The sequence below is a fragment of the Roseivirga spongicola genome (assembly GCF_001592965.1).
Taxonomy (GTDB): domain Bacteria; phylum Bacteroidota; class Bacteroidia; order Cytophagales; family Cyclobacteriaceae; genus Roseivirga; species Roseivirga spongicola.
This window is the reverse complement of record NZ_LRPC01000001.1, coordinates 1,499,457-1,557,127: the sequence shown is the minus strand read 5'-3', so window position 1 is coordinate 1,557,127 and position 57,671 is coordinate 1,499,457. Positions and strand designations below refer to the sequence as shown.

General features: G+C 40.7%; 54 protein-coding genes. 42 read left to right on the top strand and 12 right to left on the bottom strand.

Annotated features, from left to right (window positions below):
- The first annotated feature begins 35 nt into the window (after positions 1-35).
- The 10 genes from rpmB to AWW68_RS06800 all read left to right on the top strand — a co-directional run bounded on the left by rpmB (position 36) and on the right by AWW68_RS06800 (position 8,320).
- Positions 36-275, top strand: coding sequence for a 50S ribosomal protein L28 (gene rpmB, locus AWW68_RS06840; RefSeq protein WP_068218327.1), 240 nt, complete (start codon positions 36-38; stop codon positions 273-275).
- A gap of 25 nt (positions 276-300) precedes the next feature.
- Positions 301-1,767: an aminopeptidase P N-terminal domain-containing protein gene (locus AWW68_RS06835; protein ID WP_068218324.1), complete on the top strand. Its 1,467-nt coding sequence runs from the start codon at positions 301-303 to the stop codon at positions 1,765-1,767.
- A gap of 51 nt (positions 1,768-1,818) precedes the next feature.
- Positions 1,819-2,517 (top strand): class I SAM-dependent methyltransferase, encoded by a 699-nt coding sequence (locus AWW68_RS06830; protein WP_068218321.1) that lies wholly within the window; start codon positions 1,819-1,821, stop codon positions 2,515-2,517.
- On the top strand, positions 2,514-2,654 hold the full coding sequence (locus tag AWW68_RS20055; protein ID WP_157717550.1) for a hypothetical protein: 141 nt from the start codon (positions 2,514-2,516) through the stop codon (positions 2,652-2,654). The genes AWW68_RS06830 and AWW68_RS20055 overlap by 4 nt, the downstream gene beginning before the upstream one ends.
- Positions 2,655-2,906: 252 nt before the next feature.
- Positions 2,907-3,566, top strand: a complete 660-nt coding sequence (locus tag AWW68_RS06825) for a porin family protein (protein ID WP_068218318.1) — start codon at positions 2,907-2,909, stop codon at positions 3,564-3,566.
- 35 nt (positions 3,567-3,601) lie between these two features.
- Positions 3,602-4,663 carry a serine hydrolase domain-containing protein gene (locus AWW68_RS06820; RefSeq protein WP_068218315.1) on the top strand — a complete coding sequence of 354 codons (1,062 nt, stop codon included), beginning with the start codon at positions 3,602-3,604 and terminating at the stop codon, positions 4,661-4,663.
- A 10-nt stretch (positions 4,664-4,673) separates the two neighbouring features.
- Positions 4,674-5,102 carry a hypothetical protein gene (locus tag AWW68_RS06815; RefSeq protein ID WP_068218312.1) on the top strand — a complete coding sequence of 143 codons (429 nt, stop codon included), beginning with the start codon at positions 4,674-4,676 and terminating at the stop codon, positions 5,100-5,102.
- Positions 5,080-5,730: a CatB-related O-acetyltransferase gene (locus tag AWW68_RS06810; protein WP_068218309.1), complete on the top strand. Its 651-nt coding sequence runs from the start codon at positions 5,080-5,082 to the stop codon at positions 5,728-5,730. The genes AWW68_RS06815 and AWW68_RS06810 overlap by 23 nt, the downstream gene beginning before the upstream one ends.
- Position 5,731: 1 nt before the next feature.
- Positions 5,732-6,379: a DUF4386 family protein gene (locus AWW68_RS06805; RefSeq protein WP_068218306.1), complete on the top strand. Its 648-nt coding sequence runs from the start codon at positions 5,732-5,734 to the stop codon at positions 6,377-6,379.
- Positions 6,380-6,568: 189 nt separating this feature from the next.
- Positions 6,569-8,320 (top strand): FAD/NAD(P)-binding protein, encoded by a 1,752-nt coding sequence (locus AWW68_RS06800; protein ID WP_068218303.1) that lies wholly within the window; start codon positions 6,569-6,571, stop codon positions 8,318-8,320.
- 11 nt (positions 8,321-8,331) lie between these two features.
- On the opposite strand, the gene AWW68_RS06795 is transcribed toward AWW68_RS06800, so the two are convergent.
- A complete protein-coding gene (locus AWW68_RS06795) occupies positions 8,332-9,237 on the bottom strand; it encodes a mechanosensitive ion channel family protein (RefSeq protein WP_068218300.1) in 906 nt (301 codons plus the stop codon).
- A gap of 178 nt (positions 9,238-9,415) precedes the next feature.
- On the opposite strand from AWW68_RS06795, the gene AWW68_RS06790 reads away from it, so the two are divergent.
- The 9 genes from AWW68_RS06790 to AWW68_RS06755 all read left to right on the top strand — a co-directional run bounded on the left by AWW68_RS06790 (position 9,416) and on the right by AWW68_RS06755 (position 16,176).
- On the top strand, positions 9,416-9,991 hold the full coding sequence (locus tag AWW68_RS06790) for a Crp/Fnr family transcriptional regulator (protein ID WP_068218297.1): 576 nt from the start codon (positions 9,416-9,418) through the stop codon (positions 9,989-9,991).
- 60 nt (positions 9,992-10,051) lie between these two features.
- Complete coding sequence (locus AWW68_RS06785; protein WP_068218294.1) at positions 10,052-10,492, top strand: carboxymuconolactone decarboxylase family protein; 441 nt, start codon at positions 10,052-10,054, stop codon at positions 10,490-10,492.
- A gap of 124 nt (positions 10,493-10,616) precedes the next feature.
- Positions 10,617-10,799, top strand: coding sequence for a 50S ribosomal protein L33 (gene rpmG, locus AWW68_RS06780; RefSeq protein ID WP_068218291.1), 183 nt, complete (start codon positions 10,617-10,619; stop codon positions 10,797-10,799).
- Between the two features lie 2 nt (positions 10,800-10,801).
- A complete protein-coding gene (locus tag AWW68_RS19915) occupies positions 10,802-10,957 on the top strand; it encodes a DUF4295 domain-containing protein (protein ID WP_084375596.1) in 156 nt (51 codons plus the stop codon).
- Positions 10,958-11,140: 183 nt separating this feature from the next.
- Entirely contained in the window at positions 11,141-12,094 is a 954-nt protein-coding gene (ftsY, locus tag AWW68_RS06775; protein WP_068218288.1) for a signal recognition particle-docking protein FtsY, read from the top strand.
- 181 nt (positions 12,095-12,275) lie between these two features.
- Positions 12,276-12,536 carry a hypothetical protein gene (locus tag AWW68_RS06770; RefSeq protein WP_068218285.1) on the top strand — a complete coding sequence of 87 codons (261 nt, stop codon included), beginning with the start codon at positions 12,276-12,278 and terminating at the stop codon, positions 12,534-12,536.
- Between the two features lie 115 nt (positions 12,537-12,651).
- Positions 12,652-13,968: a 30S ribosomal protein S12 methylthiotransferase RimO gene (gene rimO, locus AWW68_RS06765; RefSeq protein ID WP_068218282.1), complete on the top strand. Its 1,317-nt coding sequence runs from the start codon at positions 12,652-12,654 to the stop codon at positions 13,966-13,968.
- Between the two features lie 59 nt (positions 13,969-14,027).
- Positions 14,028-15,611: a bacillithiol biosynthesis cysteine-adding enzyme BshC gene (gene bshC / locus AWW68_RS06760; protein ID WP_068218279.1), complete on the top strand. Its 1,584-nt coding sequence runs from the start codon at positions 14,028-14,030 to the stop codon at positions 15,609-15,611.
- The gene (locus AWW68_RS06755; RefSeq protein WP_068218276.1) at positions 15,604-16,176 is read left to right on the top strand and encodes a 5-formyltetrahydrofolate cyclo-ligase; all 573 of its coding nucleotides are present in this window, start codon (positions 15,604-15,606) and stop codon (positions 16,174-16,176) included. Before bshC ends, AWW68_RS06755 begins: the two co-directional genes overlap by 8 nt.
- Here AWW68_RS06755 and AWW68_RS06750 read toward each other — a convergent pair.
- The 5 genes from AWW68_RS06750 to AWW68_RS06730 all read right to left on the bottom strand — a co-directional run bounded on the left by AWW68_RS06750 (position 16,173) and on the right by AWW68_RS06730 (position 22,739).
- Complete coding sequence (locus tag AWW68_RS06750) at positions 16,173-19,868, bottom strand: beta propeller repeat protein (RefSeq protein ID WP_068218274.1); 3,696 nt, start codon at positions 19,866-19,868, stop codon at positions 16,173-16,175. The genes AWW68_RS06755 and AWW68_RS06750 overlap by 4 nt on opposite strands.
- A 3-nt stretch (positions 19,869-19,871) precedes the next feature.
- The gene (locus AWW68_RS06745) at positions 19,872-20,249 is read right to left on the bottom strand and encodes a hypothetical protein (RefSeq protein WP_157717549.1); all 378 of its coding nucleotides are present in this window, start codon (positions 20,247-20,249) and stop codon (positions 19,872-19,874) included.
- Between the two features lie 90 nt (positions 20,250-20,339).
- A complete protein-coding gene (mnmD, locus tag AWW68_RS06740) occupies positions 20,340-21,020 on the bottom strand; it encodes a tRNA (5-methylaminomethyl-2-thiouridine)(34)-methyltransferase MnmD (RefSeq protein WP_068218268.1) in 681 nt (226 codons plus the stop codon).
- A complete protein-coding gene (gene ispF, locus AWW68_RS06735) occupies positions 21,021-21,497 on the bottom strand; it encodes a 2-C-methyl-D-erythritol 2,4-cyclodiphosphate synthase (RefSeq protein WP_068218266.1) in 477 nt (158 codons plus the stop codon). It abuts the gene before it with no gap.
- Positions 21,498-22,739, bottom strand: coding sequence for a M16 family metallopeptidase (locus AWW68_RS06730; RefSeq protein WP_068218263.1), 1,242 nt, complete (start codon positions 22,737-22,739; stop codon positions 21,498-21,500).
- An 83-nt stretch (positions 22,740-22,822) separates the two neighbouring features.
- On the opposite strand from AWW68_RS06730, the gene AWW68_RS06725 reads away from it, so the two are divergent.
- Together AWW68_RS06725 and ytxJ are read left to right on the top strand one after the other, a co-directional pair.
- Entirely contained in the window at positions 22,823-24,802 is a 1,980-nt protein-coding gene (locus AWW68_RS06725; RefSeq protein WP_068218261.1) for an alpha-ketoacid dehydrogenase subunit alpha/beta, read from the top strand.
- A gap of 1 nt (position 24,803) precedes the next feature.
- Positions 24,804-25,175: a bacillithiol system redox-active protein YtxJ gene (ytxJ, locus tag AWW68_RS06720; protein ID WP_317038746.1), complete on the top strand. Its 372-nt coding sequence runs from the start codon at positions 24,804-24,806 to the stop codon at positions 25,173-25,175.
- Positions 25,176-25,209: 34 nt separating this feature from the next.
- Here the strand turns inward: ytxJ and AWW68_RS06715 are convergent, their stop codons facing one another.
- Positions 25,210-25,749 carry a hypothetical protein gene (locus tag AWW68_RS06715; protein WP_068218259.1) on the bottom strand — a complete coding sequence of 180 codons (540 nt, stop codon included), beginning with the start codon at positions 25,747-25,749 and terminating at the stop codon, positions 25,210-25,212.
- Positions 25,750-25,875: 126 nt separating this feature from the next.
- Positions 25,876-26,625, bottom strand: a complete 750-nt coding sequence (locus AWW68_RS06710; protein ID WP_068218256.1) for a hypothetical protein — start codon at positions 26,623-26,625, stop codon at positions 25,876-25,878.
- Positions 26,626-26,825: 200 nt separating this feature from the next.
- On the opposite strand from AWW68_RS06710, the gene rpsT reads away from it, so the two are divergent.
- The 12 genes from rpsT to AWW68_RS06650 all read left to right on the top strand — a co-directional run bounded on the left by rpsT (position 26,826) and on the right by AWW68_RS06650 (position 43,500).
- Positions 26,826-27,077: a 30S ribosomal protein S20 gene (rpsT, locus tag AWW68_RS06705; RefSeq protein ID WP_068218253.1), complete on the top strand. Its 252-nt coding sequence runs from the start codon at positions 26,826-26,828 to the stop codon at positions 27,075-27,077.
- 103 nt (positions 27,078-27,180) lie between these two features.
- On the top strand, positions 27,181-27,870 hold the full coding sequence (gene radC, locus AWW68_RS06700) for a RadC family protein (RefSeq protein ID WP_068218250.1): 690 nt from the start codon (positions 27,181-27,183) through the stop codon (positions 27,868-27,870).
- Positions 27,871-27,931: 61 nt separating this feature from the next.
- Positions 27,932-28,549: a DUF1684 domain-containing protein gene (locus tag AWW68_RS06695; protein WP_068218247.1), complete on the top strand. Its 618-nt coding sequence runs from the start codon at positions 27,932-27,934 to the stop codon at positions 28,547-28,549.
- A 65-nt stretch (positions 28,550-28,614) separates the two neighbouring features.
- Complete coding sequence (pheT, locus tag AWW68_RS06690; protein WP_068218244.1) at positions 28,615-31,029, top strand: phenylalanine--tRNA ligase subunit beta; 2,415 nt, start codon at positions 28,615-28,617, stop codon at positions 31,027-31,029.
- On the top strand, positions 31,029-31,322 hold the full coding sequence (locus AWW68_RS06685; protein ID WP_068218241.1) for a hypothetical protein: 294 nt from the start codon (positions 31,029-31,031) through the stop codon (positions 31,320-31,322). Before pheT ends, AWW68_RS06685 begins: the two co-directional genes overlap by 1 nt.
- An 11-nt stretch (positions 31,323-31,333) precedes the next feature.
- The gene (locus AWW68_RS06680) at positions 31,334-31,621 is read left to right on the top strand and encodes a cell division protein ZapA (RefSeq protein WP_068218238.1); all 288 of its coding nucleotides are present in this window, start codon (positions 31,334-31,336) and stop codon (positions 31,619-31,621) included.
- Between the two features lie 53 nt (positions 31,622-31,674).
- Complete coding sequence (gene rny / locus AWW68_RS06675) at positions 31,675-33,240, top strand: ribonuclease Y (RefSeq protein ID WP_068218234.1); 1,566 nt, start codon at positions 31,675-31,677, stop codon at positions 33,238-33,240.
- Positions 33,241-33,365: 125 nt separating this feature from the next.
- Positions 33,366-35,138, top strand: a complete 1,773-nt coding sequence (locus AWW68_RS06670; RefSeq protein ID WP_068218231.1) for a LytTR family transcriptional regulator — start codon at positions 33,366-33,368, stop codon at positions 35,136-35,138.
- 193 nt (positions 35,139-35,331) lie between these two features.
- Positions 35,332-35,559: a response regulator transcription factor gene (locus AWW68_RS06665; RefSeq protein WP_068218229.1), complete on the top strand. Its 228-nt coding sequence runs from the start codon at positions 35,332-35,334 to the stop codon at positions 35,557-35,559.
- Positions 35,560-35,729: 170 nt separating this feature from the next.
- Complete coding sequence (locus tag AWW68_RS06660; protein WP_084375595.1) at positions 35,730-38,201, top strand: tail fiber domain-containing protein; 2,472 nt, start codon at positions 35,730-35,732, stop codon at positions 38,199-38,201.
- 60 nt (positions 38,202-38,261) lie between these two features.
- Positions 38,262-43,025 carry a tandem-95 repeat protein gene (locus AWW68_RS06655; protein WP_068218226.1) on the top strand — a complete coding sequence of 1,588 codons (4,764 nt, stop codon included), beginning with the start codon at positions 38,262-38,264 and terminating at the stop codon, positions 43,023-43,025.
- 7 nt (positions 43,026-43,032) lie between these two features.
- Positions 43,033-43,500 carry a hypothetical protein gene (locus AWW68_RS06650; RefSeq protein ID WP_068218223.1) on the top strand — a complete coding sequence of 156 codons (468 nt, stop codon included), beginning with the start codon at positions 43,033-43,035 and terminating at the stop codon, positions 43,498-43,500.
- Positions 43,501-43,855: 355 nt separating this feature from the next.
- Here the strand turns inward: AWW68_RS06650 and sucD are convergent, their stop codons facing one another.
- Positions 43,856-44,731, bottom strand: a complete 876-nt coding sequence (gene sucD / locus AWW68_RS06645) for a succinate--CoA ligase subunit alpha (protein ID WP_068218220.1) — start codon at positions 44,729-44,731, stop codon at positions 43,856-43,858.
- Positions 44,732-45,060: 329 nt separating this feature from the next.
- A complete protein-coding gene (locus tag AWW68_RS06640; protein WP_068218217.1) occupies positions 45,061-46,023 on the bottom strand; it encodes an endonuclease/exonuclease/phosphatase family protein in 963 nt (320 codons plus the stop codon).
- 86 nt (positions 46,024-46,109) lie between these two features.
- Between AWW68_RS06640 and AWW68_RS06635 the strand changes: the two genes are divergently transcribed.
- The 3 genes from AWW68_RS06635 to AWW68_RS06625 all read left to right on the top strand — a co-directional run bounded on the left by AWW68_RS06635 (position 46,110) and on the right by AWW68_RS06625 (position 49,274).
- A complete protein-coding gene (locus AWW68_RS06635; RefSeq protein ID WP_068218214.1) occupies positions 46,110-47,558 on the top strand; it encodes an SLC13 family permease in 1,449 nt (482 codons plus the stop codon).
- Between the two features lies 1 nt (position 47,559).
- Positions 47,560-48,288, top strand: a complete 729-nt coding sequence (locus AWW68_RS06630) for a nitroreductase family protein (protein ID WP_068218211.1) — start codon at positions 47,560-47,562, stop codon at positions 48,286-48,288.
- A gap of 89 nt (positions 48,289-48,377) precedes the next feature.
- Positions 48,378-49,274: a carboxypeptidase-like regulatory domain-containing protein gene (locus AWW68_RS06625; RefSeq protein ID WP_068218208.1), complete on the top strand. Its 897-nt coding sequence runs from the start codon at positions 48,378-48,380 to the stop codon at positions 49,272-49,274.
- Between the two features lie 120 nt (positions 49,275-49,394).
- Here the strand turns inward: AWW68_RS06625 and AWW68_RS06620 are convergent, their stop codons facing one another.
- Positions 49,395-51,050, bottom strand: coding sequence for a M28 family metallopeptidase (locus tag AWW68_RS06620; protein WP_068218205.1), 1,656 nt, complete (start codon positions 51,048-51,050; stop codon positions 49,395-49,397).
- Positions 51,051-51,133: 83 nt separating this feature from the next.
- On the opposite strand from AWW68_RS06620, the gene AWW68_RS06615 reads away from it, so the two are divergent.
- Genes AWW68_RS06615 through AWW68_RS06605 form a run of 3 tightly spaced genes read left to right on the top strand, consistent with a single transcriptional unit; the run spans position 51,134 to position 52,362 of the window.
- Positions 51,134-51,829, top strand: coding sequence for a hypothetical protein (locus tag AWW68_RS06615; RefSeq protein ID WP_157717548.1), 696 nt, complete (start codon positions 51,134-51,136; stop codon positions 51,827-51,829).
- A 9-nt stretch (positions 51,830-51,838) separates the two neighbouring features.
- Positions 51,839-52,078 (top strand): hypothetical protein, encoded by a 240-nt coding sequence (locus AWW68_RS06610; protein WP_068218201.1) that lies wholly within the window; start codon positions 51,839-51,841, stop codon positions 52,076-52,078.
- Entirely contained in the window at positions 52,063-52,362 is a 300-nt protein-coding gene (locus AWW68_RS06605; protein ID WP_068218198.1) for a type II toxin-antitoxin system RelE/ParE family toxin, read from the top strand. Before AWW68_RS06610 ends, AWW68_RS06605 begins: the two co-directional genes overlap by 16 nt.
- Positions 52,363-52,450: 88 nt before the next feature.
- Here AWW68_RS06605 and AWW68_RS06600 read toward each other — a convergent pair whose 3' ends face one another.
- Complete coding sequence (locus tag AWW68_RS06600) at positions 52,451-53,719, bottom strand: replication-associated recombination protein A (protein WP_068218196.1); 1,269 nt, start codon at positions 53,717-53,719, stop codon at positions 52,451-52,453.
- 390 nt (positions 53,720-54,109) lie between these two features.
- Between AWW68_RS06600 and AWW68_RS06595 the strand changes: the two genes are divergently transcribed.
- The 3 genes from AWW68_RS06595 (at position 54,110) to AWW68_RS06585 (ending at position 57,429) form a co-directional block, all read left to right on the top strand.
- A complete protein-coding gene (locus AWW68_RS06595; protein WP_068218193.1) occupies positions 54,110-55,486 on the top strand; it encodes a cytochrome ubiquinol oxidase subunit I in 1,377 nt (458 codons plus the stop codon).
- Position 55,487: 1 nt separating this feature from the next.
- Positions 55,488-56,522 carry a cytochrome d ubiquinol oxidase subunit II gene (gene cydB / locus AWW68_RS06590; protein WP_068218189.1) on the top strand — a complete coding sequence of 345 codons (1,035 nt, stop codon included), beginning with the start codon at positions 55,488-55,490 and terminating at the stop codon, positions 56,520-56,522.
- A 61-nt stretch (positions 56,523-56,583) separates the two neighbouring features.
- Positions 56,584-57,429 carry a DUF6438 domain-containing protein gene (locus AWW68_RS06585; RefSeq protein WP_068218186.1) on the top strand — a complete coding sequence of 282 codons (846 nt, stop codon included), beginning with the start codon at positions 56,584-56,586 and terminating at the stop codon, positions 57,427-57,429.
- Positions 57,430-57,671: the final 242 nt, after the last annotated feature.

Here is a 57,671-nt window from a genome sequence, read left to right as displayed (position 1 = left end):
AGTCCGTTTGAGAAAAGCGGATAATTCAGATAGTTATGGCAAGAGTTTGTGATATCACAGGAAAGAAAGTACAGGTAGGAAACAATGTTTCTCACGCTAACAATAAAGTAAAGAGAAAATTCTACCCTAACCTGCAGAAAAAGAGATTCTATATCCCTGAAGAAGACAAGTGGATCACTTTAAAAGTATCTACTTCAGCAATCAGAACCATTAACAAAAATGGTATCTCTGCAGTACTAAAAAAAGCAAGACAAAACGGTAACATTTTAGTATAATAGCGTCACAGAACGTTATTATGCTATGATTAAAACCATAAGAATATATTCAATCCTGATAGCGTTGCTGTCAGGATTTTTTGTTTGCCATGCACAAGAGCGAAGAGGAGACTATCTTTCTGCCGAATTTCATAAAGACAGGCGAGAGCAGCTCAGAAAGCGCATGCCTCAAAACTCTGTTGCCGTATTTTTCGCTAATCCAGTTCGCAACAGAGCCAATGATGTAGACTACGTCTACCATCAAGACCCGAACCTCTATTACCTTACAGGCTACCGAGAGCCACATGCAGTTTTACTTGTTTTCAAAGAGCAACAAACTGATGCAGATGGCGAAAGCTATAACGAGATTTTCTTTGTTCAGGAGAAAAACCCCATGGCCGAAATGTGGACGGGCCGAAGAATGGGAATTGAAGGGGTTAAAGAACAGTTGAAAATTGAGCAAGCTTACAATGGCTCTACTTTCAAAGATTATAATATAGATTTCAGCAAGTTCGATAAAGTGCTTTTCTACGACTTTAAGAACGATGTAAGAGAAAACCCTAATGACCAAGCCGATCTATACAGCTTAATCAATCAGTTTAAGCAGAAGGCTGGCTACATCTCAGACAACAATACGCTAGGCAAAGAACTTCCTTCTAAAAACTTAGACGTAAAGGAGCTAAACAACATTATGTCGGCACTCCGAGGCATAAAAACTCCAGAAGAAATTGAATTGCTTCGCAAAGCAGTATTTATCTCTACTGTTGGTCAGGTAGAAGTAATGAAAGCCATGAAGCCAGGTATGTCAGAAACCGAAATTCAAGGCATTCATGAATATGTGTTTAAGAAATACGGATCTGAATATGAAGGCTACCCTTCAATTGTAGGTGCTGGCAATAATGGTTGCATTCTACACTATATTGAAAATGAAAAACCACATATTGAAAGCAAAGAAATGATTCTGATGGATCTTGGTGCAGAGTACCATGGCTACACAGCTGATGTTACGCGCACCATTCCAATTGATGGAAAGTTCTCTCCAGAAGAAAAGGCTATTTACGACCTCGTATTAAAAGCTCAAGACGTAACCATCAAAATGAGCAAACCAGGAACAACATTTAGCGAGGTTACCGCCAAAGCAAGGGAAATTATTAACGAAGGCCTAGCCGAATTAGGCATTATTTCTAGCCCTAAAGCCCGCCATCTTTATTTCCCACATGGACTGTCGCATCATATTGGTTTAGATGTGCACGACTTAGGCACTTATGGAGAAATGCAGGAGTATATGGCCATTACCATAGAGCCTGGTATTTATATTCCTGAGGGCTCAGATTGTGACCCTAAATGGTGGGGCATTGCCGTTAGAATTGAAGACGATATCCTAATCACCAAAGACGGCTACGAACTGCTGTCCGATTTTGCCCCAAGAACAACTGAAGCTATTGAAACCATGATGAAGCAACCTAGCCCACTAGATGCTTTCAATTTACCAGACTTTAAAGGCAAAAAGTAATTTTTCAAAAACATCACCTATAATCTAAACCGACAGGGGACATTTTCGAATATGGCCATCAATAACTACTACCAAGAAAATAGCGCATATCTAGAAAGCAATCCATCATGGCATATCGAAGACTCACCATGGAAGGCAAAGCAGATTCTTAAAATGATTAAGAAAAACTCGCTTCAAATTAACTCAATTGCCGAAATCGGCTGCGGAGCTGGTGAGATTCTGAACCAGCTACAGACCTCTTTACCTAAAAATGTACTATTCACTGGCTTTGATATTTCTCCGGACGCTATCAAAATGGCTCAAAAAAGAAAAAGCCAAAGGGTATCTTTTAGACAGGAGGATATGATAAAATCTAGAGAGTTCTTTGACCTTCTACTTATGATTGATGTGTTTGAACACGTGGAGGACTATATGGGGTTCCTAAGAGCATGCAAAGATAAGTCGGAATATAAATTATTCCACATCCCTCTTGACGCCTCAATGTTTATGATCTTTAGGAATAAACTCTTAACCATGAGAAAATCTGTTGGCCACCTACATTATTTTATGAAGGATACTGCTCTTGCGACACTCTCAGACACAGGCTACGAAATTGTAGACCACTTTTACACTTCAATCATTTTAGATATCCCAAGAAAATCGATTAAATCAAAAATGGGCTACATGCCAAGAAGACTTTTATCTCTTATGAGTGAAGACTTTGCTGCTAAAACTATTGGAGGTTTCTCACTAATGGTGCTTGCAAAATGACAGAACTCCATAAATACTTAAGGCCTCCAACTACTCTCTGTTTTGCCCCAAGAACAACTGAAGCTATTGAAGCCATGATGAAGCAACCTAGCCCACTAGATGCTTTCAATTTACCAGACTTTAAAGGCAAACAATAGACTATCTATTGAAGGCAATTCAGGCCTAAAAAGCACTAAACGAGAAACTCACTCCAGACCAAAGGGTGGGTTTCTTTTTTTTTATACAATTAGAAAATCACTTTAAATTTACCCATACGGGCAAATCACTTTTCGAAAAAGTCCGGATTCTCACTTTACAAGTCCTGATCTGTTAACTCGGACATTTGAGTTTTTGCTACTCCCCACATTTGTATCATCACGAAGCAAAACAACAAGCAAAACTCAATTATCATGAAAAAACAACTTTTTACAATTGCACTCTTTTTACTGGCCAGTACGGCCTTTGCCCAAAAAACCTATTTAGACATTCTCGCCAACTACTCCCCTTCTACTTTCTATTATGGGAATTCAAATAGCGAACTAAAGGATTACCGTGAAAATTTAAAGGGTATTCAAGCAGGGCTTTCCTTTCAGGCCGGTATTACCGAGAACTTCACCCTAGTATCTGAGCTTTACTACATGCAAAAAGGTAGTAAGCTCAAGGCTGACAATCCTGTAAATGGAGTTAAAACTAAAACCCGACTTCACCTGATAGAAATGCCTGTACTTGCTAGGCTATATTTAGGCAAATTCTATTTAAATGCAGGGCCGTCTATCGCCTACCAAACAGGCGGAAAAGTAACACTTTCCCCCACAGAGACGTCTCCAGAAACTAAGACTAAGATTCAGTTTGGAAATGGAGATGATGAATATAAACGATGGGATGCTGGGGTAGAGTTTGGTGGTGGTTATGAACTTCCATTCAAGAAAACCATGCGAGTAACTTTTGATGTTCGCTACCACGTTGGCCTAGTAAATATCTCTAATGTTTCTGAAGTCTATAACAGATCGCTGCTCTTCAACGTCATGATTTCGAAACCATGGAAAACCAACCCATTCGCTAAAAAATAACTGAAGCCCAAAACAAAAACTCAAACAACAACATTATGAAAAACTCAATTTACACCTTCAGCCTTATACTAGTGGTCTTTTTATTAGGCTGTAGCAATGACGATGCACTAGCACCCACTGAACAGTTTACCGATGCGGAAAGCTATTTTTCCGATATCAACTTTCAAGGCTCGGTATTGATTAAGAAGAATGGAAATACCATTCTAAACAGGTCTTATGGTGAAGCAAACCTAGGTCAGAACGAGAGCAATACACCAGAAACAAAGTTCCGAATTGGCTCTGTAACCAAAACCTTTACTGCCATGGCTATGGTTCAGCTTAAACGCGATGGACTTATTGAAAGCTTTGACCAGAAACTAAGCGAATTTGATGATGAATTTCCCGAAGGAGATAAAATTAGCATTCGTCATCTGCTTAGCCACGGTTCTGGCCTGCCAGATTATGTAGACGCCATTGAGCCTATTGCAAAAAGTGGCACCTACGTATCTCCAGAAGATATTCTGGACGCCATAATGGAAACTGTAGAAGAAGATGGACTGCTCTTTGAACCAGGCAGTGCAGTGAGTTATAGCAACTCTAACTTTCTAATTGCCGCTTTATTGATTGACGAGCTAACAGATGAAGGCTATGAAGAATACATCAGGCTGAACGTTCTCGAGCCACTCAATATGAACGATACAGAGCTGGGCGAAAATGAAATTACAGAGTCTGGCTACGCTCATGGCTATGAAGGTTCAGAAGATGTATCTTCTTACCCAATGCCTGTGGCCTACGGAGCTGGCGACTGGACGAGCACAACAGCAGACCTAGCCCGTTGGGCAGAAGCTGTAATGGGTGACTGGTTCACGGCAGAAGAGCGTAATGACGTATTTCCTGGCGATGTGCCAGCAGGTTACACTATGTTCGGTTTAGGATGGTTCAAAAGCAACTTAGCCAATAAAGATTTCTATTGGCATGGTGGCGACATCTCGGGCTTTACAGCACTCATGGGCTTTGAACCAACAACTGGTGGAATTGTGATCGCACTGAGCAATCAGGGGGACAAGGGCGATCAGCGTTTCGAAATCATAGAGACGCTATTAGCGCACCAATTCTAAATCACCTAGCATGCCTATCCAAGCAAAATTCATTGTAACCAAAGTGCGTCTCTTGCAGGCGCTTTGGTTACTTCTTGCCGTTTTTCAGGCTTTAATTTTGGCTGGCTTAATAGACTACAAATACATAGCTGGTGGAAGACTCACAAGTTGGGAGCAAGCGCAAGAGCATTTGGTTATGGCCATTTCGGTCTTAATTGGCTTCACACTACTACTTGAAAAATTCTATAGAAGTATAGTAGAAAAAGACTGGTCTAAAAAGTGGTTACGTGGAGTCATTTTGGTCATTGGCATTTACTTTATTCTAAACACAGTGGGCAACCTTTTGGCGGTAACGCTTTTTGAAAAAGTAGCCTTCACGCCCATTACCGCAATTTCAGCTATCTTTTGTATCCAATTCGCCAGCAAATCAAACAAGTATGAAACAAGCACCGAACTGTAACGAACCATTCCCACTGCAAGGCTATAACAAGCTTTGTTTCTTGAAAAACGTGGTCAAGAATCCGAAGATAGAAATCGGTGATTTCACCTATTACGATGACCATGATGATGTAGCAAATTTCGAAAAGAATGTTCGCTACAACTTCGACTTTATTGACGACAAACTGATTATCGGTAAGTTCTGTAGCATTGCTTCTGGTGTTCAGTTTTTACTCAATGGAGGCAACCATTTAATCCAAGCCATCTCATCTTTTCCCTTTGCCATCTTTGGTCATGGGTGGGAGAACGCCATGCAAGACAAAGCCTACCCAGTAAGGGGCAGCATTACAGTAGGAAGCGATGTTTGGATTGGCCATGAGGCCGTAATTCTTCCTGGAGTAACCATAGGAGATGGCTGTATTATTGGCGCCCAATCTGTAGTTACCAAAAGTGTAGAGCCTTACACCATAGTGGGTGGAAACCCAGCAAAACCAATCAAAAAACGATTCAATGAAGAAGAAATTGAAACGCTCTTAAAAATTGAGTGGTGGAATTGGCCCGTTGATGTCATTACCCAAAATATTCAGCTGTTGACATCGAAAGATATTAAAGCCCTGATGCAAGTACACCAACAACTTAAAAGCGCTTAAAATGAAAACACTTTACAAGATTGGTGGAAGCGCTGCGCTAACCCAAGCGACTATCTACATATTTGGCTTTATCTTACTCATTGGCTCACTCAACCCTGAAGCAAGCTCCCTCAGCATAAATGAAAGACTAGCTTTTTTGAGTAGTAACCAAGCCCTTTATCAGTTATGGATTTTCGTAATCTATGTGCTCTTCGGTGTGGTATTGGTTTTTTTAAGCTTCGCTCTAAATGGCATCCTAAAAGCCAAGAAACCTATTCTTTCAGGCATAGCTGTCATATTTGGGTACATCTGGTCAGTACTCGTCATTGCCAGCGGTATGATCACGAACATAGGTTTAGAAGCCGCCTTAGCCCAGCAGCCCAAAAATATTCAACAAGCAAGTCAGCTTTGGCTTACCATTGAAACCCTTCAAAATGGATTAGGTGGTGGAGTTGAAGTAGTTGGGGGAATTTGGGTATTGCTTGTTACCCTTGCTGGCCTAAAGGCCCATCAATTGCCAAAGGTCATGCATTGGCTTGGGCTTTTGGTGGGTTTGGCTGGTATTCTAACTGTAATTCCAGGGCTCGGAGATTTAGGAGTCGTTTTCGGACTTCTCCAAATTGTATGGTTCGCTTGGCTGGGCATAGTCTTGCTTAAAACAAAAGATTAAACTCAAACCTCAAACAACAGAAAGGAAGCGCACCGAACTCTCGGAGTAGCTTCCTTTTGTTTTTCTATCCCTTTCTAATTTTTCCAAAACACATTTTACTTTAGAATAGTATCTATTTTAGATTAAGCATTTCAATACACTATTTTTCAAAAAACCTCAACAGTAACGGTGTAGCACACCCACTAGATTATGCTCAAAGAAAGAACCATTGGTATTGTTGGCATTGGCCCCAGAGGCGGACATGCATTTGAATCCCTAGTTGTAGAGTTAGCCAAAAAGAATGCACTTAGCGGAATACGCTTTATTCTTTTTGAAAGCACTGGTAATTTTGGAAATGGACAAGTCTATAGTCTTGATCAGTCTGAGGCTAACTGGATAAACATTCATGAGCGAATATTAGAAATTGAAGGGAGAGAAGCCGTCAATTTCGGAGACATAGCCATCCCTCCTTTTCCTTCGTACCATGAATGGATAAGCGTGAACTGGGAAGAGGCTTCTGTAACACTCGCAGACAGCTATCCACCACGTGCTAAAATTGGCAAATACCTCAAAGAACGATTTGAATCGTTGGTCAGCGCATTACGTGAGGCCAATATTGTATCACTTCGTACCGAACGAATTGAAAACTTAAGACTGAATGACGACCAATACATTACACTCAGCTCTTCCATAGAGCATTACGACCAACTCAACGAAGTTCTTTTAACCATAGGTCATCAACCTGCAGAACCATCAGAAGAGATTGTCGATTGGGAGCAAAAGACTGACCAGAATAAGAATATTGAACTATTCAGGTCGCCATACCCCTTGAGCAACATCCTTGAACATGAGCTTCTATCTCCCAATACCAAAATAGCTATCCGTGGTTTTGGATTAGCAGCTATAGACTTAATTAGAGCCGTTGCCAATAAGTTTGGAGCCTTCAACATAGAGCATCCAGAAACTCAATTATGCTCTTATAGCACCAACTACTCGTTAAAAAACTTACTCTTTCCTTACTCGCCCGATGGGCTCCCTCCTGTACCGAAGCCTTTAAATGCCGCTGTAGATAAATGGTTTCAGCCATCTGAACAGCAGATGAGCCATTTTGAAGGTGCAATAGGAGATAGAAAGACTCAGCGAGAAGCCAGCGATACCAGTTTCATATTGAAGGCTTTTGCCCCAATGGCAGCAGAAATATTTGAGCGCTTGCCAGCCCCCTATAATTATCAAATATCAGAAAAGGCTAAGGTTGAACAGGCCGTCATAGAATGGTTAAAAGACCAGAGCTATGAACACCCAACCATGTTGCCCAAAGACCTGTCGGTACTCGAAACTTTGCAGGCATATGTAGGAATGGCAGTTGGCAAAAGAGCCATAAGCTTGGATTACTGTATTGGTCAGGTTTGGCGGCATTGCCAGCCGTCCATTTATGAAGAGCTTTCTTATAACGTTTGCTCTAACAATGTAGCAAAAGAGATTGTAGCCTTAGATGAATCTACCAAGCGCTACTCATTTGGGCCTCCTGTGGAGAGCATCCAACAACTAATTGCGCTCATAAAAGCTGGTATTCTCAATGTTGACCTAGTTCATAACCCAGATATTAAAGTCACCAAAAAGGGATGGAACCTAAAAAAGGACGAATTAGAACATACTATTCCGATAATGGTAGACTCTGTTTTACCCTCCGCCAAAGTAGATCAGGTAAGCTCGAGTTTAGTAAAGAACCTTCTTACTCAAAACCTAATTCAGCCACTAGATGAAGAGTTAGGGATTGCAACAACAGATAAGGGCTACATCTTGTCAGAAAATGACCAAGAATTGCCAATGGCTCTTCTTGGCCGTTTGGCCAAAGGAACTGTTGTGGGAGTAGACGCCATTTTAGAATGCTTAGGGAAGCGCCCAAAAATTTGGGCTAAAGAAGCCAGCAGGAGACACCAACAATGGTTAGAAAAAGGTTAATCAATAAGGCATTACACTTTCCCTTTCAGGTTATCCTGCTCAATTTTACCACTCACAGTTACTGGTATAGCATATTCTGGTTTATAGATTTTAAGCTCCACAATATCGGCTGGCATAGAGAACCCTTCCTTAGTAAGTCTATCTACGGTTAGGCGCATCACTTCGCTTTTAAGCTGAAGAACTGAACCTTCAAAGTCGTGAGAATTTGTCCAGAAATGAATATTCAGATTAATTGTACTGGTACCGAATTCCTGAATAACCACAAAGGGTTCCATACCTTCGGCATGCACTAGACCATTTAACTTCGAGAGTTCATCTAGTACTACTTTGTTGGCTTTCACCAAGTCATCTCCATAGTCAATACCAATTATAAAGTTGTGCCTCATCAAACCATCTCGGGTAAAATTGGTCAGCATATTTTTGATGAGCGAAGCATTCGGCACAAACACATCACGCCCATCGAAAGTGCGTACATGCGTACTTCTAAAGTTTAGCGCACGCACAGTGCCTGTCATTCCGTCAATCTCTATAATATCGCCAATGCTGAAGGGTCTGGAAAAGGCCAGAAAGAAGCCAGCCAAGAAATTTTCTCCAATATCTTTAAAGGCAAAGCCAATAATTAAGGCCGAAACACCAGCCCCGGCCAGCAAACTACTAGCCGCCTTGCTCCATCCAACCTCGTTGAGAAATGAGGTAAGGCCAATTATGAGGAAAATGAGAAATACAATTCGGGCTATGAAATTGGTAAGCAACTGATCATTGAGCCGCTTTATAAGCCTTCTCTTAATTAAAGATTGAAGCCCATAGCCGATCAGTATGAAAATGATGAGCAGCCCGAACCCGATGAGAATTGACGGTGCGTTTTCCAGCACATTCGACCAAAAATTATCGAATGCTATTTGTAGTTTTTCGTTCATCGTTGAAGCAATTAAAAAATGGTTGACTTTTAGACAACTAGTAAAATGCTGACTTTTGTTTTGACTAAAGACGAAAATATAGACCACCAGAAATACCAATCTCCCACGTTCACTCCTTCAAGATTAACTGTAAACCAATTATTATTAAGCCCTAACAATCACCCCTACCTTAGTAACCATGAGCGAGTTTCTATTCAGGCACATCAATAAGTTTGTAAGTATTGATCACTCTCAATACCAAGCCATACTCCCCTTCTTTGAAGAGCAACAGCTCGAAAAGAAAGAAGTGGTAATTGAAGCCAATACCAAGTGCGTCAAACTCTTCTTTGTAGAGAAGGGATGTCTCCATTCATCTTTTATAGACACTGCGGGAATGGAAAAGACCGTGAAGTTTGCCATTGAAGGCTGGTGGATTACTGACTTCATGGCATTTAATAACCAACAACTAACGGAATTCAAAACTCAGGCAGTAGAGGCTTCTTCTGTTTACAGCATCACCTATTCGGCATATTCAGATCTATTGCATCAGCACCCCAACCTAGAGCGATATTTCAGAAAAATATGGGAAATAGCATATGGCGCATCCATTATCCGAATGAAGTATGTTTTTGAATACTCTAAGGAGGAAATGTTTAACCGCTTCCGCGAAAACTTTCCAGAATTTGTAGAAAGAGTCCCTCAGTATATGCTGGCTACTTTCTTAGGGCTCACACCAGAGTATTTAAGCAAAATAAGAGCAAAAAAGCTTTCTTAAACTAGGTTAAGTTTTTTCCATTCTTCACCCTCTAGTTTTGCTTCAAACAAAAAAAGAAAGATGGAAAACAGAATTCAAATTGATCAGATTGACCCTAAAAGTTTCAAAGGACTACTTACTTTAGAGCAGTACCTTAATGACTGCGGCATGAACAAAACTCATGTTGAACTCATTAAAATGAGAGCATCACAAGTAAATGGCTGTGCCTTTTGCCTAGATATGCACAGCAAAGATGCTATTGAAAATGGAGAATCGGCACAGAGGCTCTTTGTACTGAATGGATGGAGAGAAACGAACTTTTTCTCGGAAGAAGAGCAAATAATTCTGATGGTTACTGAAGAGGTTACCTTAATACACAATGGGGGCTTAAGCACCGAAACTTATAATAAGGCACTCTCAGTTTTAGGCGAAAAATACCTAGCTCAGGTAATTATGTCTGTGGTAGCTATTAATGCTTGGAATAGAATTGCCATTAGTACGCATAAACCAATTACAGAATAATTAGATTTGTACCTTCATGTCTCTGATAGACAGGCAATTTATTTTAAATAAATTTTAAACTCTGCTTTTTAATATCAGAATCACATTCGTATATTTGCAGTCCGAATTTTGAAAGCGAAGAGAAATGGCTAAGAAAGGTAATAGAGTTCAGGTGATTATGGAGTGCACAGAGCACAAGGACAGCGGAATGCCTGGTACTTCAAGATACATCACTACCAAGAACAGAAAGAACACAACTGAGAGATTGGAGTTGAAGAAGTATAACCCAATTCTTAAGAAATATACAGTTCACAAAGAAATTAAGTAATCATGGCTAAGAAAGTAGTTGCAACCCTAAAGAAAGAAGGTGGTGTAAAATACGCCAAAGTGATCAAAGCAGTAAAATCTCCAAAAACAGGTGCTTACACCTTCAAAGAAGAGATGGTTACTGAAGATATGGTTAAATCTGTTTTAGCCGATAAATAAGAAATTACCTAATATCATATATATTAAAGTCCCGTTAAGGGACTTTTTTGTTTGCCACTTCTTTTCGTCATTCTGAACTTGATTCGGAATCTTAGCGTAAGAGGGAATGAATCCCGAAATAAACTCAGGACGACCAATTTGGCTACAGCATATTAAAAGACAACTTCATCAAACCTCATTACTATGGCACTATTCGGTTTATTTTCTAAAGACAAGAAACAAAAGCTGGATCAAGGACTTGAAAAGACTAAAGAAAGCTTCTTTGGCAAGCTTGGCCGTGCTGTTGCCGGAAAGTCTAAAGTAGACGATGAAGTTCTCGATGAACTCGAAGAAATACTCATCACTTCCGATGTTGGTGTAGAAACCACCGTGAAAATAATTGAGAGGATTGAGGAACGCGTAGCTCGAGACAAGTACATGAATACTACTGAGCTAGACCAGATTCTACGCGATGAAATTGCCGAACTCTTAGCTGAAAATAATACTGAAGACTTAGCCGACTTCAAACTTCCGGAAGGTCACAAACCGCATGTAATTCTTGTAGTAGGCGTTAATGGAGTAGGCAAAACAACTACCATTGGTAAACTAGCCGCTCAATTTAAAAGCAAAGGCAAGTCTGTTGTGCTTGGTGCAGCCGATACCTTTAGAGCTGCAGCAGTAGACCAGCTAAAACTTTGGGGCGAAAGAGTAGGCGTTCCTGTAGTTGCTCATGGCATGAACACCGACCCGAGCGCTGTAGCCTTCGATGCTATTAAACAAGGCGTTGAAACCGGTGCCGACTTAGTAATTGTAGATACTGCAGGAAGGCTTCATACCAAAGTGAACCTCATGAATGAACTCTCCAAGATTAAGAGAGTAATGCAGAAGTTTATCCCTGAAGCTCCTCACGAAATACTTCTGGTACTGGATGGCTCAACTGGTCAAAATGCTTTTATCCAAGCAAAGGAATTCACCAAAGCCACTGAGGTTTCTGCACTAGCAATTACCAAACTAGATGGAACCGCAAAAGGTGGTGTAGTGATTGGCATCTCAGACCAATTCAAAATACCAGTTAAATACATTGGTGTAGGAGAAAAAGTAGAAGACCTTCAGGTTTTCAATAAATCGGAGTTTGTAGACTCTCTTTTCAACAAGTAAGCAAGAACCCACAAAATAAGAGTAAAAACATGAACGTTCTCGTACGTTTTACTGCTCCTTATCGGTCAAACTTCATCACAACCATTATGTAATCAACTGAAATACAATAAGTTAAATTCATGGCACTCATCTTGTTCCTAGAATAGCAGATAGAAAACATTTGTACATTAACGAACAACTTATGAGTGCTATAGCGATACAAATCCCCCAAGTAAGTGGCGAGCAAGACATTGAGGTAGAAGTAAAGATAAATGGTCAAAAACGCTCATACAATTACCGTGTAGAGGTATTCTACTGGGCCGACTGCGATAACCCAAGCGATGACAGAGTAGATTGCATCCGTCAAATCCTTTCAAAATATGACTCTGATTGGGAGCTTTACCAAATTGGAATGCCTACAGATGAGTTGGTACCTATTACTTTTAGAAAGAGAAGAGGGTAGTTCAAAGTTTTATGTTCAAAGTTTTATGCCTCACTGACCGAACTCTGAACTTCAAACCTAAAACTTGAAACTGACCAATTCTTCTTACCTTTGCCCTCCAAATTCATTGATTAATATGAAGGTTAAGGGGCTGAAGAAAGATAAAGTCAATATTGTTACACTAGGTTGCTCAAAGAACTTAGTGGATTCTGAAGTAATGTTGACTCAACTGAAGGGAAATGGAATTAAAACCACTCACGAGTCTAAAAAAGATGATGCTAACATTGTCATCATCAACACTTGTGGGTTTATAGACAATGCCAAGCAGGAGTCTATAGATACCATTCTTAGGTATGTGGACGCTAAGGAAGAAGGGCTGGTAGAGAAAGTTTACGTTACTGGCTGTCTTTCACACCGCTATAAAGACGACCTTGAAAAGGAAATCCCTCAGGTAGATGCCTTCTTCGGCACTATGGAGTTGCCAGCGCTTTTGAAAAAATTCAAAGCCGACTATAAGCACGAACTTTTAGGCGATAGAATCACCACAACATCTAGTCATTACGCTTATTTGAAAATTGCTGAAGGATGTGACAGACCTTGCTCTTTCTGCGCTATACCTTTAATGCGTGGTGGGCATAAATCCAGACCAATTGAAGAATTGGTTACCGAGGCTAAAAATTTAGCCAAGAACGGAACCAAGGAGCTTTTATTGATCGCTCAAGATTCTACCTACTACGGATTAGACCTTTACAAAAAGAGAAATCTCGCTGAGCTAATGCAGCGCCTTTCAGATGTTGAAGGCATTGATTGGATCAGGCTACATTACGCTTTCCCAACGGGTTTCCCAATGGATGTGCTCGATGTGATGGCCGAGCGTCCAAATATTTGCAATTACTTAGACATTCCACTTCAACATGGTTCAACCAATATGTTGAAGCTTATGAGAAGAGGTACTACAAGAGAGAAAACTGAGGCCCTTTTGGCCGAAATGAGATCTCGAGTACCTGATATAGCCATTAGAACCACGCTGATTGCTGGGCACCCAGGAGAAACTGAAGAAGACTTTGCCGACATGGTAGACTTTGTTGAAAAGTCTCGCTTCGATCGCTTGGGAATCTTCACCTATTCACACGAAGAAAACACCCATTCATATAGTTTTACTGATGATGTTCCTGATGAGGTGAAACAAGAGCGTGCAAACCACGTAATGCAGATTCAAGAAGAAATTTCAAACGAAATCAATCAGGCAAAGATTGGCAAGACCTTTAAGGTACTAATTGACCGAAAAGAAAGTGGCAGCTTTATTGGCAGAACTGAACACGACTCACCAGAAGTTGATAATGAGGTTTATATTGATGCTAAAAAGCACTACTTAAGAGTGGGTGATTTCGCTGAAATTAAAATTACTGATGCTACTGAGTTCGACCTATATGGCGAACCAGCACAAGGATAATTTCCGTTGTTTTGAACCTGAATGGCTGGAGGTTGTTACCTTCCATATAAACTGAATTTATGAGCACCTTAACTGAGACTGACTGTTTACTCTCTAAAATTGATTTTGAACAAACGAACAGTTTTTCATCATTCTTTTTAGACTACATATCAGGTAAAGAGTCTCTTCAAGGATTTCATAATGGATTGCCAACCAAGGAAAATTTCAAGAAGCAAATTGAGGACAGAAACTTTCCTCAGTCGCATAGGGATATAGTCTCTGAGCAACTTTTAGAACAATATTCAAAAGTAGACGCTAGCCAAGCAACCCTTTCTAACATTGAGCTGCTCAAAGAAGGAAATACTTTTACCGTAACAACGGGCCACCAGCTTAACATTTTTACTGGGCCTCTGTACTTCATTTATAAAATTGTCACCGTGGTTCGTGCTTGCGAAGAGCTTAAACACGAGTATCCGGAATATAATTTTGTACCTGTTTATTGGATGGCTTCTGAAGACCATGACTTTCAGGAAATTTCATACTTCAGACTAAATGGCAAAAAGCTAGTTTGGGAAACAGACCAGCAAGGCGCTGTCGGCAGGTTCAACCTAAAAGGGATTGATAAAATATTTGAACAGGTTATAGGGATGCCTGAATTCTTTGTGGAAGCCTACAAGAAAAAAAACCTGGCTAGCGCGGTTCTTTCTTACGTTAACGCACTCTTTGGCGAAAGAGGGCTAGTAGTCATTGATGCAGACAATGCCGCGATGAAGGAGTTATTTAAGCCAGTAATTCAATCGGATCTTTTTGAACACAAACCTCAAGAACTTGCTCAAAAGACTACTGACAGTTTGGAGCAAGCGGGCTATTCGACACAGGTTTTCCCTAGAGAGATCAATTTCTTTTATCTGAAAGATGATATTCGCTCGAGGATTGTGAAAACCGATTCAGGCTTTGAAGTCTTAGAAACCAACCTCCACTTCTCAGAAGAAGAGCTGAAAGAAGAAATAGAAAAACATCCAGAAAGATTTAGTCCCAACGTATTACTGAGGCCATTATACCAAGAGTTCTTGCTTCCAAATTTGGCCTATGTTGGTGGCCCGTCAGAGCTCGTTTATTGGCTTCAGCTCAAAGGTATTTTCGATCATTTCGGCACTACCTTTCCTCTGTTAATGCCAAGGAATTTTGCTGCCGTTGTAGACAAAAACACCTTAAGAAAAGTTGAGCAAATTGACTTGACCTGGGAAGACCTCTTCAAAGAAGACCACGAATTGGTGAATGAAAAGGTTAAAGAACAGACCACATTTAAGCTCGATTTGAACGTTGAAAAAGCAAAGCTAGAAGCCATTTATCAGCAGGCACTTCAGCAAGCTTTAGATGTGGATCAGACATTAGAAAGAATGGTGAAGGGGGAACACCGAAAAGCTGAAAAGACATTAGAGAAAATTGAGCAGAAGATTCTGAAAGCAGAACGCAAGAACCAAGAAATACTGGTAAACAGAATATACGCTATCAAGGAAGCACTTTTCCCTGGAGGAGCGCCTCAAGAGCGAAAAGACAACTTCCTTAACTTCTACATGACTAACCCTAACTTTGTAGAGGATTGCCTTAATTCGCTTTCACCTTTCGATTACCGATTCCATCTGCTCAGAACCAATGAATAAAAAGGTACTTCGCTCAATGTTTCTAGAAAAGCGGCTAACTCTGACTGCAGAGGAGCATGGCAGAAGAAATGAGCAATTACTAAAGCATTGCCAACAGTTTGTTAATTCAAGGACGAGTCTAAAAACAGCTCATATTTTTGTTTCAATGCCTGAGCAAAACGAGCCTGACACCTTAAAACTGATCGATTGGCTGATAGGAGAGAAACAAATGAGTGTATTAAGCTCTAAAACCTTCTATAAAGAAAGGAGGCTAAGTCATCATAAGATTATAAACTCTACTGACTTTGTACTTAACCCAAAAGGAATTCCGGAACCTACCAACTCAGCACTTGAAGACCCTAAACAGATTGACATAGTTTTTGTGCCACTCATCTCATTCGATGAACAAGGAAACAGAATTGGTTATGGTGCAGGACTATACGATAGGTTCTTAAAAGAAGTGAGGAGTGACTGCCTTAAAGTTGGTATGGCAATCACTCCTCCTCTTAATACTATTGACTATACCAATGAGTTTGATGTGTCTTTAGACTTCTGCATCAACCACCTTGGTATATATAAGTTCTAACGCGACTGCTTCAATAATTTCACAGTTCCTTTTCCTTTATTTCCAGCAGCTTCAAAGATATATAGTCCATCTGCCTGACCTCGAATATCTATGCTCAACTTATCGCCAGATTGGTAATTAGCAACTTCACCAATAGCAACACTAATACCTGAAGCATTCACCACATTGTACTCTACCCTTCCCGTAAACTCAACTGGAAGTGTTAAGCTAAACTGCCCAGCACTTGGGTTAGCATCTACCTGAATATTGGCAGCTTTTGAACTACCTGCTTCGAGTCCAGCAATTACGTTATTGATGGTATAGGTTTCTTCACTAAGAACAAGTCCATCGAAAGTATTACCACTAGCATCAGCAATATCCTGTGAGGCAGAAAAATTCAGATTGATTTCCCCATCTTCTATAATTTGAGCTACCTCCACTACGTAAGAACTATTATTTACCACCGCTTCTACTGAACTTATTTCAGCTTTTTCGATTGGATTTTCCAGCTGGAAGTCAGTTACATCTACGTTTCTAACATCTTCAGAAAACTCAACTAAGAAACTAACCCTATTCTGATCTGTGATTCTGGTGATTGGTGCGCTTCTTTTAAAAGTTGCGGTAGGTCGAGTGGTGTCTTCTATTGTATAAGATTCACTAGAACCGACCTCTCCAGTAAATGCGTTCCCTACCAAATCAGTTATATTATTGGAGTCTCTAAAGCCTAACGACAAAGTACCTTCTCCTCCAATATTCATTACTGAAACATCGAATACCGTTGCATCAGTAATTATGGCCACACTACCCACAATACCGTTAGCATCTCCCTCAACAAGGAAGTCATCGGAGCTTATATCTACAACGTCTTCATTAAAAGTAACTTTAAACCTTACAGTAGTAGCGTCTGTATTCTGAGTGGCTGGACTCAATCTTTCAATTGAAACCACCTCAGGACCAACTCCATCTAAGTTAACTGATACTATATTCGACAATCCGGAAATTTCGGTAGACTTACTAACCCTCAATTGATAATCGCCACCATCAAAAACCTCAAGCTCTGCCGAGTTAGCACCTTCAACCTCTACCCCGTTCTTCAGCCATTGATAGCTTAAGGGAATAGCTGAGTTAAATGATACATTCCCCCTAAGGGTATACGATTGGCTAGCCGAATTCTTTGAATAATTGATTCTAGGCGTGACACCAACGTCATATGTGGCTTTAAAAACTCCATTTCCGTGAGTACTTGCCACGACTAGACCTTCTATAGGCCTTACCACTACTTGAGAAACTACAACATTACCTATTGAATTGACGGCCTGCTGCTCCCAAACCGTGTTTTCACCGTCTAAAGACTGGGTCATAAACAAGCCCACAGATGTTCCTACAAAATAATAGTTACCACCTTGGCCATCAGGCATAATGGCAACCGATCTAGTAGAAGGGCCAGCACCAGACCCATCAGGGTTTTCTTCTAAGTTTCCAGCTACAGGGGTCCATGTATCACCCCCATTCTCAGAAAGCCATAAACTAAGCACCTCATAATTAGAGTAACATACTAGAATTCTGTCGGCATCTCTGGGGTCTACAGCAATACTAGAGATATTACCTGTAGGCATATTTACATCACTAATTTGTTCATCTACCTGACCGTCAATTAAGTCTCTCGTATCGTTTACCTTAAATACTCGCCCATTCTGAGTTCCTAAATACAAAACACCTTCTGGCTGAATAGACATAGCCAATGCAGAGATTGGCTGTAGGCTCAAAAACCGTGAGCTTATTTCTCCCCATTGCCCATTTCCTGGATTCAACCTTAGATCATTAGTGAAAAATACTTTGGCATTGGATGCCACAAACATTTGTTCCTGATTTACCGGATTAACAATGAACGGGTTGATAAACAAGAAATCACCCTGATTATCTGAAGGGGAAATATTACCAGCAAACTCATAAGTATTTCCTATTAGCTCTAGCCTAAGCATATTTCCTCGTTGAGAGGAAACATAAAGTGAATTATGTGTTACTGCCGAAAAAGCACCATCACCGCCAAATACTTCAGTCCATGTTTCTTTGGCATTTGTAGTGGTTTTTGCCCAAGAACCATTGTCTTGCATACCACCTAAAATCAATTGATCTGAAAGGTTACTTTCATTAATACTTACATGGTAAAACTGGGTAGTGATATAACCATTATTCAAAGAGCGCCAAGAAACGGGGTTATCGGTACTTTGAGTAGCTAAGTTATTCAGTGTTAAATGAACTCCTCCGTCCGTAGCAGAAATCATCTTGTTTGGGTTCGAAGGGAAAAAGGCATAGTCATGATTATCTGGATGATGATTTAAGTACCTAGGAAAGCTATTTGGGTTATTATCATTGCCGTACCCTCCAATCTGCATCCTTGTATTAGTTGTTGCAAACTTATCTGAAGATCTCAGTAGGTTGGTTCCTCCAATAAATAGCACATTACTATTACTTGGATGGACAGCAGCATATAAATTGTAACCTCCTTGTGTTGAGTGCCCTTCTCCGACATCATCATCAGAAACACCTAGGTTATCAGAAAGATCAGTCCATGAGTCAGAAATGTCGTTAAAAAGAAAAAGGTTATTAGAACCTACGAAATACACCTTTGTTTCGTCTGAAGGATCTATTGCTATTTCGAACCTATTAAATGTTGAAGGGAAGTTTGGCCCTGGGTCTAGACTCTCCCAAGTAACACCATCTGTAGACATAAACAATCCATCTTCTGCACTAGAGCCATTGAAGCTAGAGCTTCCTATAGCGGCAAAGAGCTTGCCTTGGGAAGTAATAGCAATATCGGTCAGGTTTATTCCACCGTTGCTTTCCCCCAAAACTACTTCCCAAGTTTCAAAGCCATCTGTGCTTCTAATTACCTTACTCAGTCCTGAAGCATAAATCTCTGTACCTGACTCTTCTGAATAGTCTATTGCCAATTGATCTATTATGGTAAACTCAGAGTTTCTGATGAGTACATCTGTTCCACTAGTTCCAGGTTGTGCTGTGCTTGCTATCAACTCCCAGGTCTCTCCATTATCAGCTGATTTATAAACACCATTCCCTCTAAAAAAAGCACCTGAGGCTGAGGCAGAATTCCCTCTAAATTCTCCTGTAGAATAGTACCATTCATTATGATGACCTGCCCTTACATCTTGTACAATTGAAGTAACTGCTGGGTGGTCTTGCAGGCTCGATTTTCTGCTCCATGTTGTCCCCTGATCTTCAGTTTTCCAAATACCGCCTGAAACACCTCCTGCTATTATGGTATTTTCATTATCTACATCTATGACAACAGCCCTAGTTCGTCCTCCGATATTATAAGGACCAACACTTTCAAACTCAGCTCCAGAGGTAGTTGTGCTAGCAGATGATCTTAAAAATTTGAAAAGACTCTCGCCATCTTGCCCACCATCACTGGGCCTCAAGAATTTATCAGCATATTCCTTCTCTCTCTCTTTAATTTTGAAGGGAACCTCTCCTGTTTTTGGATTAACCAGCTGCTTGTACTCAAATTCAGTTCTATCTATTGGGTTTTCACTCAAAGGATCTTCTCGTTCCTCCTCCCCTTCTGGAATAGAGCTTGAATTAATAGTTACACTTTGAGAGATGTGAGTTTCTTTGGGGTTATTGAGATAAACAATAAGTAAAACGGCAACGCAAATGCCCGCCAACAATGACACAATCCTCCTTCTCATATCTTAATTCTCAATTAAATTTAACTCTAGCACTCCTGCGCCCTTATCTATAGGAGACAAAGCATCAAATATTACTTCCGCTCCTTTTTTAAACTTCATCTCTTTAGAGGCATAAAGTATCACCGTTTCCGAAACATTAGGCTGCACTCCCGAAAAAGTACTACCAAAGCTCAGAACCTCTTTGATCTGCACGGAATACTGAATCCTTTCGTCCAAGACATTAATATCTTGCACCTTTCCCCTGAGCCTAATACCATCCTTGTTCATCTGACCTGAACTAGCTAAAATCACACCGTCTTCATTTACTGGCAATTTTGAAGAAGCACAGCTTACCGCGAATAACGACACAACCACGGAAACTAGAATTAGAAAGACTCTCATAAGATTTTTACCGTTCATACTCAATAAGGGAAGTCGAATATACAGTTTTCTTCGCTACTCGAGCACTTCTGAATATGAAAATGTAATACCCTATTTCCTCGCCCTCACCATCTCTTTTTTTCCGGGAGGGCCATCTATTGTTTCTACTTGCAGACCAAGCCCGGCCAGGTTTCTCTTGAATTGTCCTTGAGCACAGTAAGTAACCAGCACCGCCTTTTCGTCCATCATACTATATGTACAACCAAGTGCTTCCACATCCCACATTTCAGCTTGTTTGCTTGGCGCAAATGCATCATAAAATACGAGGTTGAACTTATATTCAGATCGAAAATCTTTTAATGAGGTCTTATGTTTGACAAAAGTGAAGTTTTCATTGAGTGACTGAGGCTCAGCCCAAGCGGCAGTATGAAGGCTTTGAAACTGTTCGGCACTTACATGGCTTTCGAAAAGCGTGGTATAATTAAGCAGCTGATAAAGTTGCTGATCTAATGGAAACGGCTCTAGCGTTTCGTAATGAATCTGGACATCAGAATGCTTCAAAGCAAAATCCCAAACCAATAATGCGTTTAGACCTGTTCCGAAGCCTACCTCTAAGATACTGATCTGCTTGCAGCCTTCTTGAACCAATAACTCCAAGCCCTCTTTAATAAACACATGAAGAGACTCCGTTAAGGCTCCATGAGTGGAATGATAGGTCTCTTTTAATTGCGGGTTATATAATGAATGAGACCCATCTGAAGTAGTAATTAGGCGAATTGAATTCTCCTCCATCTATTTTTGAATTAGAACAGTAGCATAAGCGGCAACGCCTTCTTGCTTACCCACAAACCCTAGCTTCTCTGTTGTAGTAGCTTTAATAGAGATATCTTCTTCAGGAATTTCCATCACTTTAGCCAACACAGTTTTCATCTCTGGAATATGCGGATTTACCTTAGGCTGCTGCAAGCAGATAGTAGAATCTATATTAGACACTTCGTAACCAGCATCTCTCAATAGCATCATTACGCGTTGAAGTAAGATTTTACTATCAATGCCCTTGTAAGCTGGGTCAGTATCAGCAAAATGATACCCGATGTCTCGCATATTAGCAGCACCAAGCAGCCCATCGCAAATCACGTGAATAAGTACATCGGCATCAGAGTGACCAACTGCACCATGAGTATGCCGAACTTTAATTCCTCCGAGCCAGAAATCTCTACCTTCTTCTAGTTTATGTACATCGTACCCAAAACCTACTCTAATCTTCATCTATTTCTTATTTGACTTATACCTCAAAACTGAGGCATTTTCTTTTCTCAAAACTTTTTTTGCAGCAGCCAGAATATCTTCAGGGCCTACACCTCTGATTTTAGCCAACTCTTGGTTCACTAAACTAACATCTCCTAGCATTTCGGCATAGGCAAGGTTCATCGCCCTATTTAGCAGCTCCATTTCAGAAAAAACCAAAGTTGACTCTGCCTTGTTTTTAACTTTTGTTACTTCAAGCTCTGAAAGCTCTTCAGACTTGAATGCTTCAATCAGATTCCAAATAGCTTCTTCTCCCTCCTCTATAGTGAATTCGGTATTTAGCTTTCCTTCAATAACGAACAAGCCTGGATCTAACGAACCTGAAACATGGGCTGACAGAGAGCTGAACATTCGCTTTTGCTCAATTAGCTCATTGTAGAGCCTTGAAGATTTACCTCTGCCAAGAATGTCACTCAACAGATCGGTGGCATGATAGCTATCGTCCAATCTGGCTCCCATATGAAACACCATGTAAAGCGAATCAATAGGCACATCTTCCTCTACTTCCAATAGCCTATACTCAGTCTGTTCCGGCTCAACAGGCAAATTCTTTTCAACTGCTTTACCCATTGGAATTTCGCCAAACCACTTTTCAGAAAGCCTCTTTACTTCTGAAAGAGTCACATCTCCGGCAACAACTAAAACTGCATTATTTGGCAGATAATACTTGAAGAAAAACTCCTTCACATCATCCATTGTAGCCTTTTCAATATGGCTTATCTCTTTACCAATAGTCGCCCACCTGTAAGGATGCTCTTTGTAGGCCAATGGCCGAAGTTTCAACCAAGCATCTCCATAAGGTTGGTTCAAATACCGCTGCTTGAATTCTTCAATCACCACAGAGCGCTGCACTTCTAAAACTTTAGGATCGAAAGAAAGGCTCAGCATTCTATCCGACTCTAACCAAAAAGCAGTTTCTAAATTGGAAGAAGGGAGCGTAATGTAGTAGTTGGTAATATCATTGCTGGTGAAAGCATTATTATCGCCACCTACTTTCTGTAAAGGCTCGTCATATTCGGGCACATGCTTGGAGCCACCAAACATCAAATGCTCAAATAAGTGAGCAAAACCGGTCTTTTCAGGGTCTTCATCTCTGGCTCCAACCTTATAGAGAAGATTAAAAGCAGCAATTGGTGCAGAATGATCTTCATGCACAATCACCTTCAGTCCATTAGCTAAAGTAAAACTCTCGTAGTTAATCATTGCAGGTGGCCAAGTTAAAAATAATGACCCTTAATTTTTGCAATTGGGGCTTTACTTTAATTTTGCTCCCTACATCACCACCTATGAGATTTAGTAAAACCGGTTATACCCCAGATCAACTACTCCATTTATACAAGGAGTTAATTACCCCAAGGCTAATTGAAGAGAAAATGCTGATTCTGCTTAGGCAGGGAAAAATCAGTAAATGGTTTTCAGGAATTGGCCAAGAGGCAGTATCCGTTGGTGCTGTACAAGCACTAGAAGCTGATGAGTACATTCTGCCCATGCATAGAAACTTGGGCGTTTTCACTGGCAGAAACATTCCTCTAAACCGTCTTTTTGCACAGTTTCAAGGGAAATTAAGTGGCTTTACTAAAGGAAGAGACAGGTCTTTCCACTTTGGGTCGAAGGAACATCACATCGTTGGAATGATCTCGCACCTTGGCCCACAAATGGCACTGGCCGATGGAATTGCACTTGCTAACACACTCAAGCAAGAACAGAAGGCCACCTTGGTGTTCACAGGTGATGGCGCGAGCTCTGAAGGAGACTTCCATGAAGCACTAAATGTAGCTGCAGTATGGAATCTGCCCGTCATCTTTGTGATTGAAAACAACGGTTATGGTCTTTCAACTCCAAGCCACGAACAGTTTAAGTTCAACAGTTTTCTAGATAAAGGACCAGCATATGGCATTGAAGCTGTTCAAGTAGATGGTAACAATATTTTAGAAGTTCATAGAACCATTTCAAAACTGGTTAAAGAGGTAAGAAAAAACCCTAAGCCAGTAATTGTAGAGGCTTTAACCTTCAGAATGCGAGGCCATGAAGAAGCTAGTGGCACCAAATACGTTCCGAAGGAATTAATGGAGCACTGGGCTAAAAAAGACCCAGTAGAAAATTACGAGCAGTATTTACTAAAGAATGGAGTACTGACTGAACAACTGATCGAAGAGTATAAGGCCGAAATAAAAGCAGATATAGATACAGGACTAGAAACGGCTTATGCCGAAAGTCTGCCTGAATTTAAGCTTGAAACAGAGGTTGGTGATATGTTCCAGCCTTTTGAGCAAGAGGTAAAAACTCCAGATTCAGAAAGTAAGTCAGATAAGAGGTTTGTAGACGCCATTTCCGATGGACTAAAACAAAGCCTTGAGAGATATGACAACTTGGTGGTAATGGGCCAAGACATTGGCGACTATGGCGGAGTATTTAAAATCACGGAAGGTTTTATTGAAAAATTCGGCAGAGAAAGAATCCGTAACACACCACTTTGTGAGTCTGCAATTATTGGTACTGGCCTTGGGCTCTGTATCAACGGGTATAAGGCGGTAGTAGAAATGCAATTTGCCGACTTTGTTACCTGCGGGTTCAACCAAATTGTTAATAACCTAGCCAAAATTCACTACAGGTGGAATCAGAATGCAGATGTTGTGGTGCGAATGCCAACAGGAGCTGGTGTAGGTGCAGGGCCATTCCACTCTCAGTCTAACGAAGCATGGTTTTTCCATACGCCAGGTCTTAAGATCGTCTACCCTTCTAATCCTTACGATGCAAAAGGGCTGTTAAACGCTGCCATTGAAGAGCCAAACCCTTATATGTTCTTCGAGCATAAAGCCCTCTACAGATCACTTTCTCAGGAAATTCCTGACGATTACTACACCATTGAAGTTGGCAAGGCTGCTATTACTCAAGAAGGTGAAGATATTTCAATCATTACCTATGGTATGGGTGTGCATTGGGCTAAAGCACTTTCAGAAGAACTAAAAGAGATTTCGATAGAAGTAATTGACCTCAGAACGCTCAGCCCATGGGATTCTGAAACGGTGGCAGAATCCGTTAAAAAGACGAACAAAGCCTTAGTTCTCCATGAAGACACTATGATTGGAGGAATTGGTGCAGAAGTTTCTGCATGGATTTCTGAGCATTTGTTTGAGCACCTAGACGCTCCTGTTGCAAGAATAGCCAGCTTAGACACGCCTGTTCCATTCACCAAAACCTTAGAAGAAAACTTCTTACCAATTAAGAGGTTGAAAGAAAAGGTAATAGACCTAAACAGTTACTGATATGTTCTGGAAAAAATCGAATACTGAAAAACGAGTGGCTATCGACTGGCAAAAACTCACCACTATAGAGCAATTGCAAAGCTTAAAAGAGGAGAGTAAAACGCAACCTGTTTTAATATTCAAACATAGTATACGCTGTAGTATTAGCAGCATGGCCTTGAGCAGATTAGAGAGAGAGTGGAGCGAGGAACTCAATAAAATCACCCCTTACTACTTAGACTTGATCACCTACAGACAGATATCGAACGCAGTAGAAACAGAGTTTGGCGTATATCATGAGTCTCCACAAATGATTGTTTTAAATGGAGGTGAAGTTGTTTTTGATGCATCTCACATGTCAATTTCAACCGAACCATTGAAAAAATGGGCATAAAAAAAACTCCGATCATTTCTGATCGGAGTCTGTTTTAACCAATGGTCCAACACCCATCTATCCATATCCTCACACCGTTGAACCTTCTGTAATGTCCTGGCACCCACCTGTGATTATTTCTTCTCACAGACCAGTAGCCATCAACCCACACATCTCTTCTTAGTCTTCTGTCATAAGTCCAATAGCCAGATATCCAAATGTGTCTTGCACTAGGCCTATACCCTCTGTTTACTTTTATTCTTCTTCCTCTGCGGAAGTCATAATCATAGTAAACTCTGGTATTTCGCACAACCACAGGCCTGTTGTTATATCTGCGGCCGTTATTTCGGTAAACCCTTCTATCTACAACTTTTACTGTTCTACCGTATTTGTCCTTTCGGCCTTTTCTATCGTTATCTCTATAACCGTTGTTACGACCATCTCTTCTACGATCGTCCCCTTTCCTGTTGTCTCTTCTTACATCCTCTTTCCTATCTCCTCTTCTACGGTCATCTTGCCTTCCTCTTTGGGCAAGCATATCTGAGGCAGAAAAGAACATAAGTAGTATTCCTGATAATAGTATTACTCTTTTCATAACCTTGAATTTTAGTTTCTGACTTATTTCAAGGTCCGGACCAATTATTTCAAATGCATTGCAGTGAGTTATTCCATTACCGTGCCAAAATTGATTTTCCTAAACCGGAAAAGAACTTATTACCCTCTACTGCCGAGTCCAGATTTCTTTAATTGGGTCTCCGGAAGAGCTTAAACCACTGTGGGTCCATTTGTCGCCATTCACTTCGTAATTAAAGGTAAGATCAGCTCCAACTCTATCAGGGTTTCTTGAAAAGAACTCAATATGCTCGGAATATTTACCGTCTTTCAAGGTTACTTTTCCCCCACCAGTACCTGAAAACTGTTTGGTTTCTGGGTTAAAGGCAGCCCATTGAAACCTACTTCCCGTAATCATCTTAATAGTTTTTCTTGCACCCAACTGCATGGCTTGCATTTCACCATTTCTCATTCTATCCGTTATGCGCCAAGCACCAGCCAAATCGCTATTCCCATCATCGATTCTATTTAAAATCATCTTATTAGAGGTTCCTGCATCATAATTATACATAAGAGTTACCTCATTGGCCTTGAGCTCCGCAGTCATCTGAATTTGCTCTCCAATTTGCTCATCAGACCACGTGTTAAACTCCATGGTGTAGAAAACCTTATTCGCAATAATCTCAATAGTTCCTCCCTGAGACCCAACAAACTCTTTATTTTCCACATCGAATTCTGTATAAAAAGCATAGGGCTCCTCAATAAGCAGAACAGCCCGATGCGATATTTTTTGACCATTCATGCTCACCATCTCCCAAGCTCCTTCCAGCGCGTTAGTGGTTTCAATACTGTAGCTTGGCTCTTTGGTAGACGACCCATTTACCAAAAAACCTAAGAGTAATAAAATTAAATACTTCATAGCCAGATGATTATAAATATAAGATAGGCATTTTTGCTGTGAAAACACTGCTTACCTAACAGAAACCACCATGAAACACTGAGTATTCTGGTAGTCAGTCGAATAAAAACTTTGACCTGATTTGAAATTTCTTTTCTATATTTTGCAAATAATTGAATTAGACCTATCTTTGCATCCCAATTCAGAAAGCAGAAATATAAATGGCAAATCATAAGTCAGCACTTAAGAGAATCAGATCAAACGAAGCTAAGCGTTTGAGAAACAGATATCAGCACAAAACGACTCGTACGTTTGTGAAGAGATTGAGAAACACGACTGATAAGGCTGAAGCACAAGAGCTTTTGAAGAAAGTGATCGGCATGTTGGATAAACTTGCTAAGAAAAATATCATTCATAAGAATAAGGCATCTAATCAAAAGTCTAAATTGACTAAGTTGGTAAATGCGCTTTAATTGAAAAGACTTTGAAAGAAGCCGAGCCCAAAAGGTTCGGTTTTTTTATGCCCTTTCAGCAATAATTCAACTTAATATTTAAACTTTTTCTTTATTATTAAATATGGAAAAAGGCTTGAATATTCTTAGCTGGGCAGAAGAAGACAGACCAAGAGAAAAGCTTTTACTCAAAGGTCGGAGCGTATTATCAGACGCAGAACTCATTGCAATCCTTATTGGCTCTGGATCATCCGAACTTAGTGCAGTAGATCTCTCGAAGAAAATTCTACAATCAGTAAACCATGACTTAAACTCTCTAGCCAGACTTTCTGTAAAAGACCTAACACAATTTAAAGGCATAGGAGAAGCAAAAGCCATTAGCATTGTAAGCGCATTAGAGCTAGGGAGAAGGAGAAAAGCCACAGAGCCAGCAAAACGGATAAAAATTCAAAGCTCTAAAGATGCTTACGAATCCATAGCTTCCGAACTGCTAGACCTACCAACCGAACAGTTTTGGGTAATTATGCTTAACAGAAGCAACCATATCATTCATAAAAGAAACATTAGCCAAGGAGGTGTAAGCGGAACAGTGGCCGACCCCAAGCTTATCTTTAAAAAAGCGTTAGATGATCTGGCTAGTGGAATTATTTTGGTTCACAACCACCCCAGCGGCAACTTACAGCCAAGCCACGCAGATAGACAGCTAACAAAAAAAATAGTAGAGGCTGGTAAACTATTAGAAATACCTGTGCTAGACCATATAATCTTCGCTGATAACGGCTATTATAGTTTCGCTGACGAAGGAGAACTGTAACCGTAACATCATACTCTTTCCAAAACTCGCTTTTTAATCTTCCTCAGGTTAATTTTACCTTATGAAAAAGAGTAATCTGTTCATTCTATTGATAGTGGCTATTGTAGCCATTACCATTTTTAACTTTCTAACCATTGGCGAAAGCTCCAAAGACTATACTGAGCGGCTAGAGCAAGAAAGAAAAGACAAAAATGGATACATGCTTTCTTCAAACTCACCTTTGATCGAAGAAGATAAGCAGAACTTTACCGGACTAAACTACTATCCGATAGATGAAGAGTTTAAAGTGACAGCTAGAATTGAAAAAACTAATAATAAGCAGCCCATCTTCATTGAATCTACTACAGGAGAACAACTTAAGTATATCCCCTTTGCTACAGCCAATTTCGAACTGAAAGGACAACAACATAGTGTAATGCTATACCAAGACTGGGAAGAGAAAGACCCAAACAAGCTCTCTTTAATGTTTGCGGATGAAACCAGTGCAATAGAAACGTACGGAGGAGGCCGCTACCTAGACGTTATGTATAGAAACACCAATTCCGTTATTATAGACTTCAATAACGCCTATAATCCATTCTGTCATTTTAATGCAGAATATAGCTGCCCAATTCCGCCAAGACAAAACGTTCTGAGTATTCCGATTGAGGCTGGAGAAAAAATCTACAAAAACCATTAATACTGACGTAAGCAGCAATTAATCACTAATTTTGCCCATTCTTTGATAACGGTTCATCAGTTAATATGAAAATATCGCTCAACTGGCTTAAGCAATACATAGACATTTCAGAAACACCTCAGGAAATTTCGACTATCCTGACCGATACAGGTTTGGAAGTTGAAGGCTTAGAAGAGGTAGAAAGCGTAAAGGGAGGCCTTAAAGGCTTGGTAATTGGCGAAGTACTAACCTGCTCTCAACATCCAAATGCCGACAAATTAAAACTCACAACTGTAGATATTGGTACAGATGAGCCTTCTCCAATTGTTTGTGGAGCACCAAATGTAGCTGCAGGTCAGAAAGTAGTGGTTGCCACAGTTGGCGCCAGCCTCTATCCTGCCGAAGGAGAACCTTTCACCATTAAGAAGGCTAAAATTAGAGGCGAAGTTTCTTTAGGAATGATTTGTGCAGAAGACGAGATTGGACTAGGCAACTCTCACGCTGGCATAATGGTATTAGATACTGACCTACCTAATGGAACTCCAGCTGCAGAATATTTTAACCTAGAGTCTGACTATGTTATTGAAATTGGTCTTACTCCAAATAGAGCTGATGCTGCCTCTCACCTTGGTGTGGCAAGAGATTTAAAGGCGGCTTTAAAGAGAGATATTAAACTTCCTGAGGTTACTGACATTACTCCTGTTAAATCAGAAGGAGGAGTAAAACTCACTATCGAAAATACTGAAGCTTGCCCACGCTATGCTGGCCTCACAATAGAAGGAGTAAAAGTTGAAGCATCTCCAGAGTGGCTACAAACCAAACTCAAAGCTATTGGGCTCAACCCAACCAACAATGTGGTAGACATTACAAACTACGTACTCCACAGCCTTGGTCAGCCAATGCACGCCTTTGACGTAGATGCTATTACAGGAAAAGAGGTAGTTGTAAAGACACTTTCTGCAGGAACCAAATTCATAACCCTCGATGAAAAAGAAAGAAAGCTCTATGCTGAAGATTTAATGATCTGCAACCAGAACGAAGGCATGTGTATTGCAGGAGTTTTTGGCGGAATCAAATCTGGCGTTACTGAAAAAACCACTTCGGTGTTTTTAGAAAGCGCTTACTTTTCTCCAGACAGCATCAGAAAAACAGCGCAGAACCATCAGCTTAAAACAGATGCTTCTTTTAGGTATGAGCGCGGCACTGACCCTAACATGCCTTTCTTTGCCTTACAATATGCTACCAAGTTAATTCAAGAAATTGCCGGAGGAGAAATTGTTGGCGAAGTGTTCGACATATATCCAAATCTTGTAGACAACTTTAAGGTCGATGTTACTTATCACAGAATCAATCAACTAATCGGTAAGGAGCTGTCTAAAGACCAAATTGAAAATATTTTAATTGGGCTTGACATTCAGCTAGAAAGTAAAACGGACGAAGGTTTTACCGCCATAGTTCCTCCGTATAGAGTGGATGTTCAAAGAGAGGCCGACATTGTAGAAGAAGTACTTAGGGTTTACGGCTACAACAATGTTGAACTTCAGCCTACATTAAGCTCTAGCTTTCTATCAGAGTTTCCGAAAAAAGACAACGACTCTCTTCAGTTAGAGGTATCAAGAATGCTTGCAGGCGCTGGCTATAATGAGATTGTAACTAACTCTCTCACTAAGCATCAGTATGTAGCAGAAACCGAATCTATTGACTCCAACGAGGATGTTCATATTCTGAACTATCTAAGTGAAGAATTAGACGTGATGCGTCAAACATTGATGTTCTCTGGCTTGGAAGTAATAGACCGCAACGTAAAGAGAAGACAGAACAGCTTAAAACTTTACGAATTTGGAACAACTTACCACAAGAGAGGCGAAAAATATAAGGAATATTCAAGGCTCGCTATTTTCCTAACAGGTGAAAACAATGCCGAGTCTTGGTTAGATAGCAACAGACCTGTAAGGTTCCATGATCTTTCGCAATTAGTCTATCAAATATTGAACAAGTTTGGTTTAGATAGACTAGAGACAACAGACATTCAGTCCGATTTATGGAGCTATGGAATAGAAATTAGCTACAATAAAAAGACGGCAGTTAGATTTGGCAAAGTAAACCCTAAATTGGCCAAACTCAGCGAGGTAAAGCAAGAGGTTTTCTATGCCGACTTTGATTGGGAAATGCTAAGACACAACTATCCGTTGATTGTTGACTTTAAACCACTTTCAAAATTCCCTGAAGTAAAAAGAGACTTATCTCTAGTTATTGACAAATCAGTAAATTTTGAAGAGATTAGAAAACTGTCAGAAAGAAATGCATTCAAACTCCTGAATGGCATTAGAGTGTTCGATGTTTATGAGGGAGATAAAATTGGAGCTAATGAAAAAGCTTATGCTGTAAGTTTCTTCTTGCAAGACCAAGAAAAAACCCTCACCGATAAGGTTATTGATAAAACCATGCAGAGGTTAATGACAGTATTTGAAAAAGATTTGGGAGCAACTATAAGAAAATAATGGCTAACCATCCGATTGACCAAAAGCTTACGGGGCTTGAAAAAAAAGTGAATGAATTGATAAGAGCTTATCAATCGGAAAAGGCCAAAACCAGCCAATTAGAGTCTAAAAACCAATCACTTAAAACAGAAGTTGCAGACTTAAAGGCTAAACTAGCTGATTTTCAAAATCAGTATAAAATCGCTAAAATTGTATCTAGCACAACAGTGGAGAAAGACGAATCTGTTGAGTTGAAAAATAAATTAAACGAGTACATTAAAGAGATTGATCGTTGTATAGCTCATATGAGCTAATTTAGAAATATATGGATCTTCTATCAGTAAAATTAAAAATAGGAGACCGCGAGTACCCAATGAAGGTTAAACCTGAAGAGGAAGCACGGGTACGCAACGCAGGCAAATTCATCAATGAGAAACTAAGGTCTTACAGAGACAAGTTTGGTATTGATGATAAAGAAGATTTGTTGGCAATGGTAGCGTTCGACTGCATGGTGGCTAAGCTAAAAAGCGAAGAAGAGTCTACTGCAATCGATAGCACAGCTGAAAACACAATTGAAAACCTGGAACGACTAATTCGGGAAACACTCTCTTAAAAACCGTTATCGACTCACTTATTTGTTCATCTCCACATAGATTATAAATATTTATGGGAGACACGCTTACTATATTGCTAACGGCCATCGGAGCGCTGGTAGTTGGCTTTTTGTTCGGTCGATATCTGCTTCAAAAGCTCAATCGTGCCGCAGCCATAGAACTGGAAGAAAAAGGAAAACGGATCATTAAAGAGGCCGAATTAAAGGCCGAAAACATCAAAAAAGACAAAATTCTAGAAGCCAAAGAGAAGTACTTTAAAATAAAAGCAGACTTCGAAGAAGAGGCTAACAGAAAGAAGAATCAGATAATTTCTAACGAAAACAAACTCAAGCAACGCGAAGCTTCTTTGAATCAAAAGCAGTCTGAAATCAATAGAAAGGATGCTGAATTAGATAGCCTTAAAGAAAATGTAGAAGCTCAGCTAGAGATAGTTAGAAAGAGAAAAGAAGAGCTTGAAAGCAAGGTAGATGAAAAGGTTAAAGAGCTAGAAAAAGTAGCCAACCTTTCTGCCGATGAAGCCAGAGAACAGCTTATTGAAACGCTGAAAGACGAAGCGGAGAGCAAGGCCTCTGCATTAGTAAAAGACATCATAGATGAAGCAAAACTTTCTGGCGCTAAAGAGGCCAAAAAGATTGTTATAGAATCTATTCAGCGTACAGCCACAGAGCATGCCATTGAAAACTGTGTCTCAATTTTCAACATTGAGAGTGATGAAATTAAAGGTAAGATCATTGGCCGTGAAGGCAGAAACATTCGTGCCTTAGAAGCCGCTACAGGAGTTGAGATTATTGTAGACGATACACCTGAAGCCATCATCATTTCAGGGTTTGACCCTGTAAGAAGAGAGATTGCAAGGCTCTCTCTACACAGGTTGGTAACCGATGGTAGAATTCACCCGGCCCGTATCGAAGAGGTGGTAAACAAAACCACTAAGAACATCGAAGAAGAGATTGCTGAAATTGGAGAAAGAACGGTGATCGATTTAGGCATTCATGGGCTTCATCCAGAGCTAATCAAGTTAGTCGGCCGAATGAGGTTCCGTTCTTCCTATGGTCAGAACTTGCTTCAGCACTCTAGAGAGGTAGCCAACCTTTGTGCTACTATGGCTTCTGAATTAGGTTTGAATCCTAAGAGAGCTAAAAGAGCAGGTCTTCTTCACGATATTGGAAAGGTTTGGCCAGAAGAGCCAGAAATGCCTCACGCAGTTCTCGGTTTCGAACTAGCTAAGAAATACAAAGAACATCCTGAAGTGTGCAACGCCATTGGTGCTCACCACGATGAGATGGAAATGACTTCAATGATCTCTCCATTGGTTCAAGCTTGTGATGCAATTTCAGGAGCAAGACCAGGAGCAAGAAGAGAGGTAATGGAGTCTTACATTAAGCGACTCAAGGAGTTAGAAACTCTTGCCCTAAACTTCGATGGTGTAAATAAATGTTACGCTATTCAGGCTGGTAGAGAGCTTCGCGTGATGGTAGATGCAGAATCGGTTACCGATAATCAAGCTGCACAGCTATCGTTCGATATTTCTCAGAAAATTGAAAAAGAGATGCAGTACCCAGGACAAATCAAGGTTACTGTTATCAGAGAAATGCGCGCTGTAAACTTTGCCAAATAGAAAAAGTTAAAAAAAAAATTATAACTAATTGAGGGGCTGATATTTAGCCCCTCATTTGTTTTAACCCCTCGCATACCTGAATATTCTCTCTTGTTCAATTCAGTAAATACTAATATTTTGCTACTGTGCGTGCGTTAATTACCAGTGTAGCCTTTTATCTGGGTCTTTCAATCTTCACCTCAACCCTATTAGCTCAGAGCGATTTTTCTGAACTCAAGGCTGATATCATCAACGCTGAAACGGAAGCCAAACGGATTGAAGCTATTATAAACATTGGTACAGTTTATAACCGCACACAAACTGACAGCATAGACCAATACATCCAAGAACTTACTAGCTCAAATTTCGAAAATGAAGAGCTTGCTCAAGCTGGGAAACAGTTTCTCGATGCGCTCATTCAATATCATCAGGGGAACTTGCAGGTTGCAGTAGAACAACTGGAGTTTGCCAGAAGATATTTCAATAAAGAAAACTATAAAGACATTCACCTGAAGGTTCTAAACTTCTTAGGGATAGCATACATGAGAACCAACCAAGTGGAAATGGCCATTGAGGTTCAAAACGAGTCGATCGAGCTCTGTGGAGACGACCCAAAATACTCCGCTGCAAAACGATCGGCCTATGGTAACCAAGCCAACGCCTATAGAAGAATTGGAGAGTATGCTAGGGCCATTTACAACCTAGAAAAGACTTTGGCACTAGCTGAGTCTGACTCAGTAGGTATCCACGGAATGAGCTATTTGGGCTTAGGTCAAATGTTAACGAGCCTTAATCTTTATGATAGAGCCTTAGATGCCTATGATAACATAGACGTTGAGAACTTTCCGTCCAAATCTGTTCAAGGAGCCATTTACTCTGGTAAAGCACAGGCATTCCATGCATTAGAAGAGCTCGACTCAGCATATTTGTATTGGAATAAAGCTTATGAAGTTTCTAGTACTTCTAGAAACTGGCAACAAACGCTAAGACCTCAATTAGAAATGGCTCTTATCTCTATAAATAGAGGCACTAAAGAAGCTGCCGCTATGCATATAGAAATAGCAGACGATATTTCGAGCAATTATAAATATCCTCCACCAGCATTTGTAGACTTATTCATTACTAAAATTAAGTACAACGTGCTCATTGGTGAGTTAAAGAAAGCCAAAGCCATAGCCGCTGAATTTGAGCTCTTCATTAATGATAATTCCATTGCTCACCTATCTAAAGATGGCTTTAGAATAGTGTCCGAACTGTATGAAAAGCTTGGCGACCCTCAAAAAGCTCTGAAGTATGAGAAAATACACAGTAACCTAGATGCCAACCCTACCAAAATTAGCAGTAATGCGCGCATAGCGGAGCAACGCTCTAAACTGGCTTTATTAGAAAAAGACGAACAAATAGAGCAAGAGTCAGCAGAAAAATCTTTCTACCAAGAGCTTACATTCCAAATCATAGCAATAACCATAGTTCTTATTGTTGTATCAATCATTCTCTACCGTTACTACAGAAGAGAAAAGTCTGAGAATGTTATTAAAGACCAAGAACTGAAAGACCTTAAAAAGAAATTGAATGAGCTCTCTAAAAAGTCTGCACGACCAGAAGTAGTAGAGCATATTACACTCAAAAGCAAAGCACTCATTAAGCTTAAAGATCTCAATTATGTTTCTTCTGATGGACCTTATCTAGAGTTTCACTTAAGCACTAAAGAGAACCCTGAGATAGACCGCAATTCTTTAAAGAATGTATTGGCAGAACTACCCGCCAGAAAATTCATTCAGGTTCATCGAAGCCACATTGTAAATCTAGATGCTGTCAAGTCTATATACTCCAATAAAGTAGTACTTATTAATGGAGAAGAACTCAATGTAAGCCGCAGCTACAAAGACAAGCTAGATTTACTCCTAAACAACAACTAGTCTTTTTCTTCATATCGGTTTTTAGGTTACTCATTACATCTCGGGTGGCAATACCCCCATTTTACGCCACTAAAGACATGTCATTCGTGACAAGTAACATGTCACTCATAACATAAACCTGAAATTGTGCCTTCTAAACGCCAATTTTAGTAACAACAATCAGTACTCCAATTCGGGTACTCCAACACAACCAATGACCAACAAAATCCAGACAAAAAAGAAGGAGATTTTAAACGCTCTTTCAGTAAGAGAGATTGAAATTCTTCAGCACATGGCAAAGGGTAATTCAAGAAGTGATATCGCCTCTACCCTCTCCATATCTGTACTCACTTATGATGAGCACAGAAAGAACATAAGAAACAAGTTGGGACTACAGTCTAATGCAGATTGGGCCATGGTTCTTATGGCATTCATGTCTTAGAAATACTCTGAATTGAGTATTGAGCTAGGCTTAAAAACTAAAAAACTTTACAAAGAACAATAGTCGGTTTAGTTGAGTCTCATGCCGGAGCCACAAACGGTGACTCCGGCTACCTTAGAAATCACGCGAATAATCATCAATATAAATTGTCACAACCAAAATTTTAAAAAATGAAAAAACCACTACTCCTTATTATGTGTCTAACACTCCTACTGAGTGCTGGACCTATTATGGCAGCTCCCTTTCAAGATGAAGCAGCCACAACCATGGCGCCTGAAGGCAAAAAAATGAGCTTTCAAGGCACGCTATATGAAAATGGTACTCCAGTTACAGGAGCAAGAACATTTACCTTTTCCATTGACCTTGGAGACGGTGAAAGCTGGACAGAAACCCAAGCAGATGTTCAGGTAATAGAGGGCTTGTATGCTGTAACCCTTGGTGACGTAAACCCAATGCCTGAAGACCTGTTCTATAATGCAGTTGAAAGAACTCTTACTGTAAGCATTGGAAATACTGTGCTAGGCTCAACAAGCCTTTTCGCACCATTTAGTGTTAAACAACCACTAGAAGTATATAGCCCAGAAGGCATGCTAAAAGGCGAATTGAGTTTCTATGAACCAAACAACTCAGCATCGCTGGTTACTTATGGTCATAACGACACAAGAAGAGTAATCTTAGGGGCAGCAAACGAAGGAACCACAGGCTTCTTAGGACTTTATGATTCATTAGATGTAAGAAGAGTAGACCTAAGAGCTTACAACGGAAATGGTTACTTCGGTCTCTCTGGTGAAACCAACATGAATATTGCCATGGGTGGCAAGTATTGGGAAGAAGGCGGCCTAAACAAAGGATACTTTAAAATTCAAGGTAATCCTGAATCTGGTGAAGACGGAGCTCCTATTCATGACCTCATCTTTATGGATGCCTCATACAATGATGTAATGGGCCAAGAGCATGGTAGAATGGAAACCAAAAACCAACTCGGTCAGCAGATGTCGCTTCTAGACATGAATGATGAAGGTGCAGGAAGGTTCCAACTAAAAAGCCCTGATGATTTCGCCAATGTACTCATAGGCTCTAATGGCCCAAAAGCAGGACTTCTTTACTTGAACGACTCTTTAGGCAGAAACACCTATAGAATGCTTACCTATTCTGGTGGTTCGGCTTACATGGAAATGAGTGCTGGCATTCCTGAAACAGGAGAAACCAGAGTTGTTTATCAGCATGCAGGTTATATGAACCCATGGACGAACATGATTGCCAGAAATGACGATGGCACTGCTAAAGGTAGAGTTCAGAGCGGATGGTTAGCTGGTGGAGGTGAAAACTTCGGTCAGTTCAGAGTATCTGCCAGCAATAACAGAACCCTAGCCTCAATGGGCGGAAATGATGAAGATGGTGGATCAATCACCCTTGAAGGCCCGAGCTCTTCTAACTTCTGGATTGGTCAGAAAAACTGGGAAGATTCTAATCTACCTTTCATGGGTTTAAGAGGTGCTTATACTGAAGGAGAAGGAGATGGAACGTACAACCCAGACCTGCTTCAGCTAGAAGTAACTCGTTGGGAAAATGGCACCGAGCTTGGCCAGATCAACTTTAGCGCTACAGGTGAAAACGGAGTAGAAACTGTTTCTCTAAACTACTTCGATGTGAACAACTTACTAAATCCAGCATCTCACATAGTAAGAGGCGAAAACGGAAATGAAGTTGCAAGATTAGAAAGAAGAGGTGACAACTTTGGACAGGCGGTTTTCTTCAACAACAATAATGAGCTAAGAGCAGAAGTTGGCTCTTTCGGAGATAATTCTGGCTTCCTACAATTATTCGGTCCAAACAACTCCAAAAACATTCAAATGGGTGGCTCAGATGCCAACCGAGACTTCGGCATGATGAGAATCTCTGGCTCAACCGAAAACAGCTTAATCAATCTTGAAATAGCGCAAGATAGAGCTAATACTGAATATGGTATTATAAATATTGGAAACACACAAGAAGGCGGTTTTGAAATTGGTTCAAGAAGCTGGGAAAACGATGGAAATGGTGGCCAAAACACATACACAGCAATCAAGAGTACAATAGACGTTTCAGATGGAAATGGTGGATCTTATAGACCATGGCTAGTTAGTCAAGAGTTTCATGCAGATGGAAGCGGAAACCAGTTCGGTACTATAAGAGTGAACTCAACAAACGGAGCTGCTTTTGTAAACATTAATGATAACAATAGCGGAAACATTGACATTTCAGGGTCTCTCAACCAATCATCAGATGCTCGCCTTAAGAAAAATGTAAGCACTCTTACTTCAGGGCTTTCTATAGTGCATAAACTTAGAGGTGTTCGCTATAACTGGAAAGACGAGTCTAGACCAGAAAATAAAATCGGTTTCATAGCTCAAGAAGTTGAAGCAGTGCTTCCAGAATTGGTTCACACTCGTGAAAACGGTTTCAAAGGTGTAAACTATGCAGAAATGACTGCGGTATTAGTTGAAGCAGTAAAAGAACTTTCTGCAGAAGTAGAAGCGCTTAAAGCCGAGAACAACACTTTGAAGGCAGAAGCTTCTAAAGTTGAAGCTATGGAAGACAGATTGGCTAAGATAGAAGCCCTGCTAATGAACAATCAAAAAGTTAACGCTAATCAAAAATAATCTAGGATGATTAGCCTAAAACAAATTTTTAAAGTCAGAAACCTGGCAACCACATTGTTAATGCTAGTTCTTGCAATAAATGTTCAAGGACAAGATGAAAACAATGATGAGGCGCTAAACAAGCGCTTATCCACCAGCAGTGGTGGTTGGGTGTCGGGGGGTATTTATACCAGCCACATTGCTGTGGGCCAAAACGGTGTAAGTACTTTGCTCACCGCTACTGACGGGCAAACTGAATACAAAGGAAACTTTGGATTCATTATTCCACTAATAGAACAAGTGGAGCCCAATCAGGCACCAATAGCCGTAACAGCTGCTAAGTCTGTCCTATATAAGTTAGGAGAAACTTTAAAGCTAAATGGTTTCGATCCAGACGGAGATGAAATAGACTACGTGATTACTCAGGCTCCGGCCAACGGAGAACTTGCAGTTTCAGGTACCAATAAAGGAAGGTTCACTTTCAACCCTAACAGTGACCTGACCCCTGCCACAGGATACGAAGATGTAATCAAGTTTAAGGTAGTGGAAGTTAATGGTGAGAAGCTAGAGTCTGAAGAGGCCACGCTCACATTTAAGTTCAACGTAGTAGATGAACCGCATGAGATCAGCAGCTTGTCTGTGAGTAATGCAACTGAAACTTCAAAGTCGTTAGACTTAGAAATATCAGATACTAGGTTCAATTCAGTTTACTCAGTTAAACTAAGCTACTTGGATTTATCTACTCCAACAGCACCTAAGACTATCTCTATTGTGAATGACGCATTCAACTTGGAGAGTTTCACTAAAGGTGATAATAGCTTGGCAACCAATATTGGAGTTACTCAAGCAGAGCACCCATACTTATTCAGTGCTGAACAAGTAGTTATTATTGCTGAAGTAACCACTCCGAAAACGGGCTACAATGATGATCAAGTATTTGTACTGGAGAATAGTACCGAAAGTGGTACTGGTGGAGCAATTAGAAATTTAGATGCTGACTCCGACTTATTTGCCGATACTAGAGATGAGGAAGCTTTTGTGAATAGCACATCTACAGATGGATTATTCTTCAGCTTTGCTAATGAGAAGCAAACGCCAGAAAACACTCCTGTAGCCGTTAATCTCTATGCACTTGAGCTAGGAGGTTTCGATTTGACTACAGCTACTGTGGAAATCACATCTTCTCCAGAAAGCGGAACGCTCTCAGAGCCAGTTTTAGTGAAAACGTCTGGAAACTTGATTCAATGGACAGCCTTTTACACTCCAATTGGAGACGTAGGCTACAGCGACTCATTCGAATTTAGTGTAACCAGTGCGTCTAGAGAAACCACCGTTAACGCCACAGCTTCTATTGAAGTAATTGATGTGAACGATGCTCCTACTCTTTCTGCCATTAACAACCAGTTAATCAACGAAGATGAGATTGGCACTGTACAACTGAGTTATGCCGATGTAGACAATGAAGTAAATATTACAGCAACTTCATCTGAACCATCTAAAGTAGCGGTAACCGTGGCAAATGGAGAGTTAACTCTCACACCTATAGCAGATTATACTGGTAAGGTTAGTATTTCTGTGCTATTGGAAGAATTAGATACTGAGGAAGCTTATTCGCTTTTCGAAACCTTCGAAGTAACTGTTTCTCCTGTAAACGACTCGCCAATTATGGCTGCCATAGACGATCAGAATGTAGATGAAGACAATGTGTTTACTTATACACTTTCGGCTACAGATGTAGATGCCGCTGTTCCATTATTCACCTACAAGGCCACTCCAGACGTTCAAGGGGCTGCCATTGTAGATATTAATGGCAACATCATGACGGTAACTCCTACTGCCAACTATAATGGCGTTATCAACTTTAGCATTACTGCCGATGATAGGCTAGGTACCGCCACCTCAGTTTCTGCAGTGGAGTCATTTGCGCTTACAGTAAATGCAGTAAATGATGCTCCCGTTTCTACAGCTACAATCCCTACTCAATCTATGCTAGATGAACTTCCTGCATACATAATTGATATGGGTAACTATTTTGACGATGTAGAAACAGCTGATGAAGACCTCATTATAACGCATAATGGAGCAGGTTCGCTCTTCACTCTTGCTGTAGCAGGGAAAAACGTTACCGTAACCCCTATTTCAGGTCAGTCAGGTTCTGAAGATGTAACCTTTACGGTGAGTGACGGAGAACTTTCCGTAACGCAAACTGTAACCTTTAGTGTCGAAACAGAAAGTGCGGATATCACAACTACAGGCATTCAAAATGTATCGGTCGATGAAGATTTCACAACCTACACGATAGATCTTTCTGGAGTGTTTACAGATAACAACGACCCTAATGCCGTGTTTAACTACACTGTTGGTGGTTTAAGTCAGTTATCTGGCACAATCAATGGTACTAACCTTGAGATTAACACCAGTAGTGATTTCAATGGAAGTGAGAGCGTATTCCTGATTGCTTCTGCCAACGGAAAATCATCGTTCACATCTTTCGACATTAATGTAAATCCTGTAAACGATGCTCCTACTTTAGGAACAACGAGCGGCCAAAGCATTCAGGAAGATGGACAACTAGCCGGAGTGTTTATGACTTTCGCAGACATAGATACAGAGGCCACAAACCTTGTTTTCACAGCCACTTCTTCCGATGAAAGCGTGATTACCACCGATGCTATCGCTATTAGTGAAAGCGCATCCGGCATCACCTTATCGGCCAATACAGTAGCGAATGCTTCAGGATCTACCACAATAACAGTCAATGTTTTCGATGGAGAGTTTACTGCAACACAAACTTTTGATGTAACTGTGCTTTCAGTAAATGATGCACCAACGGTAAGCGCAACAACTATTGCCGATGCAACTGAAGATGCTGCTTACACTCAAAGTTTAGCTGGCCTTTTTGCCGATGTAGATGGAGATAACCTTAGCTATATGCTAGAAGGAAACCCAGACTGGGTTTCAGTAGATAATGGAAGCCTGGTTGGAACACCTACTAACGATGACGTAGGTTCTACTGACTTCTACATTACAGCAGACGATGGTTCTGGCGGAACAGTAAGACAGCAGTATTCTATCAGTGTTGCCAACACAAACGATGCTCCAATTGTGGCTTCTGCCGCAGCAGACATTACGGCTACTGAAGATGTATTGCTAAGTTCACTAATTGCTTCTTCTGTATTTATAGACGTAGATGGTGATGCACTTACCTTATCTGCTACTTTCACTGGAGCCGATTGGTTAACATTTGATGCTACCAACAACAGGTTTACAGGTACTCCTGCTAATGATGATGTTGGCACCGTGAACATTACAATTACTGCTACTGACTCAGAAGGAGCATCAGTATCGGATGATATTGTACTTACAATTCAAAACGTCAATGATCAACCAACAGATTTAGCTATCTCGACCTTAACAGTCGCTGAAAATAGTGCTACTGGAACAGTAGTTGGCTCTCTAAGCTCAACAGATGTTGATGCTGGCGATAGCTTCACCTATACTCTCGTTCCTGGTAGTGGTTCAGACAATAACGATCTATTCAGCATAGCTAATGGCGAGTTAGTGACAAATGGCGATATAGATTTTGAATCTACCACAAACCTGAGCGTTAGACTTAGAACTACAGATGTAGCTGGAGCTACATTCGAAAAATCATTCAGCATAACGGTCAATAATGTAAATGAAGCACCTACAGCACTAGCTTCTAGCAGCTTATCGCTTGATGAGAATGCAGGAGCCGATGCCGAAATTGGAACGCTAAGTACTACAGACCCAGATAATGGAGATTCATTTACTTATAGTTTGGTAGCTGGTACTGGCGACTCGGACAATGCGAGCTTCAGCATAAACAGTGGAAAACTCTTAGCTAAAATTAGCCTCAACTTTGAGTCTAAATCTTCTTACTCAGTGAGAGTTAAAACAGAAGATGCTGGAGGTTTATCTTATGAAGAAGCACTCACCATTACATTGAATGATGTAAATGAAGCCCCAACAGCTATAGCTATCGATGCCTCCTATATAGATGAAAATGTAACCGTTGGTTCCGTTGTTGGAGCACTGTCTACAACAGATGAAGACAATGGAGATACGTTTACTTATAGCCTTGCTGCAGGCACCAATGATAACGATGCGTTCGATATTGATGGCGCCAATTTAGTTACTGCTGCAGCAGTAGACTTTGAAACCAAGGCAAGCTATACGGTAGTGGTTACATCTACAGATGCCGGTGGTGCAAGCTTCGACAAGTCCATCACCATAACGGTAAACAATGAGGCCGAGCCTAGCATTGCCAATATTGGTGGCTTGGTGTTCGATGTAACCGATATTGCTGAAACTACTTCTCAGAACTTCACTATAGAGAATACTGGTGATACTGACATAGAAGTAGCCAGCATTACTTTACCTGATGGCTACTCAGCAGATAAATCGGCCTTTACTGTAGAGGTAGGAGCCTCAACGCAAGTAGAAGTAACCTTTGCTCCATCTGAAGCCAAAACTTACGCTGGCGAAATGGTAATTCAATCAAATGCGGGAGAAACCAGAGTAAATATTACTGGTGAAGGTACTATAGTAACAGCTATTGATGATGATGTTATTGATGCTGATGAAGTAAGCCTTTACCCTAACCCTGCTCAGCACATGGTTACCATAGACCTGTCTCAAATACCTCAGGTTCAGCCGAACTTGGCCATAGTAGACATGAATGGCACAGCCGTTTGGAATAAGCAAAAGGTACAAGAAAGCAAGGTAGAAGTGAACGTAAGCTCATACCCTGCTGGCACCTACCTGATCCGAATAAGCTCAGAAAAAGGTAGCGCTGTTAAAAAGTTGATCATTGTTAAATAACTCAGAAATGAAAAGTAACAGAAGTAGAAACACGTTTAACAGTGTACTGAAAATATCGATTGGAATCCTCATAGTATTCGTCATCGCCTCCTGTGGAGGTGGTGGCGATGATTCTCCAACTCCACCTGAAGAAACTCCTCAGGAAATAGCTCAAGCTTTACTAGAGGCTAACTGGACAATAGCCAGTGGTGGCTCTATAACTCTTGATGGAAGTGATGTATCAAGTAGATACGATGGGTTCTCAATGGATATTGACAATGGTAGTTTTACTACAACCAATGCCGGAAACCTATTCCCTGCCACAGGTACTTGGTCTTGGGTAGGAACAAGCGACAATCAGGTTACTACTGGCAATGGTAAATCCATTACCATTACCACTCTAACTAGTTCAAGGATAGTTTTCAGCTTTCTGAAGACCGATCAGAACGTTGCAGCGGGTATTCCAGGTAATTATGTAGTCACTTTAACACAATAATAATTCTTCAACCAAAATGTTGGTGAGACTCAAAATTTTCGAAAAATACCAAGTTTACGGTATTGAGATAGGTGGCGCAGAATATGACCTTTATATCGTCAGTAAAGATTCATATAGTAGTCTGATTTAGTTGAGTCTCTTGGAAACGGGAACCGCAGAAGGTGGTTCCCGTTTTACCTTAACCCCCTGAAACCATGACGGAAAAAGCTATAAATACCCTTTCTAAAATTGCCAGCAAAGCCTCCGACTCTTTCGAAGTGTTAGTGCTTATCGCGGTAATTATCTTTATCCTTTTTCGTTAGGCATAAAAAAAGGGACTTAAAAAGCCCCTTTCATATCTATTAAGATCTAAATCTTATCCTTTTAACACGTTAGCCATTGTCTCTCCAATATCTGCAGGAGATTTCACTACGTGAATACCACAATCGGCCATAATCTTCATTTTAGCTTCAGCTGTATCTTCAGCTCCGCCAATAATTGCACCAGCATGTCCCATTCTTCTACCTGGAGGTGCTGTTTGGCCAGCAATAAATCCTACAACTGGCTTCTTATTACCAGTCTCTTTAATGTAGTTAGCTGCCATGGCTTCATAGTTTCCACCAATCTCACCAATCATAACAATGGCATCGGTTTCATCATCTTCCATCAATAACTGAACAGCATCTTTAGTAGGAGTACCAATGATTGGGTCACCACCAATACCAATAGCAGTAGAAATTCCTAAACCAGCTTTTGCCAATTGGTCAGCAGCTTCATAAGTTAAAGTACCTGATTTAGATACTAATCCTACTCTACCCTTCTTGAATACGAAACCAGGCATAATACCTACTTTAGCCTCACCAGGAGTAATTACACCCGGACAGTTAGGACCAATTAAAGTAACATCTTTAGACTTGATGTACTCTTTGGCAGTTACCATATCCTTAACCGGAATTCCTTCAGTAATAGCAATGATCACTTTAATTCCTGCATCAGCTGCCTCCATAATGGCATCAGCCGCAAATGCTGGTGGAACAAAAATGATAGACACATTAGCGCCAGCTTGCTGAACAGCTTCTTCAACTGTGTTAAACACTGGCCTGTCTAGGTGAGACTGTCCTCCTTTACCTGGAGTAACACCACCAACTACATTGGTACCATATTCTATCATTTGACTGGCATGGAAGCTACCTTCAGAACCGGTAAATCCTTGCACAATCACCTTTGAATCTTTATTCACTAAAACGCTCATTGCAACGGGTTTAATTTTCAGGCAAAAATAGAATATAAAATGGGTTGACCAAAGGGAATGTTAAGTTACAGAAGTGTTCCTTCCCTTCATTTTACCGTTTAGCCATTGATTAAAATGTTTAACAGATTTTAACCGAATATTTTCAACTTAATTGAAACCATTTGACCGTAATAAACGTCTTATAATCAGAAGTTAATTTTGAAAAGTTTAGATAAGTCAGTAAAACACAGAATTAAATTCTTAGAGAAGACGTTTAAAACATAGTTAGTTAGTTTTTAGTATTTTAAGGTTGAAGATGAGAAAAGCCCCCACTCCGGGGCTTTTTTCTATTACTGCACTTTTATTCTTGTGAACATGGGTAAATGGTCGCTCAATTTCATCATTTCTTCTTTTGAAAGAAGGTCACTAAAAACCGTAGTACTCCCCTTCTCTACATCTTCCATCATGTTCTTGTTAAAAATTATGTGATCGATTCTCCACCTCGGATTGTCCGATGGATGAGAAAACACACCACTATTGGCTAAAGGGTCTATAAACTGATGACCTTTTTTTCCAACCAATAATGTTTGAAATTCTTCACTATCTGGAGTACAGTTGAAATCACCTACCATCATTAAGTTCACCTTCTTGTCTTCTTTTACCATTCTGGCCCATTGGTTTTTTAACAAGTTTATTTGACCTAAACGCATTTTCTCATTTCTTTCACCTCTGCCTGCCTTTAGGTGAACTCCAGTGAGCGTAAACTCATATTCTTGATTAGGAAGGATATCTATAGACCACATTCTAGAGTTAAGATTTACCTGCGACTCAGGTTTTCCGTTTTCATCTAGGTAATTGACCACAGGGGTATATAGTGCTCCATAACTATAAACAGTACCAAGAGGCACCTTACTCATTATTACCACATTCATATACCACGAGTAGCTTTCTGCTGCAGCAAAAAACTCATACCCCATTTCGCTCAAATAACTATCCGCAATCTGTTTTAGGTAAGCAATACTCTCAAACTCCTGTAGCACAACTACATCTGCATTTGCAGCTTTTAAGGCCTTTACCAACAAAGCCTCCTTACCCTCCATACTCTCTTTGGGATTATCTTCTCTAGAGTTATTGATGTATGGATTATCATACATGTCTACAAAGTGCTCCACATTCCAACTCAGAACACTTAACACCTCCGGATTATATTGGAAACCTGTTGGTGCAGTAACACCAGCTCTCTTTAATGATTGACCATTGACACCACCTATAAATAAGGTAGATACAAGCAGGCCTATTAATATTGCTCTCATCTCTTTATATTTTCAGATTCAAAAGAACCTCAAAAGCAAGAATAATCACCCTTTTAGACATTAAGTAACCATTAAGAACCACAACATTGAAACAACCTAAATTTTACGGAGCTAAGCTATTTGGCCTGATCTTCGGACCTTTACTTTTTGTTCTATTCCAATTTTTACAGCCAGAGGGTGTTCTTAACGAAACTGCCTGGAAAGTAATTGGTGCAGCCCTATGGATGATAGTCTGGTGGATTACGGAGGCTGCCCCTATTCCGGTTACTGCTCTTTTACCAATTGTACTTTTTCCTATAACTGGGGTCTTTACTGTAGATGAGGCCACCTCTCCCTATGCCAATAAAATCATCTTTCTCTTTATGGGTGGCTTTATGTTGGGCCTAGGTATGGAAAGGCATAACCTGCACAAGAGAATCGCACTAACTCTAATCAAAAAAACAGGGACTAACCCCAACGGAATTATACTTGGGTTTATGCTCACCACAGCTTTCATTTCCATGTGGATCAGCAATACAGCCACTGCGGTAATGATGCTACCTATCGGTCTTTCCATTACTCAGCTGCTGAATATCGATGAAAATGCAGGGAAAGGAAAACGGAGATTTGCCTTAAGCCTAATGTTGGCCATAGCTTACGGAGCCAATATTGGAGGAACGGCCACTATAATTGGCACCCCACCTAACGTAGCTTGGGTTGGTTTTATGAACGATATGTTGGGCTATGAAGTCACTTTCGCAAAATACCTCACCATCGGTCTGCCCATCTGCTTTATCATGCTTTTCATTACTTATCTGATTATTACCAGGGTGATGTATCCGAGTGGACTGAAAAGTTTGTCAGAATCGGCTCAAGTCATCGATGATCAATTGAAGGCCTTAGGAAAAATGAGTAAGCCGGAAAAATACGTTGCGGCCATTTTTGTAATTACTGCCTCTGCTTGGATTTTAAGAGGCTCTATAAACAACTGGCTCAATGCAGATTTACTAAACGATTCCGTAATAGCCATTGCTGGAGGTATTCTAATGTTTATCACCCCTGTAAACCTGAAGCAGAATCTATTTCTGATGGAATGGGAATACACCAAGAAGCTGCCTTGGGGAATTCTCTTACTCTTCGGTGGAGGGCTCACCTTGGCTAAAGCCATGGAGAAATCGGCTATAGTTGAATTTGTTGGTCAAAGTATAGCAGGTGGAGGAGAACTGAATCTGATTCTTTTAACTGCAGGACTAACCGCTTTCATGCTATTTATGACTGAAATAATGAGCAATGTAGCGTTGACTGTCATCTTTGTTCCCGTAGTCATTAGCATCTCTCAATCATTAGGTATCAACGCCATGTACTTGACTATTCCGGTAACACTTGCCGCTAGTTATGCTTTTATGATGCCTATTTCAACGCCACCTAATGCCATCGTATTTTCTAGTGGAATGATCCGCATGAAAGACATGATTAGAGCAGGTGTAGTGCTGAACATTATTGCAATAATTCTCCTTGTCATACTAAGTCAAACCTTGGTTCCCCTGATATACTAATATGAAAGAAACTGCAAAAATATTCGACCAAATAGTCCAAGAAAGAAGGTCGGTAAGAGTCTATGATATTGAAGCTGAGTTCGACCATGAAGCAGTACAGCGAAGTATTGAACGCGCCATTCTTGCCCCAAACAGCAGCAATATGCAGCTGTGGGAATTCTACCGAATAAAATCTGAAGAGGCCAAGAAGCAAGTCGCCTGGATGTGCATGAATCAGAAAGCGGCCAAAACTGCCAAAGAACTAGTAGTAATTGTAGGGCGAAGAGACTTATGGAAGAAAAGGCAGAGAGCACTGGTTCAGGAAATGAAAAGGGTTTATCCCGATCCCTACTCTAAACAAGCCAAAAGAGCCATGAACTATTACGAAAACCTTATTCCAAAATATTATTGGAGTGATTGGTTTGGCCTTTGGGGCATGATCAAAAAATGCATCTACTTTTTTGCTGGGCTTAAGCGCCCCATGATCAGACATGGCAACAATGCCGACCTGAGAATTTCCGTCCACAAAAGTGCTGCTTTAGCCGCCCAAAACTTCATGATGAGCATGAAAGCCGAAGGTTACGACACTTGCCCAATGGAAGGAATGGACTCACTCAGAATCAAGCGATTTCTAAAACTCCCACGCAAAGCCGAAGTAGTAATGGTCATAGGCTGTGGGCCTGGTGCAGAAGGCGGCATCTACTCCGACCGTTTTAGAGTACCGAATAGTGAGGTTATTTTAGAGGTTTAATATTGGGATTACCATTCATTTTAGAACTCTTACCTTATGCGAAACAATGAGCATCACAATTCGTCTAACATGAAAACACAGTTAGAAAAATGCGAAATACACTCCTCTTTGTATTACTCTTTCTTAGTACTTACACTCTTTTTGCTCAGAACACCATTATCAAAATTCAGGTTTTGGATGATGAAAACAAGTCTCCCATTCCATACGCTACAGTCGTAGAATACAACTCCAAAACCAACGGAACAATAACCGATGAGGAGGGATTCTTTGAATTAAAAATCAAAATATTAGAAGAAAGCCAGATATATATAAGCTCCGTAGGCTACAAAGACACTATCATTTCGGCAGCTATAGCCCTAGACTTGGAACGTATACTGCTCAAGCCCGACATCAATAACTTAGGATCATTCATTATTAAGGCCACAGCAACTGAAACTACAGAATTAGGAAACTCTAAAGCTATTATCAATGAAAAGAATAATTATCAGGCCAGCTTAGGCTTCTACTGGGGAGTCTACTTTAACACTAAGAAAAAAGAAATTGGAGGTATTTTAGATAAAGTGAATATCTACATCAATAAAATGGGTTTTCCTGAGACTCCACTGTTAATGCGAGTATTTGAATTTACTGGTGAATTCGAATTTTTCAGAAGCCAACCCAAGTACCTATTTAAAGAACTAACTAGGGAGCCAATAATTATGAGAAACAATAATTTTGGCTGGAATGAACTTGATGTTTCACACCTAAACATAACAGTCCCCTCCAGTGGTCTATATGTTCTATTTACTCCTGTCGGGACTGACGAAGAATATCAGTATGAAACAATTTCAGGGTTAAAATTCGGATCCACAATCGGTATATACTCAGATAACAAGGACTCCAAAAGAATTTTCCCGGTTTTACAGGATCGAGATAGAATATCGGTTATGAAAAAATCAAGAGCCCCAACTCCAGCTGTCTCGATAATCATATCCAACACCAATTGATATAAAGAGTCATCTTTTATTGGGAATTAAACCAGTCTGTCTATAAACAGACTGGTGCAGCATAACGACTAATTTATTCCTCCCCTTGGTTCAAGGGTAGGTGGTCGAAGACCGGAGGGGTTACTTCTTCTTCATACTCATATCTGAATCACGCTTGGCCTTAAACTCAGAACCTTCATTCCACTGTGGCCAATAGGTTTCATTGGCCAATCTATAGCCAACATTAAAAAGCAGTTTGGCATCCTGAGCAATTCCATTTAAACCCCACTCTTCAGGCTCATAATTATCTTGAGGTTGGTGGTATTTTACTGCTAAATATTCCTGTGTTTTCTCATCGATAAACTCCACTCCTTTTTCCTTAGACTCATAAGAACCAGAGGCATATAATGCCGGAATACCCACTTTAGCAAAATTGAAATGGTCAGATCTAAAGAAGTAGCCTTTTCCTAGATCAGGATCTGGAATTACATATCTGCCTTGTTGCTCCGCAGCAACTGTGGCATAATTATCTAGCTCTGACTGGCCATAACCTGTAATGGTCAAGTCCTTCATTTCTCCATAAGCTGGCAAGCCATCTATGTTGATATTCGCAACCGATTGGTTAGGCGGGAAAATCGGGTTTTGAGCATAGTAGGCAGAACCTAACAAGCCTTGCTCCTCAGCGGTAACAAAAAGAAATACTACTGATCTTTCCGGCTTCTTCTCCAGCTTTGCAAAAGTCTCTGCTATCGCCAATAGCCCCGTAGAACCAGAAGCATTATCATGAGCTCCATTGTAAATTGAGTCACCATCTATTGGCTCTCCAACACCAAGGTGATCCCAGTGAGCAGAATAAATAATGTATTCATCAGGTCGTGTAGAGCCCTTCACCATGCCAACTACGTTTCTTGACATCTCGCGCTTTACTTCGTTGGTTACGCTAACCGAAGCAGTTAAGCCCATAGGTATAGGTTTGAAATCTTTGGTTTTAGCAATCTCAGAATAATCTTTAATTCCAGCTTCTTTGAAGAGTTCTACCGCAGTACTTCTGGTAATCCAACCCTGAATGGGACATTTATAGCCAGCATTCGGATCGTCTAGATTTAGCTTGGAGCCTGTCCATGAGCTTTGAACCACCAACCAAGGGTAGCCAGCCGGAACAGTTTCGTGAACAATCAAAACTCCAGCCGCACCTTGTCTGGCAGCCTCCTCATACTTGTAAGTCCAACGACCGTAGTAAGTCATCTCTTCTCCTTTGAAGAAGGTAGAGTCACCAGAGACAAAACCAGGGTCATTCACCAAAACCACAACCGTTTTTCCCTCTACATTAAGCCCTTCATAGTCATTCCAACCATATTCAGGAGCGACAATTCCATAACCAGCATACACCAGTTCGGAATCCTTGATCTGGGTCATCTCCTCTGGTCTTTCAGTATATACCACCACATCAGAAAGCGTGTTGAAAGTCATAGTTTTACCTTTACCCTTCACCACCATGGTGGGCGACTGAGTTCCAGTGATTTCGACCAAAGGCACATCTTGAAAGTAGGAATCGCCATTACCCGGAGCCACTCCCATGGCTTTCAATTCGGACTCTAAATAGTGAATGGTTTTCTCCTCCCCTTCGGTGAAAGGCTTTCTACCCATAAAATCATCGGAAGCCAGTACCTGCAAATGTCTGTCAATAGATAGTGTGTCTATCTGAACATCTAACTCGGTGGTTTCTGAAGAAGAACCTATACAAGAGTAAATCGTGGCTAGAAGAGCCAGGAACAATATATTTTTGAATAGTCTCATAAATCTGGATTGTGGTCTGAAGTTATGGAAAATTAGTTCTCAAATAAATTGATCTTATTTAACTAAATAATTAGTTTTCATTCATGAAGACTCCAATCTTAATCCTCGCACTATTCTTATCCATCAATATGTTCGCTCAAAATGGTCCCCTCGGTCTTTGGGCAGTAAACGAAGTAATGGTGGGCGACAGGAATGTAACTCCAACTGCCAAATGGTTTCTCTTTCAAAAAGATGGCTCTTTAACCTCAGGCAATGGCAATATCGAGAACTTTTCGAGCTTCTATCAATATGACGCAACAAAGAAAGAACTGACTCAGAGTAATGGAAGTGAACCTGATCCGTATGGCTCCTTCAAAACCGAATTAACCAAATCACATATGACTTGGGAACGCCTGGAAGACGGTATGAAAGTAATCGTTCAACTCACCAAAGTGGATAAAAAGCCAAAAGCTCCTTGGGATTTACTTCAGGGCGGGTGGACAGAAGTCGGGTTTGAAAAGACAAATCTAGAAACAGGTGTAGGTGTAATAGCTGATGTGGAGAGTACCAAATATTTCTTTATGTGGGACAGGGCCTACAGAAGAACCAATGAATTCGGGAAAATCATGGAAACTGGAATCTGGCACATTGGAGGCCACTCCAACGAAATCTGGACCATCACAAACTCTGACAACACCAAAACCATCTGGGAACTGACATTTGATGGCGAGACAATGATCTGGTCTCAACAAAGAGGAAATGAATTGATAAAGGTGTACTTTGAGAGGGATAATGATTAACTTGAAGTTATGTCTACTTTCTTAACAGAAGAAAAAGCGAAGCTGATTTCTAAAATCAACGAAATAAAAGATCAATCTGTAATAGATGACCTAATGCGGTTACTTGCCATCAATTTCGATGACTCCATTTATCTTTTATCTGATGAACAACGAGCCAATGTTATGGAAGCACGCGAACAAATCAGAAAAGGGCAAGGCATAGACTCAGAACAAGCTGACGGTGAAATTGATCAATGGTTAAACGAGTAGTTTGGTCACCTAGGGCTCAAATAGAGCGAAAGGAAATCCTAGATTTTTGGTTCAAAAGAAACAAAAGCAAATCATACCCTAGAAAGTTAAATCTGTTATTCAAAGAGGCAATAAACCTCATTATTGATTATCCCGAAATTGGCAAGCCAACTGATTTAGATAATGTTCGAGCCAAGATAATTCGTGACTATATAATGTTCTATGAGAGTAATGAAGACGAGTTGTTCATTCTTTCGATTTGGGATACAAGGCAAAACCCAGAAAACCTTGAGTTTAAACTCTAATTCTATCTTTGCAACCTTAGCGGTTAATCCTCACCACAAAGTTCCCCAAGTCATTTCTTGCTTCAAGCTTCCAACTTCACGCTTCAAGCTAATACCCATACTTCTCCTTCCACATAGCTTTCAAGCGCTTGCGCATTTCGTCTTCGCGAGCATTGCCTTTAGGGTCGTAAAGTTTCGTGCCTTTAATTTCCTGAGGTAAAAACTCTTGCTGCACAAAATTGCCCGGATAATCATGGCTGTACTTATAGCCCTGACCATAACCCTCTTCCTTCATCAGCTTGGTTGGAGCATTACGAATAGGCATTGGAATCGATAAATCTCCTGTCTTTCTCACCAACTCTTGCGCGCGGCCAATAGCCATGTAAGCAGCATTGCTTTTGGGTGAAGAAGCCAGATAAGTCACCGCTTGCGAGAGAATAATTCGCCCTTCTGGATAACCAATCAAATTCACCGCCTGAAAGGCATTCGTAGCAATTACCAAAGCAGTTGGGTTAGCATTGCCAATATCTTCTGAAGCCAGGATCACCAGCCTCCTTGCAATGAATTTGATATCCTCCCCACCTTCAATCATTCTGGCCAAATAATACACCGCGGCATTCGGGTCGCTTCCGCGAATGGACTTGATAAAGGCCGAGATCACATCATAGTGCATGTCGCCCGTCTTATCGTAAGTAGCTACTCGTTGCTGGGCAATGTCTTTGACCAACTCATCGGTTACCACTGCCGGATCGCCTTCAATATTCTGAACTACCAGGTCTAACAGATTGAGCAGCTTGCGAGCGTCACCACCAGAGATATTAAACAATGCCTGTGTTTCTTTTAGCTCTACCTGACGCTTGCTGAGGATTTCATCCTTTGCCAAAGCCTGCTCTATCAAACGAAACAAGTCTTCTTTAGTAAGTGACTTGAGGGTATACACCTGACTTCGCGATAGCAAAGCCGAATTCACCTCAAAAGACGGGTTCTCAGTTGTTGCTCCGATTAGGGTAATGTCGCCCTTTTCAACAGCTCCCAACAAAGCATCTTGCTGCGACTTGTTGAAGCGGTGAATCTCGTCTATAAAGAGAATCGTATTCGACTGAAATCTAGCTCTTTGAATTACTTCACGGACTTCCTTTACTCCTGAACTTATGGCACTCAGCGTGAAAAATGGAGCTTTAACCGAGTTGGCTATTATATTGGCTATGGTAGTTTTGCCGACTCCCGGAGGCCCCCAGAGTATCATGGAAGGAATTCTTCCAGCATTAATTGCCCTGCGTAAAACGCCCTCCTTTCCAACTAAATGCTCCTGACCGATTAGATCTTCGAGCGTTTGAGGTCTAACTCTTTCTGCAAGTGGCTTTCCGGTAAAATCCATAAGACAAAATTAAGTGCTCTAAGCTAGATGGAAACCATGACGCTAGAAAATCAACAGAATTATTTCTAAGCTCGAAACTGCCATCAAGTCGTCTGACCACTCCAAGTGGTCTGACGACTAAGCAGCATTCCGGTAACTAAGTCCCGAACAGAAAGGACTTTGACCCCAACCCTAAAGAGTGAAGCGATGAAGCTTTTCGACCTGATGAAGCTAAAGTCCCCTTTAGGGGATCTAGGGGTACTATTTCAATCCAATTGTTGGTAGAAAAAAAGTAAATTTCCAGGAACATGATGACCATTTACTCGGTTCAGAATTGTAACAAATGTTACTTCTTCAAAGTATTCGTGCTTTACCTTTGAAGAAGCTTTTCCACCCATAAATACAACCAATATGGATGTAGAAATCTTAGCCCGAATTCAGTTTGCCTTCACCGTGGCCTTTCACTACATCTATCCGCCTCTTAGTATTGGCCTCGGACTGGTAATGGTCTTTATGGAAGGGCAATACCTTCGAACCAAAGACAAAACCTATGAAGTTTTGGCCAAATTCTGGACTAAAATTTTCGCCCTGACTTTTGGTATTGGAGTAGCCACCGGAATTGTAATGGAATTTGAGTTCGGTACTAACTGGGCTACTTATTCCCGTTTTGTTGGGGATATTTTTGGGAGTGCTTTGGCTGCTGAAGGAATATTTGCATTTGCTCTGGAAAGTGGCTTTTTAGGTGTTTTACTTTTCGGATGGAACAGAGTTAGTTCTAGGGTTCACTTTATTTCTACCGTGGGTGTTTGGTTGGGCAGTATGTTTTCAGCCATCTGGATTGTTGTAGCCAATAGCTGGCAACAAACTCCTGCAGGCTACCAAATTGTAGGCGAAGGTGTCAATGCAAGAGCGGAGGTAACCGATTTCTGGGCAATGGTTTTCAACCCATCGAGCGTTGAAAGAATTCTCCATGTATGGATTGGTGCTTTTCTGGCCGGAGCATTTCTCATCATCTCCGTTCACGCCTATTATCTACTCAAAGGAAGACATGTTGAACTTTCTAAAAAAGCCATCAAAATAGCACTTGGTATTGCCTTGATTTCATCTTTAGCGCAACTCGTTACTGGTCACGCTTCTGCCGAAGTAGTCGCTGAACATCAGCCAGCCAAACTAGCGGCTATGGAGGGGCACTTCGAAGAAAATGCCCCTGCCGATCTTTACCTGTTCGGTTGGGTAGATAAAGAGGCGAAAGAAGTGACAGGCTTAGCTATTCCAGGTGGAACCAGCTTTTTAACACACCAAGATTTCAACGAACCGATTAGAGGTTTGGACAGCTTTCCACAAGATGAGATTCCAACTCAAATCAATGCTGTTTTTCAATTCTATCACATCATGATTGCCATAGGCATGGGCCTAATTGGCCTTACCATCTTAGCTGCATTTTACTGGTGGAAAGGCACTCTATTTGACCAAAAATGGCTTTTGAAAATATTAGTCATTTCGGTACTACTTCCGCAAATAGCCAATCAGGTGGGGTGGTTCACTGCAGAGATGGGTAGGCAGCCGTGGGTAGTTTATGGCCTTCTGAAAACCTCAAACGCACTTTCTGAGGTGGTAACAGCCAATCAGGTACTATTCTCTCTGATCTTATTTTTCGTGATTTACGCTTTGCTTTTCACCCTGTTTATTTATCTACTGAACAAGAAAATTAAGCACGGCCCTGACGAATCTCCATTAAAAGACCAGAGACCACGACAAAGAGAAGTAAGCAACGCATTTAGCAATTAATATGGGCACGTTTATAGGCATAGAATACTCAACTTGGTGGTTCCTAATTGTTGGAGCACTCTTTTCTGGTTATGCTATTTTAGATGGCTTCGATCTTGGCGCAGGCGCATGGCACCTGTTCCTCAAAAAAGAGGAAAGTAGAAGAATTGCCTTAAATGCTATTGGCCCAGTTTGGGACGGAAATGAGGTTTGGCTAGTAATTGGAGGTGGAGCACTGTTTGCAGGCTTTCCTGTTGTCTATGCCAATATGTTTTCTGCCATGTACATTCCCTTCATGCTATTTTTAGCCGCGCTCATTTTTCGGGCAGTGGCCATTGAGTTTAGGTCGAAAGAAGAAATGGCTTGGTGGCGAACCATGTGGGACGTGAGCTATAGCGTCAGCAGTATTTTGCTGGCTTTACTTTTGGGCATTGTATTAGGAAACATTCTGATAGGAATACCACTCGATGAAAACAAGCAGTTTACAGGCCACTGGCTTAGCTTCTTAAATCCGTATGCTATAATGGTTGGCGTTACCACTTTGGCTGCATTTATGATGCATGGTGCTATTTATCTGGGGTTGAAAACTAAAGGGAAGCTTTATGCTCAGATTTATCAGTTTCTCAAAAGAGCTATTATATTTTTTGTGGTGAGCTTCATCATTGTAACCGTCTACACCCTTATATACATCCCTCACCTTACAGACAAAATCCAAAACAACCGATGGATGTTCGTTATACCTGTTATTGCGTTTTTAGCTATCGCGAATATTCCGAGGCTGGCTACTAAGAAAAAATTCTTGCAAGCCTTTCTATTTTCTTCTCTAACGCTTGCCATGCTTTTGGTTATTGTGGCTTTGGAGCTTTACCCAACTATCATTTACAATACGGCCGATCCTGCTCACCACATTACCGTTTCCAATGCAGCATCCTCATCTAAATCTTTAAAGATTATGCTCATTATGGCTGCCATCGGTATTCCATTGATCGCCACCTACACCTACTTTGTCTACAAAACCTTCTGGGGCAAAGTGGAATTGGATGAACATAGTTATTAGTCAGTTTTAAGTTCTATCTTCAAAGTTTAGTGGAGTTCGAAGAATTCATTAAATTAACTAAATGAATAGTTGTCTGGCTTTTATTATATCCCCTCTGCTTCTTTTAACCGGATGTGTTACATCTCCAAATTCCATTTGGAATGAATCTCAAATCGAAGGATCGTGGTATGTTCCTAAAGAGAATGAAGATGAAATTTATGATTTGACTTTTGATTTCGATTCGAATTACTCCCTGTTTCTCGGTCCTTATGGAAACTTTGGTAAATATGAATTAGCAACCGATTCCTTAATAGTTGAATCAGTATCTGATGCGAAGTTTGTTTTCCAGATTGAAGAAATCACTGATTCAAAACTTGTGCTCAAATACATCTCGGGTGGAGAGACTAATCCGTCCTTTGAAGACTATTTTGAATCCAACAATCGGCTCATTTTGAAAAAAATCACTGAGAAAAATGACCTTATTGTAAACCGTATAACATTTTCTAGTAGCGTCTGTTTTGGCACCTGCCCATCTCAAGCAATTGAGATAGACTCGGTTGGCAGCATCAACTATATAGGAGGAGCCTATTCAGAATTTGAAGGGGCTGGATTCGGCCACTTGCCTGAAGAAATTCTTAAAAGCATTTTACGATCGGTCAACTCACTTGATATCTCTGCGATTAAAGAGTATTACGAGTCACCATGGACCGATGATGCCAGCTATTATTTGAAACTTGAGCTTCAAAACAAAAACCAGCCAATAGAATTAGAATCATACGGGTTTGGTGAAACACCCAGTGAGCTAGCCCTCCTCTTATTCAAACTCATGAAAATTACTCAAGTTGTTTCCTTGAAACATACCTCTTTGGACAGTCTAAACCTTCACGACAAGAATCTTTCAGAAAAAGTCTTCTTTGAAGAGTTTTGACTTCAGTCCTATAATCATTTTGAAACTCCTCCTCCGCTAGGAAGACATTACTGCTGCCATCATACTCCAATAGATTGGAACAGCTCCTTCTGAAGTCTAATATCTCTCACCTATAGCCTCATTCAACTTTAAACCTTGAACATTAAACCTTAAACCCACCCTTTCCATTCCCGAGGAATTTCTTCCGCTCCCTTAAAAGCTCCGGTACAGGCCATAACAGCAGCGTACTTTTGATCATCACA

Coding starts and splice junctions, on each gene's coding strand:
- rpmB (WP_068218327.1), top strand. CDS start 36: ATGGCAAGAGTTTGTGATATCACAGGAAAGAAAGTACAGGTAGGAAAC.
- AWW68_RS06835 (WP_068218324.1), top strand. CDS start 301: ATGATTAAAACCATAAGAATATATTCAATCCTGATAGCGTTGCTGTCA.
- AWW68_RS06830 (WP_068218321.1), top strand. CDS start 1,819: ATGGCCATCAATAACTACTACCAAGAAAATAGCGCATATCTAGAAAGC.
- AWW68_RS20055 (WP_157717550.1), top strand. CDS start 2,514: ATGACAGAACTCCATAAATACTTAAGGCCTCCAACTACTCTCTGTTTT.
- AWW68_RS06825 (WP_068218318.1), top strand. CDS start 2,907: ATGAAAAAACAACTTTTTACAATTGCACTCTTTTTACTGGCCAGTACG.
- AWW68_RS06820 (WP_068218315.1), top strand. CDS start 3,602: ATGAAAAACTCAATTTACACCTTCAGCCTTATACTAGTGGTCTTTTTA.
- AWW68_RS06815 (WP_068218312.1), top strand. CDS start 4,674: ATGCCTATCCAAGCAAAATTCATTGTAACCAAAGTGCGTCTCTTGCAG.
- AWW68_RS06810 (WP_068218309.1), top strand. CDS start 5,080: ATGAAACAAGCACCGAACTGTAACGAACCATTCCCACTGCAAGGCTAT.
- AWW68_RS06805 (WP_068218306.1), top strand. CDS start 5,732: ATGAAAACACTTTACAAGATTGGTGGAAGCGCTGCGCTAACCCAAGCG.
- AWW68_RS06800 (WP_068218303.1), top strand. CDS start 6,569: ATGCTCAAAGAAAGAACCATTGGTATTGTTGGCATTGGCCCCAGAGGC.
- AWW68_RS06795 (WP_068218300.1), bottom strand. CDS start 9,237: ATGAACGAAAAACTACAAATAGCATTCGATAATTTTTGGTCGAATGTG.
- AWW68_RS06790 (WP_068218297.1), top strand. CDS start 9,416: ATGAGCGAGTTTCTATTCAGGCACATCAATAAGTTTGTAAGTATTGAT.
- AWW68_RS06785 (WP_068218294.1), top strand. CDS start 10,052: ATGGAAAACAGAATTCAAATTGATCAGATTGACCCTAAAAGTTTCAAA.
- rpmG (WP_068218291.1), top strand. CDS start 10,617: ATGGCTAAGAAAGGTAATAGAGTTCAGGTGATTATGGAGTGCACAGAG.
- AWW68_RS19915 (WP_084375596.1), top strand. CDS start 10,802: ATGGCTAAGAAAGTAGTTGCAACCCTAAAGAAAGAAGGTGGTGTAAAA.
- ftsY (WP_068218288.1), top strand. CDS start 11,141: ATGGCACTATTCGGTTTATTTTCTAAAGACAAGAAACAAAAGCTGGAT.
- AWW68_RS06770 (WP_068218285.1), top strand. CDS start 12,276: ATGAGTGCTATAGCGATACAAATCCCCCAAGTAAGTGGCGAGCAAGAC.
- rimO (WP_068218282.1), top strand. CDS start 12,652: ATGAAGGTTAAGGGGCTGAAGAAAGATAAAGTCAATATTGTTACACTA.
- bshC (WP_068218279.1), top strand. CDS start 14,028: ATGAGCACCTTAACTGAGACTGACTGTTTACTCTCTAAAATTGATTTT.
- AWW68_RS06755 (WP_068218276.1), top strand. CDS start 15,604: ATGAATAAAAAGGTACTTCGCTCAATGTTTCTAGAAAAGCGGCTAACT.
- AWW68_RS06750 (WP_068218274.1), bottom strand. CDS start 19,868: ATGAGAAGGAGGATTGTGTCATTGTTGGCGGGCATTTGCGTTGCCGTT.
- AWW68_RS06745 (WP_157717549.1), bottom strand. CDS start 20,249: ATGAGAGTCTTTCTAATTCTAGTTTCCGTGGTTGTGTCGTTATTCGCG.
- mnmD (WP_068218268.1), bottom strand. CDS start 21,020: ATGGAGGAGAATTCAATTCGCCTAATTACTACTTCAGATGGGTCTCAT.
- ispF (WP_068218266.1), bottom strand. CDS start 21,497: ATGAAGATTAGAGTAGGTTTTGGGTACGATGTACATAAACTAGAAGAA.
- AWW68_RS06730 (WP_068218263.1), bottom strand. CDS start 22,739: ATGATTAACTACGAGAGTTTTACTTTAGCTAATGGACTGAAGGTGATT.
- AWW68_RS06725 (WP_068218261.1), top strand. CDS start 22,823: ATGAGATTTAGTAAAACCGGTTATACCCCAGATCAACTACTCCATTTA.
- ytxJ (WP_317038746.1), top strand. CDS start 24,804: ATGTTCTGGAAAAAATCGAATACTGAAAAACGAGTGGCTATCGACTGG.
- AWW68_RS06715 (WP_068218259.1), bottom strand. CDS start 25,749: ATGAAAAGAGTAATACTATTATCAGGAATACTACTTATGTTCTTTTCT.
- AWW68_RS06710 (WP_068218256.1), bottom strand. CDS start 26,625: ATGAAGTATTTAATTTTATTACTCTTAGGTTTTTTGGTAAATGGGTCG.
- rpsT (WP_068218253.1), top strand. CDS start 26,826: ATGGCAAATCATAAGTCAGCACTTAAGAGAATCAGATCAAACGAAGCT.
- radC (WP_068218250.1), top strand. CDS start 27,181: ATGGAAAAAGGCTTGAATATTCTTAGCTGGGCAGAAGAAGACAGACCA.
- AWW68_RS06695 (WP_068218247.1), top strand. CDS start 27,932: ATGAAAAAGAGTAATCTGTTCATTCTATTGATAGTGGCTATTGTAGCC.
- pheT (WP_068218244.1), top strand. CDS start 28,615: ATGAAAATATCGCTCAACTGGCTTAAGCAATACATAGACATTTCAGAA.
- AWW68_RS06685 (WP_068218241.1), top strand. CDS start 31,029: ATGGCTAACCATCCGATTGACCAAAAGCTTACGGGGCTTGAAAAAAAA.
- AWW68_RS06680 (WP_068218238.1), top strand. CDS start 31,334: ATGGATCTTCTATCAGTAAAATTAAAAATAGGAGACCGCGAGTACCCA.
- rny (WP_068218234.1), top strand. CDS start 31,675: ATGGGAGACACGCTTACTATATTGCTAACGGCCATCGGAGCGCTGGTA.
- AWW68_RS06665 (WP_068218229.1), top strand. CDS start 35,332: ATGACCAACAAAATCCAGACAAAAAAGAAGGAGATTTTAAACGCTCTT.
- AWW68_RS06660 (WP_084375595.1), top strand. CDS start 35,730: ATGAAAAAACCACTACTCCTTATTATGTGTCTAACACTCCTACTGAGT.
- AWW68_RS06655 (WP_068218226.1), top strand. CDS start 38,262: ATGCTAGTTCTTGCAATAAATGTTCAAGGACAAGATGAAAACAATGAT.
- AWW68_RS06650 (WP_068218223.1), top strand. CDS start 43,033: ATGAAAAGTAACAGAAGTAGAAACACGTTTAACAGTGTACTGAAAATA.
- sucD (WP_068218220.1), bottom strand. CDS start 44,731: ATGAGCGTTTTAGTGAATAAAGATTCAAAGGTGATTGTGCAAGGATTT.
- AWW68_RS06640 (WP_068218217.1), bottom strand. CDS start 46,023: ATGAGAGCAATATTAATAGGCCTGCTTGTATCTACCTTATTTATAGGT.
- AWW68_RS06630 (WP_068218211.1), top strand. CDS start 47,560: ATGAAAGAAACTGCAAAAATATTCGACCAAATAGTCCAAGAAAGAAGG.
- AWW68_RS06625 (WP_068218208.1), top strand. CDS start 48,378: ATGCGAAATACACTCCTCTTTGTATTACTCTTTCTTAGTACTTACACT.
- AWW68_RS06620 (WP_068218205.1), bottom strand. CDS start 51,050: ATGAGACTATTCAAAAATATATTGTTCCTGGCTCTTCTAGCCACGATT.
- AWW68_RS06615 (WP_157717548.1), top strand. CDS start 51,134: ATGAAGACTCCAATCTTAATCCTCGCACTATTCTTATCCATCAATATG.
- AWW68_RS06610 (WP_068218201.1), top strand. CDS start 51,839: ATGTCTACTTTCTTAACAGAAGAAAAAGCGAAGCTGATTTCTAAAATC.
- AWW68_RS06605 (WP_068218198.1), top strand. CDS start 52,063: ATGGTTAAACGAGTAGTTTGGTCACCTAGGGCTCAAATAGAGCGAAAG.
- AWW68_RS06600 (WP_068218196.1), bottom strand. CDS start 53,719: ATGGATTTTACCGGAAAGCCACTTGCAGAAAGAGTTAGACCTCAAACG.
- AWW68_RS06595 (WP_068218193.1), top strand. CDS start 54,110: ATGGATGTAGAAATCTTAGCCCGAATTCAGTTTGCCTTCACCGTGGCC.
- cydB (WP_068218189.1), top strand. CDS start 55,488: ATGGGCACGTTTATAGGCATAGAATACTCAACTTGGTGGTTCCTAATT.
- AWW68_RS06585 (WP_068218186.1), top strand. CDS start 56,584: ATGAATAGTTGTCTGGCTTTTATTATATCCCCTCTGCTTCTTTTAACC.